This is a genomic window from Pseudomonas sp. GW822-FHT07A10 (assembly GCF_058798795.1).
Map to the genome: position 1 here is coordinate 228,551 of NZ_JBXAKV010000005.1, position 57,671 is coordinate 286,221.

Annotated in this window: 44 protein-coding genes (2 of these 44 running past the window's edge); 38 read left to right on the forward strand and 6 right to left on the reverse strand. The window is 61.4% G+C overall.

Annotated features, from left to right (window positions below):
- The 3 genes in view from AC1RL4_RS11220 to AC1RL4_RS11230 are tightly spaced (at most 59 nt apart) and all read left to right on the forward strand, a layout consistent with a single transcriptional unit that may run on beyond the window.
- Window positions 1–67, forward strand: partial view of an NAD(P)/FAD-dependent oxidoreductase gene (locus AC1RL4_RS11220; RefSeq protein ID WP_019579017.1) — the 3' end only. It extends 1,340 nt beyond the left edge of the window; 67 of the gene's 1,407 nt are visible here — the last part of the coding sequence; its start codon lies beyond the left edge, outside the window; the stop codon is at window positions 65–67.
- A 32-nt stretch (window positions 68–99) separates the two neighbouring features.
- A complete protein-coding gene (locus AC1RL4_RS11225; RefSeq protein ID WP_019579016.1) occupies window positions 100–441 on the forward strand; it encodes a cupin domain-containing protein in 342 nt (113 codons plus the stop codon).
- A 59-nt stretch (window positions 442–500) separates the two neighbouring features.
- Window positions 501–1,586 (forward strand): polyamine ABC transporter substrate-binding protein, encoded by a 1,086-nt coding sequence (locus tag AC1RL4_RS11230; RefSeq protein WP_230172651.1) that lies wholly within the window; start codon window positions 501–503, stop codon window positions 1,584–1,586.
- Between the two features lie 73 nt (window positions 1,587–1,659).
- On the opposite strand, the gene ahr is transcribed toward AC1RL4_RS11230, so the two are convergent.
- Window positions 1,660–2,691 carry an NADPH-dependent aldehyde reductase Ahr gene (gene ahr / locus AC1RL4_RS11235; RefSeq protein WP_230172653.1) on the reverse strand — a complete coding sequence of 344 codons (1,032 nt, stop codon included), beginning with the start codon at window positions 2,689–2,691 and terminating at the stop codon, window positions 1,660–1,662.
- A gap of 513 nt (window positions 2,692–3,204) precedes the next feature.
- Here ahr and AC1RL4_RS11240 point away from each other — a divergent pair.
- The 10 genes from AC1RL4_RS11240 (at window position 3,205) to AC1RL4_RS11285 (ending at window position 20,628) form a co-directional block, all read left to right on the forward strand.
- Window positions 3,205–4,653 (forward strand): serralysin family metalloprotease, encoded by a 1,449-nt coding sequence (locus AC1RL4_RS11240; RefSeq protein WP_018926004.1) that lies wholly within the window; start codon window positions 3,205–3,207, stop codon window positions 4,651–4,653.
- A 65-nt stretch (window positions 4,654–4,718) separates the two neighbouring features.
- The gene (locus AC1RL4_RS11245) at window positions 4,719–5,141 is read left to right on the forward strand and encodes an AprI/Inh family metalloprotease inhibitor (RefSeq protein ID WP_019579013.1); all 423 of its coding nucleotides are present in this window, start codon (window positions 4,719–4,721) and stop codon (window positions 5,139–5,141) included.
- A gap of 212 nt (window positions 5,142–5,353) precedes the next feature.
- Entirely contained in the window at window positions 5,354–7,141 is a 1,788-nt protein-coding gene (locus tag AC1RL4_RS11250) for a type I secretion system permease/ATPase (protein ID WP_019579012.1), read from the forward strand.
- Entirely contained in the window at window positions 7,138–8,487 is a 1,350-nt protein-coding gene (locus AC1RL4_RS11255) for an HlyD family type I secretion periplasmic adaptor subunit (protein ID WP_230172655.1), read from the forward strand. Before AC1RL4_RS11250 ends, AC1RL4_RS11255 begins: the two co-directional genes overlap by 4 nt.
- Before the next feature lie 2 nt (window positions 8,488–8,489).
- A complete protein-coding gene (locus tag AC1RL4_RS11260) occupies window positions 8,490–9,860 on the forward strand; it encodes a TolC family outer membrane protein (protein ID WP_230172662.1) in 1,371 nt (456 codons plus the stop codon).
- Between the two features lie 221 nt (window positions 9,861–10,081).
- Complete coding sequence (eprS, locus tag AC1RL4_RS11265; protein WP_230172710.1) at window positions 10,082–13,039, forward strand: autotransporter serine peptidase EprS; 2,958 nt, start codon at window positions 10,082–10,084, stop codon at window positions 13,037–13,039.
- A gap of 247 nt (window positions 13,040–13,286) precedes the next feature.
- The gene (locus AC1RL4_RS11270; protein WP_028940552.1) at window positions 13,287–16,334 is read left to right on the forward strand and encodes an autotransporter serine protease; all 3,048 of its coding nucleotides are present in this window, start codon (window positions 13,287–13,289) and stop codon (window positions 16,332–16,334) included.
- 23 nt (window positions 16,335–16,357) lie between these two features.
- Complete coding sequence (locus AC1RL4_RS11275; RefSeq protein WP_230172663.1) at window positions 16,358–18,046, forward strand: polyurethane esterase; 1,689 nt, start codon at window positions 16,358–16,360, stop codon at window positions 18,044–18,046.
- Window positions 18,047–18,150: 104 nt separating this feature from the next.
- A complete protein-coding gene (locus AC1RL4_RS11280; protein WP_230172664.1) occupies window positions 18,151–20,004 on the forward strand; it encodes a polyurethane esterase in 1,854 nt (617 codons plus the stop codon).
- A 258-nt stretch (window positions 20,005–20,262) separates the two neighbouring features.
- On the forward strand, window positions 20,263–20,628 hold the full coding sequence (locus AC1RL4_RS11285) for a hypothetical protein (RefSeq protein ID WP_230172665.1): 366 nt from the start codon (window positions 20,263–20,265) through the stop codon (window positions 20,626–20,628).
- A 257-nt stretch (window positions 20,629–20,885) separates the two neighbouring features.
- Here AC1RL4_RS11285 and AC1RL4_RS11290 read toward each other — a convergent pair whose 3' ends face one another.
- Entirely contained in the window at window positions 20,886–21,812 is a 927-nt protein-coding gene (locus tag AC1RL4_RS11290; RefSeq protein ID WP_019579004.1) for a 2-hydroxyacid dehydrogenase, read from the reverse strand.
- A 272-nt stretch (window positions 21,813–22,084) separates the two neighbouring features.
- Here AC1RL4_RS11290 and gabT point away from each other — a divergent pair, with 272 nt between their 5' ends.
- The 6 genes from gabT to AC1RL4_RS11320 all read left to right on the forward strand — a co-directional run bounded on the left by gabT (window position 22,085) and on the right by AC1RL4_RS11320 (window position 28,427).
- Complete coding sequence (gabT, locus tag AC1RL4_RS11295; protein WP_064618001.1) at window positions 22,085–23,377, forward strand: 4-aminobutyrate--2-oxoglutarate transaminase; 1,293 nt, start codon at window positions 22,085–22,087, stop codon at window positions 23,375–23,377.
- A gap of 96 nt (window positions 23,378–23,473) precedes the next feature.
- Window positions 23,474–24,130: an HAD family hydrolase gene (locus AC1RL4_RS11300; RefSeq protein ID WP_028940558.1), complete on the forward strand. Its 657-nt coding sequence runs from the start codon at window positions 23,474–23,476 to the stop codon at window positions 24,128–24,130.
- Between the two features lie 45 nt (window positions 24,131–24,175).
- Window positions 24,176–24,664 (forward strand): Lrp/AsnC family transcriptional regulator, encoded by a 489-nt coding sequence (locus AC1RL4_RS11305; protein WP_003174918.1) that lies wholly within the window; start codon window positions 24,176–24,178, stop codon window positions 24,662–24,664.
- A gap of 323 nt (window positions 24,665–24,987) precedes the next feature.
- Window positions 24,988–25,761, forward strand: a complete 774-nt coding sequence (locus tag AC1RL4_RS11310) for a DUF4198 domain-containing protein (RefSeq protein ID WP_230172667.1) — start codon at window positions 24,988–24,990, stop codon at window positions 25,759–25,761.
- 39 nt (window positions 25,762–25,800) lie between these two features.
- The gene (locus AC1RL4_RS11315) at window positions 25,801–27,006 is read left to right on the forward strand and encodes an acetyltransferase domain-containing protein (protein WP_230172672.1); all 1,206 of its coding nucleotides are present in this window, start codon (window positions 25,801–25,803) and stop codon (window positions 27,004–27,006) included.
- A gap of 77 nt (window positions 27,007–27,083) precedes the next feature.
- Entirely contained in the window at window positions 27,084–28,427 is a 1,344-nt protein-coding gene (locus AC1RL4_RS11320; protein ID WP_019578999.1) for an OprD family porin, read from the forward strand.
- A gap of 206 nt (window positions 28,428–28,633) precedes the next feature.
- Here AC1RL4_RS11320 and AC1RL4_RS11325 read toward each other — a convergent pair whose 3' ends face one another.
- Both AC1RL4_RS11325 and AC1RL4_RS11330 read right to left on the reverse strand, forming a co-directional pair.
- Window positions 28,634–29,347 (reverse strand): cupin domain-containing protein, encoded by a 714-nt coding sequence (locus AC1RL4_RS11325; protein ID WP_019578998.1) that lies wholly within the window; start codon window positions 29,345–29,347, stop codon window positions 28,634–28,636.
- Between the two features lie 69 nt (window positions 29,348–29,416).
- Entirely contained in the window at window positions 29,417–30,274 is an 858-nt protein-coding gene (locus tag AC1RL4_RS11330) for a GNAT family N-acetyltransferase (protein WP_230172674.1), read from the reverse strand.
- A gap of 240 nt (window positions 30,275–30,514) precedes the next feature.
- Here AC1RL4_RS11330 and AC1RL4_RS11335 point away from each other — a divergent pair, with 240 nt between their 5' ends.
- The 13 genes from AC1RL4_RS11335 to AC1RL4_RS11395 all read left to right on the forward strand — a co-directional run bounded on the left by AC1RL4_RS11335 (window position 30,515) and on the right by AC1RL4_RS11395 (window position 46,670).
- Entirely contained in the window at window positions 30,515–31,987 is a 1,473-nt protein-coding gene (locus AC1RL4_RS11335; protein ID WP_230172676.1) for an aldehyde dehydrogenase family protein, read from the forward strand.
- A gap of 521 nt (window positions 31,988–32,508) precedes the next feature.
- Entirely contained in the window at window positions 32,509–33,177 is a 669-nt protein-coding gene (locus AC1RL4_RS11340; RefSeq protein ID WP_028940564.1) for a haloacid dehalogenase type II, read from the forward strand.
- Between the two features lie 42 nt (window positions 33,178–33,219).
- Entirely contained in the window at window positions 33,220–34,494 is a 1,275-nt protein-coding gene (locus tag AC1RL4_RS11345) for an NAD(P)/FAD-dependent oxidoreductase (RefSeq protein ID WP_105341702.1), read from the forward strand.
- Between the two features lie 94 nt (window positions 34,495–34,588).
- The gene (locus tag AC1RL4_RS11350) at window positions 34,589–36,226 is read left to right on the forward strand and encodes an ABC transporter substrate-binding protein (RefSeq protein WP_028940566.1); all 1,638 of its coding nucleotides are present in this window, start codon (window positions 34,589–34,591) and stop codon (window positions 36,224–36,226) included.
- A gap of 47 nt (window positions 36,227–36,273) precedes the next feature.
- Entirely contained in the window at window positions 36,274–37,230 is a 957-nt protein-coding gene (locus AC1RL4_RS11355) for an ABC transporter permease (RefSeq protein ID WP_019578992.1), read from the forward strand.
- Window positions 37,227–38,102 (forward strand): ABC transporter permease, encoded by an 876-nt coding sequence (locus AC1RL4_RS11360; RefSeq protein ID WP_019578991.1) that lies wholly within the window; start codon window positions 37,227–37,229, stop codon window positions 38,100–38,102. Before AC1RL4_RS11355 ends, AC1RL4_RS11360 begins: the two co-directional genes overlap by 4 nt.
- A gap of 1 nt (window position 38,103) precedes the next feature.
- The gene (locus AC1RL4_RS11365) at window positions 38,104–39,945 is read left to right on the forward strand and encodes an ABC transporter ATP-binding protein (RefSeq protein WP_105341693.1); all 1,842 of its coding nucleotides are present in this window, start codon (window positions 38,104–38,106) and stop codon (window positions 39,943–39,945) included.
- Window positions 39,942–40,250, forward strand: coding sequence for a (2Fe-2S)-binding protein (locus AC1RL4_RS11370; protein WP_018925981.1), 309 nt, complete (start codon window positions 39,942–39,944; stop codon window positions 40,248–40,250). The genes AC1RL4_RS11365 and AC1RL4_RS11370 overlap by 4 nt, the downstream gene beginning before the upstream one ends.
- Window positions 40,232–41,623, forward strand: a complete 1,392-nt coding sequence (locus AC1RL4_RS11375; protein ID WP_096480200.1) for an FAD/NAD(P)-dependent oxidoreductase — start codon at window positions 40,232–40,234, stop codon at window positions 41,621–41,623. Before AC1RL4_RS11370 ends, AC1RL4_RS11375 begins: the two co-directional genes overlap by 19 nt.
- Entirely contained in the window at window positions 41,620–42,789 is a 1,170-nt protein-coding gene (locus tag AC1RL4_RS11380) for an NAD(P)/FAD-dependent oxidoreductase (RefSeq protein WP_096480201.1), read from the forward strand. Before AC1RL4_RS11375 ends, AC1RL4_RS11380 begins: the two co-directional genes overlap by 4 nt.
- A complete protein-coding gene (gene argE, locus AC1RL4_RS11385) occupies window positions 42,786–43,943 on the forward strand; it encodes an acetylornithine deacetylase (protein WP_019578987.1) in 1,158 nt (385 codons plus the stop codon). Before AC1RL4_RS11380 ends, argE begins: the two co-directional genes overlap by 4 nt.
- Before the next feature lie 149 nt (window positions 43,944–44,092).
- Window positions 44,093–45,550: an NAD-dependent succinate-semialdehyde dehydrogenase gene (locus AC1RL4_RS11390; protein WP_019578986.1), complete on the forward strand. Its 1,458-nt coding sequence runs from the start codon at window positions 44,093–44,095 to the stop codon at window positions 45,548–45,550.
- A 40-nt stretch (window positions 45,551–45,590) separates the two neighbouring features.
- On the forward strand, window positions 45,591–46,670 hold the full coding sequence (locus AC1RL4_RS11395; RefSeq protein WP_019578985.1) for a tartrate dehydrogenase: 1,080 nt from the start codon (window positions 45,591–45,593) through the stop codon (window positions 46,668–46,670).
- Between the two features lie 180 nt (window positions 46,671–46,850).
- Here the strand turns inward: AC1RL4_RS11395 and AC1RL4_RS11400 are convergent, their stop codons facing one another.
- Complete coding sequence (locus AC1RL4_RS11400) at window positions 46,851–47,075, reverse strand: YgdI/YgdR family lipoprotein (RefSeq protein ID WP_019578984.1); 225 nt, start codon at window positions 47,073–47,075, stop codon at window positions 46,851–46,853.
- A 207-nt stretch (window positions 47,076–47,282) separates the two neighbouring features.
- On the opposite strand from AC1RL4_RS11400, the gene AC1RL4_RS11405 reads away from it, so the two are divergent.
- Both AC1RL4_RS11405 and AC1RL4_RS11410 read left to right on the forward strand, forming a co-directional pair.
- Window positions 47,283–48,950 carry a VRR-NUC domain-containing protein gene (locus AC1RL4_RS11405; protein ID WP_230172678.1) on the forward strand — a complete coding sequence of 556 codons (1,668 nt, stop codon included), beginning with the start codon at window positions 47,283–47,285 and terminating at the stop codon, window positions 48,948–48,950.
- A complete protein-coding gene (locus AC1RL4_RS11410) occupies window positions 48,947–51,238 on the forward strand; it encodes an ATP-dependent DNA helicase (RefSeq protein WP_028940572.1) in 2,292 nt (763 codons plus the stop codon). Before AC1RL4_RS11405 ends, AC1RL4_RS11410 begins: the two co-directional genes overlap by 4 nt.
- A gap of 2 nt (window positions 51,239–51,240) precedes the next feature.
- On the opposite strand, the gene AC1RL4_RS11415 is transcribed toward AC1RL4_RS11410, so the two are convergent.
- Complete coding sequence (locus AC1RL4_RS11415; protein WP_028940573.1) at window positions 51,241–52,395, reverse strand: MalY/PatB family protein; 1,155 nt, start codon at window positions 52,393–52,395, stop codon at window positions 51,241–51,243.
- 236 nt (window positions 52,396–52,631) lie between these two features.
- Between AC1RL4_RS11415 and fdnG the strand changes: the two genes are divergently transcribed.
- The 4 genes in view from fdnG to fdhE are tightly spaced (at most 4 nt apart) and all read left to right on the forward strand, a layout consistent with a single transcriptional unit that may run on beyond the window.
- Window positions 52,632–55,697: a formate dehydrogenase-N subunit alpha gene (gene fdnG, locus AC1RL4_RS11420; protein WP_155954653.1), complete on the forward strand. Its 3,066-nt coding sequence runs from the start codon at window positions 52,632–52,634 to the stop codon at window positions 55,695–55,697.
- Window positions 55,698–56,642 carry a formate dehydrogenase subunit beta gene (fdxH, locus tag AC1RL4_RS11425; protein ID WP_019578978.1) on the forward strand — a complete coding sequence of 315 codons (945 nt, stop codon included), beginning with the start codon at window positions 55,698–55,700 and terminating at the stop codon, window positions 56,640–56,642.
- Window positions 56,639–57,292 (forward strand): formate dehydrogenase subunit gamma, encoded by a 654-nt coding sequence (locus AC1RL4_RS11430; protein ID WP_019578977.1) that lies wholly within the window; start codon window positions 56,639–56,641, stop codon window positions 57,290–57,292. Before fdxH ends, AC1RL4_RS11430 begins: the two co-directional genes overlap by 4 nt.
- 4 nt (window positions 57,293–57,296) lie before the next feature.
- Window positions 57,297–57,671, forward strand: partial view of a formate dehydrogenase accessory protein FdhE gene (gene fdhE / locus AC1RL4_RS11435; RefSeq protein WP_028940575.1) — the start only. It continues 552 nt past the right edge of the window; the window shows 375 of its 927 coding nt (coding positions 1–375); its start codon is at window positions 57,297–57,299; the stop codon falls past the right edge of the window.

Here is a 57,671-nt window from a genome sequence, read left to right on the forward strand (position 1 = left end):
CACCGCGCCCTGGCGTCGCAAACTGGCCGGCCGGGTTGCCGGGTTCATGGAAGGTTTCATGCACTGAATGGCGTTTTCTCAATCGACAGGTACTCCCCCATGCCAATCACTCACTTCAAGAACACCGCAACCCTGAAGCTGGAAGAGTCAACGCCCGTCGCCGTGCCGCTGGGGATGCCCGTGGCGGTGGCCTCGACCACCAGCGTCGAACGCGACGACGGTGTCGAAACCGGCGTCTGGGAATGCACTCCCGGCCGCTGGCGCCGGCAGATCGTTGCCCAGGAATTCTGTCACTTCATCCAGGGTCGCTGCACCTTCACTCCGGATGACGGTGAAACCCTCTACATAGAAGCCGGCGATGCACTGATGTTGCCAGCCAACAGCCTCGGCATCTGGGACATCCAGGAAACCGTGCGCAAGACCTACGTTTTGATTTTTTGATCTCTGATTGCCTGCCAGTTCTCCAATAAAAAGAAAACAACCCATACAGGAATCGACCCATGATCCGAAAGACACTGACGCTTGCTCCACTTGCGCTCGTCGCGACCCTCAGTCAGGCCGCCGAGACCGTGAAAATCTATAACTGGTCGGACTACATCGCCCCGGACACCACAAAAAACTTCCAGAAAGAAACCGGTATCGCCTTCAGTTACGACGTCTTCGACAGCAACGAAACCCTTGATGGCAAATTGATGACCGGCACATCCGGCTATGACGTGGTATTCCCGTCCAACCACTTCATGGCCCGACAGATTGAGGGCGGGGCCCTGAAGAAACTCGACAAGAGTCAGCTGCCGAACTGGAAAAACCTCAACCCGGTGTTGCTCAAAACGTTACAAGCCAACGACCCGGGCAACGAGCATGGCTTCCCGTATTTATGGGGCAGCACCGGCATCGGCTACAACGTGGCCAAGGTCAAGGCTGTGCTGGGCGACAACGCGCCAGTGGATTCCTGGGACCTGATCTTCAAGCCCGAGAACATGGCAAAACTGCAAAAGTGCGGCGTGGCGATCCTCGACAACGGGCCCGAACTGTTGCCGGCGGCGTTGAATTACCTGGGGCTGCCGCATCACAGCAAGAACCCCGAAGACTATAAAAAGGCCGAGGCGCTGCTGATGAAAGTCCGGCCCTATGTCAGTTATTTCCACTCGTCCAAATACACCAGCGACCTGGCCAACGGCGATATCTGCGTGGCCGTCGGCTTCTCCGGGGACATTCTCCAGGCGGAAAACCGCGCCAAGGAGGCCGGGAATGGTGTGGACATCGGCTATTCGATTCCCAAGGAAGGCGCGGCCATCTGGTTCGACATGGTCGCTATGCCCGCCGACGCCCCGGACGAGAAAGCCGGTTACGCGTTCATGAACTACCTGCTGCGTCCCGACGTCATGGCCGGCATCAGCAACTACGTGCACTACGCCAACGGCAACGAACAGGCCGACCGCCTGATCGATCCGGCGATCAAGAACGACACCAAGGTGTATCCGAGCCCGGAAATGATGGGCAAATTGTTTGCCCTTGAGGCGATGCCGTTGAACATTGACCGGGTGCGGACGCGGGTGTGGAACAAGATCAGGACCGGTAGCTGATTGGTCTGCCTGCAACACCTCTCGAGTAGCGATGGCAAAAGGCGCGTGCGGTATTACCCGACGCGCCAGTCTGTCATTTGCTGGCGTCCAGCACGACGCGATAGCGCGCTTTGCCACTGCGCAGGTGATCGATGGCGTCGTTGATCCGGCTCATGGGAAAGTGCTCGACTTGCGGCAAGATCTGATGGCGGGCGCAGAACTCCAGCATGGTTGCTGTGTTACTGGGCGAGCCAACCGGCGAGGCGGACACGCTCTTTTGTTGGGGCAGCAGGTTGAATACGTGCACTGGAATAGCGCCAGGCACGACGCCGACAAAGTGCAGGCGACCCTTGCCGCGTAGCGTGCCGAGCATGGCCGGCCAGTCGAGGTCGGCGTTGGCGGTGACCAGGAGAAAATCCAGGGTGCCGGCAATGGATTTCAGCGCGTTACTGTCGGTAGAGGCGAGCACGTTGTGTGCCCCCAGGCGCCTGGCTTCGTCCTGCTTGTTCAGCGACGAGGTAAAGGCCGTGACTTCGCAACCCCATGCGTTGAGGAAGCGTAGTGCCAGATGACCGAGGCCGCCGATTCCCACGACACCGACCCGGTCGGTGGGCTTGACGTCGAATTCCACGAGCGGGTTGAACACCGTCGAGCCCGCGCAGAACAGCGGTCCGGCCATGGCCGCGTCAAGTCCGTCCGGTATCGCAAGCGCCCAGGCCCAGTGCGAACGCAGGCGATCGGCGAAGCCGCCGTTGCTGCCGACGATGGTGGGTTGGACTGTGCTGCATAGCTGGTGGGAGCCTTCGATACACGAGGAGCAATGCATGCAACTGCCCTTGTACCAACCGATGCCCACCCGTTGTCCCACTTCGAGACCGCGTACCTGTGCGCCCACTCGCACGATACTGCCGACCACTTCGTGGCCAGGGATAAACGGGTAGTGGCTCAGGCCCCATTCGTTATCGATCATCGACTGGTCGGAGTGGCAGACGCCGCAATACTCCACGGCGACTTCCACCTCCTCGGCGCCCAATGGACCGGGGTCGTAGCTATAGCGCTCCAGTGGAGCGCCTGCCGACGTTGCAGCCCAGCCGGTAAAAGTAGTGAGTTCGGTACTGTTGCTCATGGGATACCTCCAGATCAGGAGACAGGGACTTTGGCCGTTCGGATGCGGTGGCCTGGCAAGCCAGAGCGTAATCAGTCTAGCAGGCCGCAATCACGAGCATGGTCTGAGGGCGGTGCCGGGACTAACGGGTCGTCGGAGCTCTGTCGTCGTCCACTGCGGCAACTAACTGGACGTTTAATTTAGTTGATATCAATACACCGGCACTGATACTAGGAAGTCCAAAAAAAGAGAACCAATCAACAAAAAACAACTTACCAATATTTAATATTTAAATATGAAATTGTCGGACAATCCGGCTGAAACCCTGTACTAAAAACAATCTTTCGACAGCGCAAGCAATGTTTGCTGGAGTTCTGCGAAACAGTTCAATTTGACGTCAAAAAAAATGTAGACGTTTGATTTCGAATTGTGTCAGTTTTCATACGCCTTCATTGGGCGAGTGATAGGACGATCTCGCCAGAGATTGTCGTATCGGACAAAAACTGTTCCATTGCTAAACAAGGAAGTGTGTTTATGTCGAAAGTAAAAGACAACGCTATTGATCTTGCCGAACAGGCCTTTGCACCATTGGCTGCCGCCAGTTCTGCCTACAACCAGATCGATAGTTTCAGCCATCAGTATGATCGGGGTGGCAATCTCACGGTCAATGGCAAACCCTCCTTCTCCGTCGACCAGGCTGCTACCCAGCTGCTGCGTGACGGCGCTGCCTACCAGGACAAGGACGGCAGTGGCAAAATCGAACTTACCTACACGTTCCTGACCTCGGCCTCGTCGAGCACCATGAACAAGCATGGCATTACCGGGTTCAGCCAGTTCAATACGCAACAGAAAGCCCAGGCCGTGCTCGCCATGCAATCCTGGGCCGACGTGGCCAACGTCACCTTCACCGAGAAGTCCTCCGGCGGTGATGGTCACATGACCTTCGGCAACTACAGCGGTGGTCAGGATGGCGCAGCGGCATTTGCTTATCTGCCTGGCACGGGCGCCGGTTATGACGGTACGTCGTGGTACCTGACCAACAGCAGCTACACGCCGAACAAGACGCCGGACCTGAACAACTATGGCCGTCAGACCCTGACCCACGAAATCGGTCATACCCTGGGCCTGGCCCACCCTGGCGATTACAACGCCGGTGAAGGTGCGCCGACTTACAATGACGCGACTTACGGGCAAGACACCCGCGGTTACAGCGTCATGAGTTACTGGAGTGAAAGCAATACCGATCAAAACTTCAGCAAGGGCGGTGTGGAAGCTTATTCTTCCGGCCCGCTGATGGACGATATCGCGGCCATCCAGAAACTCTACGGTGCCAACACCACCACCCGTACCGGTGACACCACCTACGGTTTCAACTCCAACGCCGGTCGCGACTTCTTGAGCGCGTCTTCGTCGTCGGACAAAGTCGTGTTCTCGGTGTGGGATGCGGGTGGCAAGGACACCCTGGATTTCTCCGGCTTTACCCAGAACCAGAAGATCAACCTCAATGAAGCCTCGTTCTCCGACGTTGGTGGCCTGGTGGGCAACGTGTCCATCGCCAAAGGCGTCACGATCGAGAACGCGATTGGCGGCTCGGGTAGCGACCTGTTGATCGGTAACAGTGTGTCCAACGAACTGAAGGGCGGTGCCGGCAACGACATCCTCTTCGGCGCGGGCGGTGCAGACAAACTGTGGGGCGGCTCGGGTTCGGACACCTTCGTGTTCGCGGCCAGCAGCGACTCCAAGCCAGGCGCGGTCGACCAGATCCTCGATTTTGTCAGCGGCCTGGACAAGATCGATCTGACCGGCATCACCAAAGGCGCCGGCCTGCATTTCGTGAACTCGTTCACCGGTGCGGCAGGCGATGCAGTGTTGACCACTTCGGGCGGCAACAGCCTGTTGTCGGTGGACTTCTCCGGGCACGGCGTGGCTGATTTCCTGGTCAGCACCGTTGGCCAGGCGGCGTTCTCGGACATCGTGGCCTGATTCAAGGCATAAGAGGGCGGCGCTTTACGCGTCGCTCTCTGCCCCGATCCAGAGTAAAACGCCCTATGACCCAGAACGCTTTTACCTGCAAAACAACCGCGTGGCTGTTAGCGACGCTGATGATGTTTCTTGGAGAAGTAGCCATGGCAAGCAGTCTGAAATTAGCCGACCCGTCGGAGCTCGCCGGCAAATGGCAAGCCATTTTGAATACCGCGCAAGACTCGCCCGAGTCCCAGGCGCTGCAGGACAAACCGTCGAATGTCTGCACGATAGAGCTTAAATCGGACCAGACCCTGGGTGAGGGAGCCGACTGCCTTGGTGCCTGGCTGAACCAGTCGGCGATCGGCTGGTTTCCGGAGCCGGACGGCATTGCCGTGACTGGTAAGGAAGGCTCAAGAATTGTGTTTTTCAGTCGGCAGCGGGAAGGACTTTACAAAAGTAACTTGAAGTCGGGGCTGATTATTACGCTCACGCGCGCAGCGCAATAAGCGAAAAGCGCCGGACCGGCGGCAGGTACTGAATATAAAGACCGTTATTGCAGTTATAAGCAGCAGATCAATAACCAGGACTCTTAAAATTCCACAAAGAGTTGTTATTAATCTGTCAGCGATAACCGGCAAAAGAATGTCTCGGCCCGTGTGCGGACAGTTAATTGGAACCTTGCCAAGTGAGGCGAGGCATAATACCTCAGGAAAAACCAATGAAGATGGCGAAGAGCCCGGCCACCGCACCGTTATTCAAGGCACTGGGCGACTATAAGAGCATCTTGATCAGCGTCGGCTGCTTTACCGCATTGATCAACGTTCTGATGTTGGTCCCGTCGATTTATATGCTCCAGGTTTATGACCGGGTGCTGTCGTCGCAAAACGAAACCACACTGGCGATGTTGTCGCTGATGGTGGTCGGGTTCTTCGCCTTCATCGGGTTGCTGGAGACCGTGCGCAGTTTCATCGTCATCCGTATCGGCAGCCAACTGGAGCGGCGTTTCAACCTGCGGGTGTATCAGGCTGCTTTCGAGCGCAACCTGTTCAAAGGTGAGGGCAACGCCGGGCAATCCCTTGGCGACCTGACCCATATTCGCCAGTTTGTCACCGGCCCAGCGTTGTTTGCCTTCTTCGATGCGCCATGGTTTCCGGTCTATCTGTTTGTGATTTTCCTGTTCAACGTCTGGCTCGGCGTATTGGCCACCGCAGGGGCGGTGCTGTTGATCGGGCTGGCCTGCCTCAACGAGGCCATGACCAAAAAACCTTTGGGCGAAGCCGCGGGGTTTTCCCAGAAGTCCAGCCAACTGGCCACCAGTCACCTGCATAACGCCGAAACCATTCAGGCCATGGGCATGCTCGGCGCCTTGCGCAAACGCTGGTTTGGGGTGCACTCGCGTTTTCTCGGCTTGCAGAATCAGGCCAGCGACACTGGCGCGGTCATCAGCTCCCTGAGCAAAACCCTGCGCCTGTGCCTGCAATCGCTGGTCCTGGGGTTGGGCGCCTTGCTGGTGATCAAGGGCGACATGACCGCCGGGATGATGATCGCCGGCTCCATTTTGATGGGCCGGGTGCTGAGCCCCATCGATCAGTTGATCGCTGTGTGGAAACAGTGGAGCGGCGCCAAACTCGCTTACCGCCGCCTCGACGCCTTGCTGCAAGCCTTTCCTCCGAGTGACGAGGCCATGGCGCTGCCGGCACCGAAAGGCCAGATCACGTTCGAGCAAGTCAGCGCCGGCCCGCCGGGGCAGCGGGCAGCGACCTTGCACATGGTCAATTTCCACCTGGGCGCCGGCGAAGTGTTGGGCGTGCTCGGGGCTTCCGGCTCCGGTAAGTCGACCCTGGCGCGGGTGCTGGTCGGCGTCTGGCCGACGCTGGGCGGCACGGTGCGCCTCGATGGCGCGGACATTCATCGCTGGAACCGCGACGACCTCGGCCCTTACATCGGCTATCTGCCCCAGGACATCGAATTGTTCAGTGGCAGCATCGCCGAAAACATCGCCCGATTCCGTGAGGCAGACCCGCAACAAGTCGTCGAGGCCGCGCAGCAGGCTGGCGTCCATGAATTGATCCTGCGCATGCCCCAAGGCTACGACACCGTGCTCGGCGAAGACGGCAGCGGTTTGTCCGGTGGCCAGAAGCAACGGGTGGCCCTGGCTCGTGCGTTGTACGGCCATCCGAGCCTGGTGGTACTGGATGAACCGAACTCCAACCTCGACACCGTCGGCGAAGCGGCACTGGCCGGCGCCATCGCGCATATGAAGGCCCGGGGCACCAGCGTGATTCTGGTCACCCATCGTTCTTCGGCCCTGGCTCAGGCCGACAAGTTGCTGGTGCTCAACGAAGGTCGCTTGCAAGCCTTCGGCCCAAGCCAGGAAGTGCTCAAGGCGCTTGCCGGCAACCAGTCAGGCGCTCAGGAGCCACAACGTGAAAAAGCCGCGCAGGCACCGGGCGGGCTCAGCATGAGCCGGCAGTATCAGCCCACGACCAGGAATTCGGGTGTATGAGCAGCACACGCATGAACAACGCTAACGAAGCGACGATGGAACACGATTACATTGCCGAACGCCCCGAGCGCGACGCCCGTTTCTTCGCCCGCATGGGCTGGATTTTGGCGATCGTCGGAGCCGGCAGTTTTTTCACTTGGGCGAGCCTCGCGCCGCTCGATCAAGGCATCCCGGTGCAGGGCACCGTGGTGGTCTCGGGCAAGCGCAAAGCCGTGCAATCGATGAGCAACGGCGTGATCAGCCAGATTCTGGTGCGTGAAGGCCAAGTGGTGAAACAGGGCCAGCCGCTGTTCCGTCTCGACCAGACCCAGGTCGCGGCCGACGTGCAATCGCTGCAAGCGCAATACCGCATGGCGTGGGCCAGCCTGGCGCGCTGGCAGAGTGAACGGGACAACCTCAAGCAGGTGAATTTCCCCGCGCAACTGAGCAACGATCCTGACCCACGCCTGGCGCTGGTGCTTGAAGGCCAACGGCAATTGTTCAGCAGCCGCCGCGAAGCGTTTTCCCGTGAGCAAGCCGCTTTGCGCGCGAACATCGAAGGCGCCAGCGCGCAACTGGCCGGCATGCGCCGCGCGCGCACGGACCTGACAGCCCAGGCCAGTTCACTGCAACAACAGTTGAGCAATCTGCAACCCCTGGCAGACAACGGCTACATCCCGCGCAACCGCTTGATGGAATACCAGCGTCAGCTGTCGCAAGTGCAGCAACAACTGGCGGAGAACACCGGCGAAAGCGGCCGAGTGGAGCAGGGCATCCTCGAATCCCGGCTGAAGCTGCAACAGCACAGCGAGGAATACCAGAAGGAAGTCCGCAGCCAATTGGCCGATGCGCAGCTCAAAAGCGTGACCCTGGAAGAGCAGCTGACTTCCGCCGGCTTCGACCTGCAACACAGCGAAATCGTCGCCACCGCTGACGGCATTGCGGTCAACCTTGGGGTTCATACCGAAGGCGCGGTAGTACGTCAGGGCGAAAACCTGCTGGAGATTGTCCCGCAAGGCACCAGCCTGGAAGTGGAAGGGCACTTGCCGATCAACCTGATCGACAAGGTCGGCACGCACTTGCCAGTGGACATCCTGTTCACCGCGTTCAACCAGAGCCGTACCCCGCGAGTGCCAGGCGAAGTCAGCCTGATTTCCGCCGACCAAATGGTCGATGAAAAAACCGGTGCACCGTATTACGTGCTGCGCAGCAGCGTCAGCGATCAGGCCATGGAAAAACTCAACGGCCTGGTAATCAAACCCGGCATGCCGGCAGAAATGTTCGTGCGCACCGGTGAACGTTCACTCCTCAACTATCTGTTCAAACCGCTGCTCGACCGGGCAGGCTCCGCGTTGACCGAGGAATAAGGATGTTCGGTTGTATGAATAAGTTTTCCCTGCTCGCAGCGACCCTGGCGTTGCTGACATGCAACAGTGCGATGGCCATGGGGCCGTTCGACATCTATGAGCAAGCGTTACGTAATGATCCAGTGTTCCTCGGTGCCATCAAAGAGCGCGATGCCGGCCTTGAAAACCGCGCCATCGGCCGCGCCGGGCTGTTGCCGAGGCTGGGCTACAACTACAACAAGGGGCGTAACTCCTCCGAGGTCAAATACCTCAACGATCGCGGTAACAGACAAACGGATGATCGCAACTACAGCAGCTACGGCTCGACCTTGACCTTGCAACAGCCATTGCTCGACTACGAGGCTTACGCGGCGTATCGCAAGGGCGTGGCGCAATCGCTGTTCGCTGATGAAAACTTCCGTGGCAAGAGCCAGGAACTGCTGGTTCGTGTGCTGGAGAATTACACCAAGGCACTGTTCGCCCAGGACCAGATCGACATTGCGCGCGCGAAGAAAAAAGCCTTCGAGGAGCAGTTTCAGCAGAACGAGCAAATGTTCCGCCAAGGGGAAGGCACGCGCACCGACATCCTCGAAGCCGAGTCACGTTACGAACTGGCGACTGCCGAGGAAATCGAGGCGCGTGACGAACAGGATGCGGCTCTGCGCGAGCTCGGCGCATTGATTGGCGTGCAGGCCATCGATATCGGCGACCTGACGCCGCTGGATCAGAACTTCCAGACCTTCACCCTGCAACCGGCCAATTACGACACCTGGCATGAGATGGCAGTGGCCAACAACCCGAACCTGGCCTCCCAGCGCCAGGCGGTGGAAGTGGCGCGCTACGAGGTCGAACGCAACCGCGCCGGGCACCTGCCGAAAGTCAGCGCCTACGCCTCGATGCGCCAGAACGAATCGGAAAGTGGCAACACCTACAACCAGCGCTATGACACCAACACCATCGGTATTGAAGTCAATGTTCCGCTGTATGCAGGTGGCGGCGTCTCGGCCTCGACCCGGCAGGCCAGCCGCACCATGGAACAGGCCGAGTACGAACTGGACGGCAAGACCCGGGAAACCTTGATCCAGCTGCGCCGCCAGTTCAGCGCCTGCCTGTCGGGGGTCAACAAGCTGCGCGCTTATCAGAAGGCCCTGACCTCAGCCGAAGCGCTGGTGATCTCGACCAAACAAAGCATTCTGGGCGGCGAACGGGTCAACCTCGACGCATTGAATGCCGAACAACAACTATTTACCACCCGCCGGGATCTGGCGCAGGCACGCTACGACTACCTGATGGCCTGGACCAAGTTGCATTACTACGCCGGCACCTTGAACGAACAGGATTTGGCCAAGGTGGATGAGGCCTTCGGCCAGGGCCCGGCAATGAAAAAACCGTAACCCTGTGGCGAGGGGGCTTGCCCCCGTTGGACGGCGAAGTCGTCCCAAAACCGGAACCGGTGATTCAACAGATATGCCGCAGCTGTCGGACTCAAGACTGCTACGCAGCTGAACGGAGGCAAGCCCCCTCGCCACAGAGGACCTGAGTAAACGACGCAATATCACCCCCTGAACCGGGGCCTAGAACTCTAAAAACGCCAAGAAAGCGAGATTTCATGCACATGGACGTACAGATCAAGCCGATGTCGGTCGGCACGCTGCTGCTCTTGATTTCATCAGCGCCGGGTTCGGCCCAGGCGCAGTACCTGGAAACCGGCACCCTCGGTGACCCGGTCAGTTGGCGTTCGGCGGAGTTCCAGCGCGATTGGGGCCTGGGGCGGATGCAGGCCGATCAAGCCTATGCCGCCGGCATCACCGGCAAGGGCGTGAAAATCGGCGTGCTGGATTCGGGTTTCGATTCCAGCCATCCCGAATTCGCCGCCGACCGCTATCACGCAGTGACGGCCAGCGGCAGCTATGTCGATGGCTCGGCGTTCAACGTCGACGGCACGCTCAACACCAACAATGACTCCCACGGCACCCACGTCACCGGCACCATGGGCGCTTCCCGGGATGGCAGCGGCACGCACGGTGTGGCGTTCAACGCGCAAATCTACGTCGGCAACACCAACAAGAACGACAGTTTCCTGTTCGGTCCCAACCCCGACCCGCGCTACTTCAAAGCGGTCTATAACGCCCTGGCGGATGCCGGGGTACGCGCGATCAACAACAGCTGGGGCAGCCAGCCACCGGACGTCAGCTACCGGACCCTCGACGATCTGCACGCCGCCTACGCCCAGCACTGGAACCAAGGCACCTGGCTTGACGCCGCCGCTGACGTTTCGCGCCGTGGTGTGATCAACGTGTTCAGCGCCGGCAACAGCGGTTACCCAAATGCCAGCGTCCGCTCGGCCCTGCCGTATTTTCAGCCAGACCTGGAAGGGCACTGGCTGGCGGTGTCGGGGCTGGATCAAGGCAACCAGCAGAAATACAACCAGTGCGGGATCGCCAAATATTGGTGCATCACCACGCCGGGAGCGAAGATCGACAGCACCATTCCCGGTGGCGGTTACGCGATCAAATCCGGCACCTCCATGGCCGCGCCGCATGCCACCGGTGCGCTGGCGCTGGTGATGGAGCGCTATCCGTACATGAACAACCAGCAGGCGCTGGAGGTGTTGCTGACCACCGCGACCCAGCTCGACGGTTCGATCACCGACGCGCCGACTACTCGCGTCGGTTGGGGGGTGGCCAACCTCGACCGGGCGATGCGCGGGCCGGGGCAATTGCTCGGTACGTTCGACGCCAATCTGGGGGCAGGGCAGAGCGATGTCTGGAGCAATGACATTTCAGACAAGGCACTGATTCAGCGCCAGGCCGAAGACGCCGCCGAACACAGCGCCTGGCTACAGACGTTGCAGGACAAAGGCTGGGCAAACAGTATCCCGGCCGGCGCCAGTCAGCAGGATCAGACCGACTATGCGGTAGGTATGGCCAGAGATTCCGCCGCCGCCAGCCGAGTCTACGAAGGCAGCCTGATCAAGTCCGGTGCCGGACGCTTGATGCTCACTGGCGACAACACTTATCGCGGCCTGACTACGGTCAACGGCGGCTTACTGGCGGTGAACGGTTCACTGACATCGGCGGTGACGGTCAATGCCAGCGGCACCCTCGGCGGTAACGGACGGATCGCTGCCTTGACCGCCAATGCCGGCGGCACCGTGGCGCCCGGTAATTCCATCGGTACGTTGCAAGTCAGTGGCGATGTGACGTTTGCGCCGGGGTCGACCTATGCCGTCGAACTGTCGCCCAGCAGCAGCGACCAGATTATTGCCAACGGCGTGGCCACGGTCAGCGGCGCCACCGTCAGCCTGTCGCTGGAAAACAGCCCGACCTTGCTCAGCACCCAACAAGTGCAAAGCCTGCTGGGGCATCAGTACAACATCCTGCAAGCGGCGGGCGGAATTCAAGGCCAGTTCGGTGCGGTGCTGCCCAACTATGTGTTCATCGGCGGCAGTCTCGATTACGCAGCGACCGGCATTCAGCTGAGCCTTGAGCGTAATGCAACGACCTTCACCAGCGTCGGCCAGACCCAGAATCAGCGTTCCGTTGCGACTGCGGTGGAAGGGCTTGGCGCGGGCAATGCGGTATACGAAAGCCTGCTGCTGTCGCCGACCGCGAGCTCGGCGCAACAGGCGTTCCGGCAATTGTCGGGGGAAATCTACCCGGCGCTGGGCTCGGTGTTAATCAATGACAGTCGCTATTTGCGCGATGCGGTGGGTGAGCGTCTCAATGAAGCCAACGGTTCGCGCAGCAATGGCTGGATCAAAGCCTTGGGCGCCTGGGGCAAGACCGATGAACGCCACGACACCGCCGGCTACACCACCTCGATTGGTGGTTTGCTCGCCGGTGTCGATGGCGCTGTGGATGACGAAACCCGTGTCGGCCTGGTCGCCGGCTATAGCGACAGCTCCGTCAATATGGGCTCTGGAACTCATTCATCGGCGCAGGTCGACAGCTATCACCTGGGCGCCTATGCCGGCCACGAAATGGGTGCCTGGCGCCTGAGTACCGGCGGTGCCTACAGCTGGCATCGGGCCGACGTCAAACGTGACCTGCAATACGGCGACGTCAGCGCCAAACAGAAAGCCAAGGTCGATGCCGGGACCACTCAGGTGTTCGGTGAAGCGGCCTATCGCCTGAACCTGCAACCGCTGGCTTTGGAACCGTTCGCCAACCTCGCTTACGTGCACCTCGACACCGAGGGTTTCACCGAGAAAGGCGACGCCGCCGCGCTCAAAAACAGTGGCGACCGGCGTGACGCGGTGCTCGGCACGCTGGGCGTTCGCGCGCTGAAAACCCTGACGTTGTCCGGCCAACAACAGCTGGACCTGAGCGGCAGCCTCGGTTGGCAGCACAACCTGAGCAACACCGATTCCGAAGAACACCTGGCGTTTGCCAGCGGTGGCGCACCGTTCGCGGTGGAGAGCTCGCCGCTGGTTCGTGATGCGGCGCTGGTGGGCGCCCATGCCAGCCTGGTCTTGAGTCGGGACATTCGGTTGAACCTCGATTACACCGGCCAACTGGCCAGCCGCGAGAAGAGCCATGGAGTTGGGTTGAGTCTCAATTGGCAGTTTTAGTAGTGCGCCTGTAGCAGCTGCCGAGCAGCGCGAGGCTGCGTTCGGCTGCGAAGCAGTCGTGAAGTCAGCTATCGCGGTGTGTCAGGAAAACCTTGCAGGCAGGGTTTGCGACGGCTGCGCCGCCGAACGCAGCCTCGCGCTGCTCGGCAGCTGCTACAGATCGGGTTGATGCGTGGTGTATCAGCAGGACAAGACACGCCTTTGAAGGCCCAAGGATTTTTGCAACACAACTAAGGACGGTAGCTTGATGGATAACAAGTACAACAAACTTGCCTTGCTCTGTGCACTGGCAACCCTGGGCACCGCACACGCGGCGCCCTACGTGGAAAACGGCAGGGTCGGTGACCCGAACAGTTGGCGCAGTGAGGAGTTCAACGCCGATTGGGGGCTGGGGGCGATCAACGCTCAGGAGGCCTATGCGGCTGGTTACACCGGCAAAGGGGTGAAACTGGGGATCTTCGACCAGCCGGTCTACGCCTTGCACCCGGAGTTTTCCGGGGCCAACAAGGTAATAACCCTGGTCACCAGCGGCATCCGTGAATACACCGATCCGTACATTCCGGTCAAAGCCGGGGACGCCTTTCTCTATGACGGTTCGCCCTCGGTAGGCTCCAACGGCAAACTCGGCGCCCACGGCACACACGTTGGCGGGATCGCCGCGGGCAGTCGCGATGGCGGGCCGATGCACGGCGTCGCCTTTGGTGCGCAAATCATCAGCGCCGACAACGGCGACCCAGGCCCGGAAGACGGCATCATCCGTGGCAACGACGGCGCGGTGTACAAGGCCGGTTGGGACGCCCTGATCGCCAGCGGCGCGCGGATCATCAACAACAGCTGGGGCATCGGCATCACCGACCGCTTCGACCTCGGCGGCCGGGACCCGGCGTACCCGCACTTCACCGTGCAAGACGCGCAACTGCAATTCAACGAAATCCAGACCTTGCTCGGGACCAAACCCGGCGGTGCCTACGACGGCGCCATCGCGGCGGCCCGCAGCGGCATCGTCACGATCTTCGCCGCCGGCAACGACTACAACCTCAACAACCCGGACGCCATCGCCGGCCTCGGTTACTTCGTCCCCCAGATCGCGCCGAACTGGATGACCGTCGCCGCGTTGCAAAAGAACCCGGACATCAACAGTCCCGACCTCTACACCATCAGCACCTTCTCGTCGCGCTGCGGCTACACCGCGAGTTTCTGCGTGTCGGCACCGGGCAGCCGCATCTATAGCTCGATCATCAGCGGCACCAACGCCGCTGACCTGACCACCGGCTACGCCAACTACAACGGCACCTCGATGGCGGCGCCGCATGTTGCCGGCTCGGTGGCGGTGTTGATGGAACGCTTCCCGTACATGACCGGCGCGCAAGTCGCCAGCGTGCTGCGCACCACCGCCACCGACCTCGGCGCACCCGGCGTCGACGCACTGTACGGCTGGGGCATGATCAACCTGCGCAAAGGCATCGATGGCCCGGCGATGTTCGTCACCGAGCAGGACATTCCCGAAGAGTTCCGCATCGATGGCGCCTACGGCTCCAGTCAGTTTGTCGCGGACTTGCCGGGTATTGGCGCGATCATCGACGCTGGCAAACCCACCGAGCGTGTGTGCAATGACGTGCATTGCGGGCTCGACTATTGGCGCAACGACATTTCCGGCCATGGCGGCCTGACCAAACAGGGCATCGGCACGCTGGTGCTGACCGGCGCCAACACCTACACCGGCCCGACCCTGGTCAATCAGGGCCGATTGGCGATCAACGGTTCGCTGCTGTCGGCCGTCACTGTCAATGACAGCGGCATCCTCGGCGGTAATGGCAGCATCGCGGCGCTGACCGCAAAAAGCGGCGGCACTGTGGCCCCCGGCAACTCCATCGGCACCTTGCAGGTGGCGGGCGACGTGACCTTCGAACCTGGTTCGACCTACGCCGTAGAACTGTCGCCCACCAGCAGCGACCAGATCATCGCCGGCGGCAAGGCGATCATTGAGGGCGCCACGGTCAGCCTGTCGCTGGAAAACAGCCCGACGCTGTTGACCACCGGCGAGGCGAAAACCCTGCTCGGCACTCAGTACAACATTCTGCAAGCGGCCGGTGGAATCGAAGGGCGCTTCGGTGCGGTAGTGCCGGACTACCTGTTCCTCGGCGGCACTCTCGATTATTCGGCGGGCGGCATTCAACTGGCCGTCGTTCGCAACGCAACGTCGTTCACCAGTGCCGGCCAAACCCCGAACCAACGCGCGGTGGCCGCTGCCGCCGAGCAACTGGGCGCAGGCAATCCGCTGTACGAAACCCTGCTGCTGTCGCCGACCGCCGCTGTCGCGCAACAGGCGTTCCAACAGCTGTCTGGCGAGATTCATCCGGCGATCGGCACGCTGCTGATTAACGACAGCCACTACCTGCGCGATGCCGTCGGCGAACGTCTGCGCGAGCGTGATCTGTTCGACGCCGGGGCACCAACCGATGACCGCAGCAACGCCTGGCTCAAAGTGCTCGGCGCCTGGGGCAAGAGCGATGGCGGGCATGACAACGCCAGTTCCAACAGCTCCATCGGCGGGCTGCTGGCCGGTGTCGATGGCTTGATCACTGAAGATACGCGCTTGGGTTTCGTCACTGGTTATAGCGACAGCTCATTGAGCATGGGCGATGGCACGCATTCGCAAGCCGAGGTCGACAGCTATCACTTGGGTGCCTACCTGGGCCATGAAATCGACGCGCTGCGCCTGAGTGTCGGCGGTGCTTACAGCTGGCATCGCATCGACGTCAAACGCGACCTGCAATTCGGTGACGTCAGTGGCAAGCAGAAATCCAAACGCGATGCGACCACCGCACAACTGTTCACCGAAGCGGCCTATCGCCTGGACCTGCAACCGCTGGCACTGGAGCCATTCGTCAACCTGGCCTACGTGCACCTGAACAGCGACAGCTTCAGCGAAAAAGGTGACGCCGCCGCACTCAAGGGCGGTGAAAACAACCGCGATGCAGTGCTCTCGACCCTGGGCCTGCGGGCGAGCAAAGCCATTGCGCTGTCCGACCAGCATCAGTTGGAACTGTCCGGCACGCTCGGCTGGCAGCACAACCTGAGCAGCACCCGTTCCGAAGACCACCTGGCCTTCGTCAACGGCAACACCGCGTTCAGCGTGCAAAGCGTGTCGATGGACCGCGATGCCGCGGTGGTTGGCGCCCGTGCCGGACTGGCGCTGGGCCGCGATACCCGTTTGAACCTGGATTACAACGGGCTGCTCGGCTCCCGGGAAAAAGACCACGGTGTGGGCCTGACCCTGGACTGGCAGTTCTGATTTGACGCAAAGGAAGCCACAACATGGGACTGTTTGATTACAAAAATGCTGACGGCAAGACGTTGTACAGCGACGCGATCGCGCTGACGCTCTACGCGTACACGCCCACCGGCCAGCCGTTGCCGGCAACCGCTTGGGCGCCGATTGGCGCGGCAGCCTTGGGCTATCAGGGCAAGGTCGGGCCTCAAGGCACCTTCTATGGCGAGAAAGACGGCTTCACCAGCGCCGAAGCCGAAATCCTCGGTAAATACGACGGGGCAGGGCAGCTGATCGGTCTCGGCATTGCCTTCCGTGGCACCGGCGGCCTGGGCTACAGCGACACCTTCGGCGACATGAAAAACAATCTGCTGGCCGCCGTCGGACCGGTGGATTACGCGAGCAACTACGCGAAAAACGCCTTCGACACCTTGCTCAAAAATGTCGCTGCGTTTGCCATCGCCCACGGCCTGAGCGCCAAGGACGTACTGGTCAGCGGGCACAGCCTTGGCGGGCTGGGGGTCAACAGCCTGGCGGAGTTGAGCGGCAATAACTGGGGCGGTTTCTTCAAGGACGCCAACTACATCGCCTTCGCCTCGCCGACTCAAAGCGCCACTGGCAACAACGTGCTGAACATCGGTTACGAGAACGACCCGGTGTTTCGCGTGCTCGACGGCACCACTTTCAGCAGTGGCTCGCTGGGCAAGCACGACGGTCATCAGGATTCGGCGACCAACAACATCGTCAACTTCAATGACCAGTACGCGTCCACCGCGCAGAACCTGGTGCCGTTCAGCATCCTCAACCCGCTGAACTGGTCGGCCCATGGCTCGTTGGGCTATGCCGACGGCTTGAACCGGGTGATCGACTCGCGCTTCTACGACCTCACTGACAAGGATTCGACACTGATCGTGTCCAACCTGTCGGAGTCGTCCCGAGGCACTACCTGGGTCGAGGACCTGGGCCGCAGCGGCGAGCCCCACACCGGCAGCACCTTCATCATCGGCACCGACAGTAATGACTGGCTCAAGGGCGGCACCGGCAATGACTTCATCGAAGGTCGAGACGGTAACGACCGGTTCCGCGATGACGGCGGCTACAACCTGCTGCTGGGCGGCAAGGGCAGCAACACCTTCGAGCTGCAAAAGCCGTTGCAGAACTTCAGCTTTGCCAACGACGGCGACGGCACTCTGTATGTGCGCGACGCTTACGCCGGCATCAGCATGACCCGCGACATCGGCGCGCTGGTGAGCAAGGAATCGGGCTCGTGGTGGGGCAGCAAGGAGGTGACCTACAACGTCACCGCCAATGGCTTGCTCAATGGCACGGAACTGACCCACTACAACCACTCGCTCAACGGTGATGCCTACAGCAACACGCTGGTGGCCAGCGTCGACGGTGACTGGCTGTTCGGCAACGCCGGCGACGACCTGCTGCGCAGCGACAAAAGCCACGTGACCTTCGTCGGTGGCGCGGGCAATGACGTGATGCATGCCTCGGGTGGCGGCAACACCTTTCTGTTCAGCGGCGCCTTCGGCTTTGACGCGATCAATGGCTATCAGGGCAGCGACAAACTGGTGTTCATGGGCGTCCAGGGCGCGGGGCAGGGCTATGACTACACCCAGCACGCTTCACAGGCCGGCAACGACACGGTGCTGAAGATTGGCGATTACGCCGTGACGCTGGTGGGGGTAGGACTGGATAACCTGTCGGCTTCGGGATTTGTATTTGCCTGAAAAAACCGAATGAAAGCATTGCACTAAAGACACTGGGGCGCCCCATAGCGGGGCGTCCCGGCTGTAGCTGTCTCTGATAAATCCAACAAAGAGAGGCAATACCAATGGGTGTGTATGACTACAAAAACTTCGGCACAGCAGACTCCAAGGCGTTGTTCAGCGATGCCATGGCGATCACGCTGTATTCCTATCACAACCTCGACAACGGTTTCGCCACCGGGTACCAGCAAAACGGCTTCGGCCTGGGCTTGCCGGCAACCCTGGTGACCGCGCTGATCGGCGGCACCGATTCCCAGGGCGTCATCCCCGGTATTCCCTGGAACCCCGATTCGGAAAAGGCCGCACTCGAAGCCGTGCAAAAGGCCGGCTGGACACCAATCACCGCCGCGCAACTGGGCTATGACGGCAAGACCGACGCTCGCGGAACCTTCTTCGGCGAGAAGGCCGGTTACACCAGCGCCCAAGTGGAGATTCTCGGCAAGTACGACGCCCAGGGCCATCTCACGGAAATCGGCATCGCCTTTCGCGGCACCAGCGGCCCAAGGGAAATCCAGATCGGCGATTCCATCGGTGATGTGATCAACGATTTGCTGGCGGCGATCGGCCCCAAGGATTACGCGAAAAACTATGCGGGCGAAGCCTTCGGCAATTTGCTTGGCAAAGTCGCGGCGTTTGCCCAGGCCAATGGCCTTGCGGGCAAGGACGTGCTGGTCAGCGGCCACAGTCTCGGCGGGTTGGCGGTCAACAGCCTGGCGGACTTGAGCAGCGAAAAGTGGTCCGGGTTCTACCAGGATTCCAACTACATCGCCTACGCCTCGCCGACCCAAAGCAGCAGCGACAAAGTGCTGAACATCGGTTATGAAAACGACCCGGTGTTCCGCGCGCTCGATGGCTCGTCGTTCAACCTGGCTTCGGTGGGCGTGCACGATGCTCCCAAGGATTCAGCGACCGATAACATCGTCAGCTTCAACGACCACTACGCCTCGACGGCATGGAATGTGTTGCCGTATTCCATCCTTAACATTCCTACCTGGATCTCGCACTTACCCACCGGTTACGGCGACGGCATGACCCGGGTGCTGGAGTCCAAGTTCTACGACCTGACCAGCAAGGATTCGACGATCATCGTCGCCAACCTCTCGGACCCGGCGCGAGCCAACACCTGGGTCCAGGACTTGAACCGCAACGCCGAAACCCACAAAGGCAGCACCTTCATCATCGGCAGCGACGGCAATGACCTGATCCAGGGCGGCAAGGGCAACGACTACATCGAAGGCCGCGACGGTAACGACACCTTCCGCGACGGCGGTGGCTACAACATTCTGTTGGGCGGCAAGGGCAGCAACGTGCTGGACCTGCAACAGTCGGTGAAGAATTTCGTCTTCGCCAATGACGGTGCCGGCAACCTGTACGTGCGCGACGCCAATGGCGGCATCAGCATCACCCGCGACATCGGCAGCATCGTTACCAAGGAGCCGGGGTTTCTCTGGGGCCTGTTCAAGGATGACGTGACCCACAGCGTCACCGCCAATGGTCTCACTGCTGGCAACAACGTTACGCAGTACGCCTCCAGCGTGAAGGGCACCACCGGCGCCGACACCCTCAAGGCGCACGCCACGGGCGACTGGTTGTTTGGCCTGGACGGCAACGACCACTTGATCGGCAGCTCCGGCAACGATGTGTTTGTCGGCGGGGCGGGTAATGACCTGATCGAGTCGGGCGGCGGGATTGATACTTTCCTGTTCAGCGGCGCGTTTGGCCAGGACCGGGTGGTGGGTTATCAGGCCAACGACAAACTGGTGTTCCTCGGGGTTCAGGGCGTTGCGCCAAACGACGACTTCCGCGCCCATGCCACGGCGGTGGGGCAGGATACGCTGCTGACGTTTGGCAGTGATTCGGTGACCCTGGTAGGCGTTGGGCTGGACAGTTTGTCCAGTAGCGCGATTGTGATCGCCTGAAGGTAATGGGGCGCCGGTAAGGGCCTCTTCACGAGCAAGCTTCGCGCCTACAGGGGAAATACATTCCAATGCAGGAGCGAAGCTTGCCCGCGATGAACGATAACGCGGTAATCCTGCCTGTCCCCGTGACTCACTGGCCACTCCCGGACTCCAATACCTGCACCAACAGGAACTGGCACTAAAGCTTCAGCCCGTACACGCGTTATTCCTATGACGTCGGTGCTGCATGCCGCTATTGAGTACAGGAGATTTAGTAACGTGAGTAACAGCAAGAGGTATACCTTCGGTCTGGCGCTGGCCTTGTTATCGGCAGCCGCCGCCGCAGAACTGCCTCAGAGCTCGATTCTGACCCGTTACGGGGTCACTTCCGATCAGTTGCCGAAACCGGCAGCTACCGAAACCGCCAAGCCCGTCGAAGAAAAAAGCCGCTTCCAGCTCCAGCCGGAACAGCCCTGGGTAACCTTGCGCCTGGGTGACGGCAAACAACCGGAGAAGACCGGCAACATCAGCATCGACCGTTCGATGCAGCAGGAACTGGAACGCTGCCAGCGCATGCAGGAACAACTGATCCGGCGTGGCGGGCAATACATTTCCTGTGATAACAGTATTCCAGGAACCCACTAAACCTATTAATGCCGGACAATTTAGCCGTAATGCGATCTGTAGCAGCTGTCGAGCTTGCGAGGCTGCGTTCGGCTGCGAAGCAGTCGTGAATCCGGCTAACGCGGTCTGCCTGATGCACCGCAATGTCTGGTTTACGACTGCTCTGCAGCCGAACGCAGCCTCGCAAGCTCGACAGCTGCTACGGCGAACGCACAAAGAGTACGTTGCGGCTGAACTGACCGGCATTAGCCCCTGAGCGCCCGTTACTGCATCGGCGCTCAATAACCCTGCGCGCGATCGATCTCGCCGAGCATCGGCTCACCCCGTTGATGCCGACGGATGTTCTCCAGCAACACCCCGAACGCGCTTTCCGGCTGGGTCATCGCGGCGATGTGTGGCGTCAGCAGAATCTGCGGGTGGTGCCAGAACGGATGATCCGCCGGTGCCGGTTCCTGCAGCAGCACATCAAGTACCGCGCCGCTCAAATGCCCGCTGCCCAGCGCTTCCAGCAGATCTTCTTCTATCAAATGCCCACCACGGCCCATGTTGATCAGCGCCGCGCCCTTGGGCAGTTGCTCAAACAGGTTGCGATCAAGAATGCCCTGGGTCTGTTCGGTCAGCGGCAATACACACAACAGAATGTCGCACTGGCTGAGGAACGCCGGCAGTTGCGCGTTGCCGGCATAGCAATCGATCCCCGGAATGTGATGGGCACTGCGCGCCCAGCCAGACAAGGCAAAGCCCAGCGGTTGTAAGGTTGCCAGAATCTGCTGCGCCTGGGCGCCGAGCCCCATGACCCCGACCCGACGTTTGGCCGCCGGTTGCAGCAAGTGCGCCTGCCAGCAGCGGGCTATTTGTTGCTGGCGATAGCGCAGCATGTCGCGGTGCAGGCTGAGTACGGCAAAAGTCGCGTATTCGCACATGCCACGGGTGATGCCCGGATCCAGCAGGCGCACCACTGGCAAGCTCGCTGGCAGGCGTCCGAGGTCGAGTTGATCGACGCCGGCGGACAGGGCAAACAGCACTTGCAGATTCGGCAGCACAACGTCGAGATCGTCAGGTGCCTGCCATGCGGCCAGGTATTGAATGTCCTTCGGGTCGCCGATGTCCGGCCAGGCGCGCCATTCGATATCCGGGGCGTGTTCGGCAAACAGCGCTTTCCACTGTTCGCCGCGCACAGGGTCAGCTTTATACAGTAGGGCCATGGGCATTTCCTGAAAGGTGAAGGGGCTGTCCATCATCGCGCAATACCAGCGCAGGATCTGTCGAAAGCAGCGGCTTTAACGGGTTGTGTGATCTTGTATCGACCCGGCATCGGCAGATTCGGCGGGCTGAAGGAATCTGCCGTTTGGCGGGGTGAAAACAGTCGATCCGAATTTCTCAGGGGGCAAGTTCGGCGTAGTTCGTTTCGCGCAAGCCTTAACCTGAACACCATCGCAACCACTTCCCGGTTGCCGGACTCACGATGGGAAATGCCATGAATAGCAAAGTCGACGAAACCCCTCATTTGCTCCGTCAGCGCGATCAATTCGTGCCACGTGGCCTGGTTACCGCGCATCCGTTGGTGATCGATCGGGCCCTGGGTTCAGAATTGTGGGACGTGGACGGCAAGCGCTACCTGGACTTTGTCGGCGGTATCGGTGTGCTTAACATCGGTCACAATCACCCAAAGGTGGTCGCGGCGGTGCAGGCGCAGTTGCAGAAAGTCTCCCACGCCTGCTTCCAGGTGGTGGCTTACAAGCCTTATCTCGACCTGGCCCAGCGCCTGTGCGAAATGATCGGCGGCCAGGACGCTTATAAAGCAGCGTTCTTCACCTCCGGCGCCGAAGCGGTGGAAAACGCGGTGAAGATTGCCCGCGCCCACACCAACCGCTCGGCGGTGATCGCCTTTCGTGGTGGGTTCCATGGCCGGACCTTGCTCGGCACCACGCTGACCGGCATGAGCCAGCCATATAAACAGAACTTCGGGCCGTTCGCACCGGAGGTCTTCCACACCCCGTATCCGAATGCCTATCGCGGTGTCACCAGCGACATGGCGCTCAAGGCGCTGGACGAGTTGTTGGCGACCCAAGTGGCGCCTGAGCGGGTCGCGGCGATCATCATCGAACCGGTGCAGGGCGATGGCGGTTTCCTTGCGGCACCGGCGGAGTTTCTTCAGGCCCTGCGCGCGCTGACTGAAAAGCACGGCATCGTGCTGATCCTCGATGAGATCCAGACCGGTTTCGGGCGTACCGGCAAATGGTTCGGTTTCCAGCACGCCGGGATTCAGCCGGATCTGGTCACCGTGGCCAAGAGCCTGGCTGGCGGTTTGCCGCTGTCCGGTGTGGTCGGCAAAGCCGAGATCATGGACGCGCCGTTGCCCGGCGGCCTCGGCGGTACTTACGGCGGTAACGCGCTGTCGTGCGCGGCGGCGCTGGCGGTGATCGAAGCCTACGAGCAAGAGCAGTTGCTGGCCCGTGGCGAAGCGTTGGGCGAGCGTCTGCGTCAGGGACTGTTGCGCTTGCAGGCCCGTTACCCGCGGATCGGCGACGTGCGCGGCAGCGGCTTCATGCTGGCGATCGAGCTGATCAAGGATGACGAGGCACGGACCGCGGATGCCGACCTCAACCAACGACTGATCGACGAAGCCCGGGCCGGTGGCCTGTTGGTAATCAAGTGCGGCGTGCAACGCAACGTGTTGCGCTTCCTCGCACCGCTGGTGACCAGCGAAGCACAGATCGATGAAGCGTTGCAGATTCTCGACGCGGCACTGGCACGAGTCTTGAACTGAGCTCACGCCAGCTCACGGGCGCTGCCACATGGCATCGCCCGTGAGCATTTATGGAGCATGGATTGATGGAATGCATCATCGGAGGCTTTACACACCATGGGGCTGACTGATTATCGAGCGTTGCTGATCGATTGCGATGAAGTGCTGGTGGATCGCGATTCCGGAGTCTGGGCGGCGTTGCAGCCGTTGCTCGACAGTCGTGGCGGACATCCGGACAAGGCACAAGTGCTGGCTGAATTCAGCGCGGTAGTGCAGGCGCTGTACCCGCGTTTCGGCGAGTTGGGCTTCAGTGGTTTGCTGTGTTTCGCCCACCGTCAATTGGCCGAGCGCTGGGAGTTGAAAGCCAGTTGGGAGGAGGGCATGAGCTTCGCCCGGTCCGTCGTCGGCTGGTCGTTGTTCGAGGATGCACCCGGCGCCATGCTGTACTTGCGCAAATTCTATCGCCTGTTGGTGCATGGCGACCGTGACGCCGAAGATCGCGGCCTGCTGTGTGAACGCCTGGGGATCATGCCCGACGATTTTATATCCCTGGCAAGCGACCCATTGCAGGATCATGACTGGCTGGCGGCCAATGACCTTGATGCCAACGCCATCCTCCAGGTAACCCGGCCTGGTGCCCGACAACCGGGGGCGGGCGCAGTCTGCCTGATCTGTCGCGGCCGGGCCAGACACCCGTCGCCGTGCGCGGCGGATTACTGCATCAACAGCATGGCGGATCTGGTGGCTCAGCATCAGCTGTCTTTACGGCGCTGATTTTGCTAGAAGATTGTCTTACAAACGGCAGTCAAGAGGTACGCAATGGAAGGTTTAGTAAAACTGGACCGAATCGACATCAGCATCCTGGTTGAGCTGCAAAAGGACGGGCGTATGACCAACGTCAGCCTGGCGGATGCCGTGGGCCTGTCGGCCAGCCCCTGCCTGCAACGGGTCAAGCGGCTGGAGTCGGCCGGGTATATTTCCAGCTACAAGGCTCACCTGAACCTGGCCAAGATCACCGACTCGGTCACGGTGTTCACCGAAATCACCTTGAGCGACCACAAGCGCGAGGACTTCGCCAAGTTCGAGTCCAATATCCGTCTGGTCGACGAAGTGCTCGAATGCCACCTGATCAGCGGCGGCTACGATTACCTGGTGCGCTTCATGACCCGCAGCATTCAGCATTATCAGGAAGTGGTCGAAAGCCTGTTGGACAAGAACATCGGCATCTCCAAATACTTCAGCTACATCGTCATCAAGTCACCCGTGCTCAAGGACGGCGTGCCGCTGCGCAAATTATTGCGCCACTGAAGCTGACTCCGCGTACCCCATTCCCTTGCAGCCTGCCGCGCCTTCATAAGAGGCGCGCGACGGGCTGACACCGCTCCCACAGGTTTCTCATGCACCTGGATCGGACATTCGAGCCGCACAACCGCTTAATGCGCTTCATGCTGGCGCAGTCCGCATAAATCGCTGTTTAGGCGGCGAAAACAGTCTTCGTTTGCGTTACGGGCGATGAATTCGGAACAAAGCCTAAAATTGCCTGCGTTGTAATGCGTTCAGAGAGGGGGCAGGTCGTTGCAGGGCTGCAACGATCCGTGGAACAACACCAATCGGAGCGCAAAAAAATGCGAATGAGCCACGCAAAAAAAGCACTGTTGGGTTACGGCGTCTTCATGCTGGCAAGCAGCAGCGAGGCGCATCAAATCTGGTACGAGCAGCCACCGGGGCAACCCCTGGCGTTGTACTACGGGGAATATGACAAGAACATGCTGGAAGTCACTCCGGGTGGGATGGACCGGTTCAGGCAACTCAAGGGCTGGTCGATCAGCGACAGGTCCCAGCCGTTGCGCCTGACCTTGCAGCGCCAGGCGTTTGCGGTGGCGCATCAAGCCAACGCGGATGATTCGCTGCTGGCCGAGGATGGGCACTACCCGATCTTCGACCTCCACGAAGGCGATAAAACCCTCAAGGCTTACTGGACGCCCGCCACCCGTTGGGTCGGCGATCTGCGCGCCCGCACCCCGGAATTGACCCTGGACATCGTGCCCACCGGCGTCGCCGATGCGGGCAAGGCGCAGTTCCAGGTGTTTTATGCGCACAAGCCCCTGGTCAATCAGGACGTAGTGCTGGAAACCGGCTCCGGGGAAGTGTTCACCCAGCGCACCGACGCGGCTGGCAAGGTCAGTTTCGAACTGCCCTGGCAGGGCACCTATGTGGTGGCCGTCGAATACAAGGATCACACCGCCGGGCAGCGCACCAATCCTCAGGGTCAGGCTGAGCCCTATGACGTGAAGAGCTTCAGTTCAACACTGTCGTTCTATCGAAAGGAAGGTCAGGTACCCTTGCCGCGGGCGCCGTCGCAGCTGCCGGCATCGGAAGTTGCCAGGCTGAAGAAACAGGGCTGAGCCAGCGGTAGTCCACTGACCAAGACATGAGTGACTGATATGACCCTATCTACAAGCGTGGCAGGGCAGGCGGGAAGTGTTTCCCCTGCGCTGGCCACCAGCGTTGCCAAAACCAACACCCGGATGTTGGCCATCGATGCCTTGCGCGGCTTCGTCATGCTGTTGATGCTCATCGACCATGTGCGCGAAACCTTTCTGCTGCACCGTCAGGTCACCGACCCGATCGATGCGCTGAGCGTGACCCCGGACCTGTTCTTCACCCGCCTGCTGAGCACCCTTTGCGCCCCGGTGTTCATCTTCCTCACCGGGTTGTCGGCCTGGCTCTACAGCCAGAAACACACGGCCAGTGAAACCTCGGTGTTCCTGCTCAAACGCGGGCTGTTCCTGGTGTTGCTGGAGCTCACGTTCGTGTGCTTTGCCTGGAACGCCGAGTTCCCGCCCAAGACGCTGTGGCTGCAAGTGATCTGGTGCATCGGCATCTGCATGATCGTGCTTGCCGGGTTGCTGCACTTTAAACGCGGTTGGCTGATCGTGCTCGGAGTGGCGATCGTCGCCGGGCACAACCTGCTCGATGGCGTGACCGTGGGGCCGGAGTCGCCGTTCTTCGTGCCGTGGTCGATCCTGCATCAGCGCGTATTCATCGACATCACCGAGTTCACCCGGGCTCGCACCACGTACCCGGTGTTGCCGTGGATCGGCGTAATCCTGCTGGGCTGGGCCATCGGGCCGTGGTTCGGCAAGGACATGGAACCGGCAGAGCGGATTTCCCGCTTGCTCAAAGTCGGCTTCGGCCTGCTGGCGGCGTTTGTGTTCATCCGCTATCTGAACGTTTACGGTGAGAAACCCTGGGTGCAGACCGGCGATTCGCTGCGCACCTTCATGAGTTTCATGAGCGCGAAGAAGTACCCGCCGTCACTGATGTTCCTGATGCCGACCCTCGGCCTGGGGCTGATTCTTCTGGCGTTGTTCGAGAAGGCCCAGCATCGCTGGTCCACCGCGACCCTGGCGGTCTACGGTGGCGCGCCGATGTTCTTCTACTTGTTGCACCTGTATGTGCTCAAGGCCATGTACCTGGTGGCGGTTGCCATCTGGGGCGCCAATCAGGGCACCTATTACGGCTTCGATAACCTGCCCACGGTCTGGCTGTGGAGCGTGATTCTCGGGGTGCTGCTGTTCTTCCCGACACGCTGGTTCGCCAACCTCAAGCAGCGCCGTCGCGATATCGCGATTCTCAAATACCTCTGAGCCGCTCTTCGGTGTCCCCCCATCGGGCGGGACACCTTACGACCCGCTGCGCACGACCGATTTTCCAGGAGAAAACTGTGAAGACGTTAACCACGCACGCCCTGCTTTTGGCCTTGGGAGGGGAAACCCTGCTCGCCCAGGCATCGGAACAAGACAACGCCAACGGTTTTTTGCAGGACAGCCAGTGGAGCCTGCTCAATCGCAGCCTCTATGACCGCCGCGATTATCAACACGGCTCACTGAGTAACGGCGCCCGCAACGCCTATAAACCCAGGGCCCAGCGCAGCGATCTGGCGGAGGAGTGGGCTTACGGTCTGATGGCCGATGTGGCCTCGGGTTTCACCACCGGTACCGTGGGTTTCGGCCTGGACGCACACCTGTATTCCGGCTGGCAACTGGACAGCGGCGGCGGGCGCGCCGGCAAGGCGCGGGTGCTGGGCGTGGACAACGAAGGCCACCCCAAGGATGAATTCAGCCGAGGCGGCGCCGTGGCCAAGCTGCGTTTTTCCTCCACCGAATTGCGCTACGGCGAGCAACGGGTGAAAACCCCGGTATTCGGTTCATCCGACAGCCGCTTGCTGCCCGAGACCGCCACCGGCTGGCTGCTGACCAGCCGCGAACTGCCCGGCACCACGTTGTACGGCGGGCACTTCAACGAGAGCACCGACCGTAACGCCACCAGTCATGACCAAGGTTTTGTGGTCAATTACTCCAACGGCAAGCAGGGCAACAGCTTCGATTTGATCGGTGGGCGCAACACCTCGGTCAAGGGACTCAATGCCAGCCTGTTCAGCGCGCAGTATGACGATACCTGGCGTCAGCACTATCTGGGCGCGGTTTACACGCAGCCGTTGGCCGCTGGCCAGGAGCTGATCTTCGATCTCAATCTGTATCGCACCCAGGACACCGGCAAAGCGTTATCGGGCCGAATCGACAACACCACCTGGAGTTTGCTGTCCACCTACAAAGTCGGCGCTCACAGCTTCGGCCTGGGTTATCAGAAGGTCGACGGTGACACGCCCTTCGACTACGTGACCCGAGGCGCGATCTACCTGAGCAACTCGGTGGCCCTGTCCGACTTCAACGCACCCGAAGAAGCTTCCTGGCAGGCCCGTTACGATCTGAATATGGCTGGCTACGGCGTCCCCGGCCTGACCTTAGGTGCGTTGTATGCGCGCGGCAGCGGCATCGACGGCAGTCACATGGACCCCAACGGCGGTTACAAGTGGCTGGGTTACGGGCAGGGTGGCAAGCATTGGGAACGTGATCTGCAGGCCAAATATGTGGTGCAGTCGGGCCCGGCGAAAAACCTCGGGTTTACCCTGCGCCATGCGGTCCATCGGGGCAATTCGGCACAGGCTGAGCTGGATGCCGATCAGATTCGTCTGGCGATTGAATATCCGTTGGGCGGGAAATTCTGAGGCTCACGCCTTGTAGCAGCTGCCGAGCGCGCGAGGCTGCGTTCGGCTGCGTAGCAGTCGCGAAATCAGGCGCTGCGATCCGTCAGGCACGCTGCGCATTCAGGGATTACGACTGCTGCGCAGCCGAACGCAGCCTCGCACAGCTCGGCAGCTGCTACGGGATTAGCGTAACCGGGACCGATTACGCTGATTCAAATCGGCCAGCGCTATTTGACGGCGTAAACCTTGCGCACATACCGCGCACTGTTCCAGGCACAAGGTGCCCCTTGTGGCACGAACACGGTGTCACCGGGGTTGACCGTAACGCTGCTCCCGTCAGGCGCCTGCAAAGTCACGCTGCCTTCGAGCAGGTGCATCAGCTCGTTGAGTTTGTGCGCTCGGCCATGGCGGGTGTACGGCGTCGAATCCCACACACCCACGCGCAGATTAGTCGTGTCGTCTTCGAAGGCATTGCGCGAGCGGCACTGCGGCGTAGGCCCGATCAATATCTGCGGTTCCGGTGCCGCCGAAGGGGACAGCATCGCCAGCGGGTCGAGCGCTGTCAGCCCCGGCGTCGGTTCGGCAGTGGGGCTGGTGACGGCGCAGAAGGCCCAGCAAGTATCGGGTTGTGCCTGAAACCTGAGCGCCGTGCCGCGACCGATCACGGCGCTGGCACCGATCCCCAATTCCAGCACCTGTTCCCCGGATTGCAGCACCACATGCCCGGCATGGACCACGATCACTTCGGTGTGCGGGAAGTGCTCGATATCGACGGTTTTGCTAGTGTGAACGAGGCCCGCCGAGACGCCGTCGGACCCAATGTAGGCAATCTGACGACCGTCCATGAACGGATCGATGGAACTCAAGGGCGCTGCCTTGAAAGACGTAGCAACGCGGCTGCCGTCGGCGCGGGCCAACAGCACAATGGTGGGTTGAGACATGCGGGTGACGCTCCCTGCAAATGGGGGGTAGAAAGTGATGGAAGGCGCTCGCTTCATCGCGCGCCGGGATCAGCCGATGGCTTGGGTGACGAGGGCAAATTGGCGTACGCCGTTGGCCGCTTGCGGCGGTGTACCCCGTGCCATTTGCGCCACGGTGTCGACCTGTTTGAGACCGGCCAGCGCCAACCACTCGCTCAAACCACTGTCCGCTGGAATGTCGATTCGCACGAAAGCGTCCGGCACCTGGGCCAGCAACACCGCGATCAGGTGTCTGGCCTGTTCAAGGTTTTCGGCGATGACCGGGCCGAGGCAACGACCGCGACCGAACGGGCGCAGCAGGGCGAAGGCACGCAACTGACCGTCGCGCTCGATGCCCACGGAATGCTCGGCCACCGCAAACAGCTCCGTGAGCACCGCTTGCCGGTCCAGCCCGCTGCCGGCGTTGGCCAGTGCCAGTTGAGGAGCCCGATCCGCCGCCTGTAACGGGCGGCATTCTTCACCGTCTGCCAGCGGTTCAAGCGCGGGCGCCTGAGCCAGGCCTTGATGCTGCTGAATCCGCCCGAACTCGACAAACCCCTGGCTGGCGTAAAGCGGTGCGCCGGCGAGGGTTGCATTGAGCATCGGCGTGCGCGACTGGCAGGCCTCCAGTGCGTGCTCCATCAATCGACGGCCGATGCCCTTGCCCTGATAGTTGTCACTGACAATCACCAGGCCGATGGTGGCGAAGTCGCCTTGCCGGCAGGCGAATGCGGTGCCGATCAGTCGGTCGCCATCGAGCACCACGAAACCTTCGCTGACCCGCTGCAGCATCGCCCAGTCTTCCAGGCGATGGGGCCACTTCAACTCAACAGACAAGGCATGGGCCGAAGGCAAATCGGCGGCGGTCATCGGCCGATAGGTATAGGCGGAAGGGTGCGAGGCGGACATGGCGAGTCTCCGTTTACAGTGTGCGCGATCAACCGGTTTTCCGGCGCGAGGATGCCTGTATCCCATCTGTGTGAAGGCCTGACAAGGGGGGCGGAAGGATTCGGCAGATTCCTCACCTCAAAGGCCTGCAGACCACACTTACTACTTAATTGCCCCATAAGGTCGGCAGCAAATGCTTGGGCTTTTTTTCTACGATGGAGGCCTGAGTAAACGCCTCGCCGTCCCTTTTTGGAGTGCTCCATGGATAGCTTCGATCCTCGCCTCATCGCTGTGCGCAGCGCTCATTTTATTGCCGGAAAATACCGCGACGCCCAACCGGGGCTGGAGGTGGTTCGCCCTTCAGACGGTCAGGCCTATGCCCAGCTGCCGATCGCCGATGCCGACCTGGTGGATGAGGCGGTCAACGATGCCTGGCAGGCGTTTAAACGCAGCGATTGGGCCAGCCGTCCGCCCCGGGAACGGGCACGGGTCATGCGTCGCTGGGCCGATCTGATCGAAGCCGATGTCGCCGTGCTGGCGCCGCTGGAAGCGGTGGGCTCGACCCGTCCGCATAAAGATGTGATCGCCTGGGACATTCCTTATGTCGCCGAGGGCATTCGTTTCTTTGCCGAACTGGCGGACAAGCACGGCGGCCAAGTCGCGGCGACCCAGACCGATCGCCTGGGCATGCAGATCGCCGAACCGTACGGCGTGATCGCCGCCATCGCGCCGTGGAATTTCCCCTTGAGCATGGCTTCGTGGAAAGTCGCGCCGGCGCTGGCTGCCGGCAATGCTGTGGTGCTCAAACCGTCGGAGCTGACGCCGTTTTCCAGCCTGCGCTTTGCCGAACTGGCGGTGCAGGCGGGCATTCCTGCCGGGATTTTCAACGTGGTTCAGGGCGATGGGCGGATTACCGGCGATGCGTTGTGCCGTCATCCACGGGTGGGCAAGGTAACCTTTACCGGCTCCACGGCAACGGGTTCGAGCATCATGTCCACTTGTGCATTGGTGGGGCCGAAACCGGTGACCCTGGAGCTGGGCGGCAAGAGTCCGCAACTGGTGTTTGCCGACGTGCCGGACATCGCGAAAACCGCACGCACCGTGGCGCTGGCCATCACCGGCAATGCCGGGCAGGTGTGCGTGTCTGGTTCTCGGTTATTGATCGAGCGCTCGATCATGGAGCCGTTCGTTGCACACTTGCAGGCGTATTTCGAGGAATTGCGTCCAGGCCCGACCTGGTCATCCGAGAGCACGCTGTCGCCGATTATTTCCCGGTTGCAGGCCAGCCGTATCGACGGCATCGTCCAGCGTTCGCGCCAGGCCGGGGCCGAAGTGCTGACTGGCGGTGGCTTGTTCGAAGGGCTGGGCGGTGCCTATTACCAGCCGACTTTGCTGGCCGGCCTGGACAATCAGAACCCGGCGATCTGTGAAGAAATCTTCGGCCCGGTGCTGACGGTGCAGGCGTTCGATGACGAACAGCAGGCGCTGAACCTGGCCGCACACGCCACCTACGGCCTTGCAGCGGGCGTGCACACCGCCGACATCAACCGCGCCCTGCGACTGGTCCGGCGGCTGGAGGCGGGCACAGTGTGGGTCAACCGTTACGGACGCAGCAACGACTACATCCTGCCGACCGGCGGCTACAAACGCTCCGGCATCGGCAAGGACCTGGGCCGCGAAGCCTTCGAAGCCAACTTGCGCTTCAAGAGCGTGCTGATCGATATCGTCCAATAACACGGCCCCCGTAGCAGCTGCCGAGCAGCGCGAGGCGGCGTTCGGCGGCGAAGCCGTCGTAAACCCGATTTGCAAGGTTTTCATGACACACCGCAATAGCTGATTTCACGACGGCTTCGCCGCCGAACGCAGCCTCGCAGGCTCGGCAGCTGCTACACCGGGTAGTCATCAAGAGAAGGTTCAAACCGCACCCAAACGGGCGCTTCCTCAGGGAGGCGCCCTTTTTCGTTCAGCCCGGCGCAGGTTCTGCCGTGAATGGGGGCGTTCGTCAGCCTCGCATAGTCATGAGGGTCCATAAGAGCGCATAAATACGGGGTTTGCCCAAGGCTGGAGCGAGCCGCAAAGTCTGCTGAGGGGGCAGGCTAAAACGGTGGTTTGTATCAAGCAGAGGTCGCTTTTAACGCCATCTGCTGATTTCACGGTGTTGTAATGACGGTGTGCTGCAGCGTTGCATCGCCGCTCCCGAAACGCAGCGAATACCTGTCGCGCCATGACCTCAACGAACTTCAGGACCGCACTCAATGAGCTTTCTACGCCCCAAATTCATTACGTTCGACTGCTACGGTACGCTGACCAATTTCCACATGGGCACGATGACTCGCGAACTGTTCGCCGACCGCGTGGTGCCCGAGCAGATGGATCAGTTCGTCAAGGATTTTTCCGCCTATCGCCTGGATCAGGTCATGGGTGACTGGCGGCCTTATGATGAGATTCTCAAGACCGCACTGGCACGGGTCTGCAAGCGTTGGGGTGTCGAATACCGTGGCGAAGGCCAGCTGTATTACGACGCCGTGCCGACCTGGGGCCCGCACCCGGACGTGCCGGCCGGCCTGTCGAAAATCGCCGACAAGATCCCCCTGGTGATTTTCTCCAACGCCAGCAACAGCCAGATCATGTCCAACGTCGACAAGCTCGGCGCACCGTTTCACAAGGTCTTCACCGCCGAACAGGCCCAGGCCTACAAGCCGCGCCTGGCGGCGTTCGAGTACATGCTCGACAACCTCAACTGCGGCCCGGAAGACATCTTGCATGTGTCTTCCAGTTTCCGTTACGACCTGATGCCGGCCCACGACATGAAGATCAAGAACAAGGCCTTCGTCGCCCGTGGTCACGAGGTTCCGGGCAATGCGTTCTACGGCTATCAGCAGATCACCGACATCGGTGGACTGGCGGCGCTGGTCGGTCTCTGAGTTGAACGGTAACGGCGCTCTTCACGGAATAAGGGGTTAGACATGGGCAGTGAATCCTACTGGCTCGACACCGCACCGGCGTTTACCGGTGCTCAGCTCGGCGCATTGCCCGGGCAGGTCGACGTGGCCATCGTCGGTGGCGGTTTCACCGGCCTGGCGGCGGCTCGCGCGCTGGCCTTGAAGGGCGCCAGTGTGGTGGTGCTGGAAGCCGGGAGAGTGATCGGCGAAGCCTCCGGGCGCAACGGCGGCCAGTGCAACACCGGCGTTGCCCAGGACTATGCCGGGCTGAGTGCCAGCCTCGGTGCCGACAAGGCGCGGGCCTATTACCAGGCCTATGAAAGCGCGGTACAGAGCGTTGTGTCCCTGGTGGAGCAGGAGCAGATCGCCTGCGACCTCAAGCGCAACGGCAAGCTCAAACTGGCGGCCAAACCGTTGCACTACGAAGGCCTGGCGCGCACCTGCGAATTGATTCGCAAGGAGGTCGATGCCGAGGTCGAGTTGCTGAACGCCGAACAGACCCGCGCCGAAGTGAATTCGGCGCAGTTCCATGGCGGTTTGCTGCAGCGCAACGGCGTGCAGATGCACGTCGGACGCTTCGGCGTCGGTCTGGCCGAGGCCGCCGCGCGTCACGGCGCGCTGATCCATCAAGGCACGCCGGTGACGGACTGGAAAGCCCAGGCCGGCGGTTATCGGGTCAACACCGCCAAGGGTTCTTTGCACGCCGGGCAAGTATTGCTGGCGACCGGCGCTTGTCAGCACGGTGGCCTGGGCTGGTATCGGCGGCGGATCGTGCCGGTCGGCAGTTTCGTGATCGCCACTGAGGTGCTGCCGCAGTTCCTCATCGATCAGCTGCTGCCCGGTCGGCGTGCCTATGTCACCAGCCGCATGATCGGTAACTACTTTCGCCTGACCCCGGATAACCGCTTGCTGTTCGGCGGCCGTGCGCGGTTCGCGATGTCCGACAGCGTGAACGACGCCAAGAGCGGCAAGGTGCTGCAAGCGGCGATGGTGCAGATGTTCCCGCAGTTGGCCAAGGTGAAAATCGACTACTGCTGGGGCGGGCTGGTGGACATGACCTCCGACCGTTTGCCTCGCGCCGGTCAGCACGGCGGGGTTTATCACTCCATGGGCTACAGCGGCCATGGCGTGCAGATGTCGGTGCACATGGGCCAGGTGATGGCCGAGGTGATGGCCGGCAAAGTCGAGGCCAATCCCTGGCGCGAACTCGACTGGCCTGCGATTCCCGGGCATTTCGGCAAGCCGTGGTTCTTGCCGTTCGTGGGCGCTTACTACCGCCTCCAGGACTATTTGCATTGAGTTGATGTTGTGGCGTCACCGTCGTTTGCGTTTCCAGGACGCCCCGGACATCCGTGGGCACTCGAGCCTCATTTTTTCGACAGGTACAACTGATATGACTGACAACAAGATCGACTCGAAACTGATTTCCGGCCAGGACAGCCTGCGGGTATTCGAAGGCCTCAACCGTGGCATGTCGCGGCGCCACGCCTTGCAGATGCTCGGCGTGGCGGGTGTTGCCGCAGCGGGCGCCGGTAGCCTGTTCGGCGCTGCCGGCAAACTGTTCGCCGAAGAAGCGGCAACCCCGGGCAAAGGCAAGCCGGGCGGGCGGATTCGCGTCGCCGGCATGTCCAGCTCCACCGCCGACACCCTGGACCCGGCCAAGGGCGCGCTGTCTACCGACTACGTGCGTCACTTCATGTTCTACAACGGCCTGACCCGTTTCGACAGCCACCTGGTGCCGCAACTGGAACTGGCCGAGCGCATCGATAACACCGATGCGACGCTGTGGATCATCACCCTGCGCAAGGACGTGACCTTCCACAACGGCAAGACCCTGAGCGCCGCCGACGTGGTGTTCTCGCTGTCGCGCCACAAAGACCCGCTGACCGGTTCCAAGGTCATGCCGCTGATGGCGCAGTTCGAAGAGATCAAGGCCACCGGCACCCACGAAGTGCAGATCCGCCTGAGTGCGCCGAACGCCGAGCTGCCGTCGATCCTCGCCGTGTCGCACTTGTTGATCGTTCCCGAAGGCACCACCGACTTCAACCAGGGCATCGGCACCGGGCCGTTCACGGTCAAGGAATTCAAACCGGGCGTGCGCTCGATTGCCGCGCGCAACACCGGCTACTGGAAACCGGGCCTGCCGTACCTCGACGAGATCGAATTCATCGCGATTGCCGACGAACCGTCACGCGTCAACGCGCTGCTGTCGGGCGACGTGCACATGATCAACGAGGTCAACCCACGCTCGACCACACGGATCAAGGCCAGCGCCAAACACCGGGTCGTCGATGCGCCGTCGGGCAACTACACCGACCTGATCATCCGTCAGGACCAGATGCCGGGTAAAAGCGCCGAATTCACTCAGGCGATGAAGTATTTGCTGGACCGTGAGCAAGTGAAATCCGCGGTGTTCCGTGGCTTTGCCGTCGTCGGTAACGACCATCCGATTTCCCCTGGCTCGCGCTACTACAACGCCGACCTGCCGCAGCGGGCCTACGACCCGGAAAAAGCCAAATTCCTGCTGAAGAAGGCCGGCATGGAAAGCATCACCATGCCGCTGGTGGCATCGCCTGCCGCGACCGGTTCGGTGGACATCGCTGTGCTGTTGCAGCAATCGGCGAAACAGGCCGGGCTCAAGCTCGACGTCAATCGCCTGCCCAGCGATGGCTACTGGTCCAACCACTGGATGAAGCACCCGCTGAGCTTCGGCAACATCAACCCTCGGCCGAACGCCGACGTGATGTTCTCGCAGTTCTTCCAGTCCAGCGCGCCATGGAACGAGTCGGGCTGGAAGAACGATCAGTTCGACCAACTGCTGATGCTCGCCCGCGGTGAAACCGACGACGCCAAGCGCAGCAAGATGTACGCCGATATGCAGGCACTGGTGCATGAACACAGTGGCATCGGCGTGCCGGTGTTCATCAGCAACATCGACGGCGTCGACCAGCGCATCAAGGGCTACGGCAGCAACCCCCTCGGCGGTTTCATGGGCTACATGTTCGCCGAACAGGTCTGGCTCGATGCCTGATCGGCCGCACACGGGCGTAAGCGGGGCTATTGCATGAGGGTAGGGCGATGAACAGCAACACACTGTGGTTGATCGGCCGGCGCCTGGGCGCGGCGATCGTGACTTTGTTGATCGTGTCCATGGTCGTGTTTGCGATCACGGCGGTATTGCCGGGGGACGCGGCGCAACAGGCACTCGGGCAATTCGCCACGCCGGAACAGGTGGCGGCCTTGCGCCTGAAACTGGGGCTGGATCAACCCGGTGTGGTGCGTTACCTGCATTGGTTGATGAACCTGCTGAGCGGCGACATGGGGCAATCGGTGTCCAATGCCTTGCCGGTCAGCGAGCTGATGGCCGGGCGGGTGCCCAACACACTGATGCTGGCGGCCGTCACGGCGCTGGTGTCGGTGCCGGTGGCGCTGATCATCGGCATCGGCTCGGCCATGGGCCGGGGCGGGCGCATGGACAGTTTCCTCAGCTTCATCACCCTGGCCCTGGTCGCCGTGCCGGAATTTTTGGTGGCGACCCTGGCGGTGCTGATCTTTGCGGTGAACCTGGGCTGGCTGTCGGCGCTGTCCTATGCCAGCGACATCACCTCACCTTGGCAATTCATGCGCACCTACGCCTTACCGGTGATGACCTTGTGCTGCGTGATCGTCGCGCAAATGGCGCGCATGACCCGGGCGGCGGTAATCGATCAACTCGACAGCGCCTATGTGGAAATGGCCCGGCTCAAGGGCGTGAGCCCGGTACGGATCGTGTTGCGCCATGCCTTGCCCAACGCCATCGGGCCGATTGCCAATGCCATCGCCCTGAGCCTGTCGTACCTGCTGGGCGGGGTGGTGATCGTCGAGACGATCTTCAACTACCCCGGCATCGCCAGCCTGATGGTCGATGCCGTGACCAACCGTGACATGGCGCTGGTTCAGGCCTGCACCATGCTGTTTTGTACGGCGTACCTGGGGTTGGTGCTGATTGCCGACCTGTGCGCGATTCTTTCCAATCCGAGGCTGAGAAACCAATGAACGATCTCATGGCGAAATCGGCGCCTGCAGGGCCCGAGCTGGCATTGGGCAAGGTCGCCCATGGACCGTCGTGGCTTGGCCTGGTCGGGGCGGCGATGTGTGTGATCTGGCTGCTGGTGGCTATCTTCGGTCCGTGGCTGGCGCCGCACCCGGTGGGTGAAGTGGTCTCCGATAACGTGTTCGACAGCCTCAGCGTGGCTTACCCGTTGGGCACCGATTACCTGGGCCGCGACATGCTCAGCCGCATTCTCGTCGGCGCGCGGTTCACCGTGGGGCTGGCGCTGATTTCAGCGGTGTTGGCCAGCACGCTGGGGACCGGATGTGCGCTGCTGTCGGTGGTGTCGCCGAAATGGCTGGACGAAGTGATCAGCCGTTTGATGGATGCCTTTATCTCCATCCCGAGCAAGATGCTGGCGTTGATCATGGTCTCGGCGTTCGGTTCTTCGGTGCTGTTGCTGATCTGCACCGCAGTCTTGAGTTTCACCCCTGGCGCGTTCCGCATCGCCCGCAGCATGGCGGTGAACATCGAAGCGCTGGAATACGTGCAAGTGGCCCGCACCCGTGGCGAGCGTCGGTTGTACATCGCCTGCGTGGAAATCCTGCCGAACATGCTCAACCCGGTGCTGACCGATCTGGGGCTGCGCTTCGGCTTCATCGTGCTGCTGCTCAGTGGCATGAGCTTCCTCGGCCTCGGCGTGCAACCGCCGGATGCCGACCTCGGTTCGCTGGTGCGCGAGAACATCGGCGGCCTCAATCAGGGCGCGCCGGCCATCGTGATTCCGGCGCTGGCCATCGGCACCCTGACCATCGGCGTGAATCTGTTCATCGACCGACTGTCGTCACGGCGTAGTCGACGTACGGGAGGTCATTGAAATGAGTGATTTGATTCGAGTCGAAGACCTGCGCGTGGTCGCTTGCGGCGAGCGTGGCGAAGTGGAGATCGTCAAAGGCGTGAGCTTCTCCCTGGCCAAAGGTGAAGTGTTGGCGTTGATCGGTGAGTCCGGCTCCGGCAAGACCACCATCGCCCTGGCGCTGCTCGGCTATGCCCGACGCGGTTGTCGATTGGCGTCCGGCGTGGTGCAAGTCGGCGAGCACGACATGCTGGCGTTGAGTGAAAGCGAACTGCAAGGCCTGCGCGGCAATCGGGTGTCGTACATTGCCCAGAGCGCCGCCGCTGCGTTCAACCCGGCGAAAAAACTGATCGATCAAGTGGTGGAGGGCGCATTGATTCACGGCCTGGGTAGCCGGGCCGTGCTGGAAGCCAAAGCCATCGAACTGTTCCGCGATCTGGCCTTGCCGGACCCCGATCACATTGGCCAGCGTTACCCGCACCAAGTATCCGGCGGGCAGTTGCAACGGGTAATGGCGGCCATGGCGCTGATCAGCGATCCGCTGCTGGTGGTGCTCGACGAGCCGACCACCGCCCTCGACGTGACGACGCAGATCGACGTGCTGCGCGCCTTCAAGCGGGTGGTCCGCGAACGTGGGGCGACGGCGGTCTATGTGTCCCATGATTTGGCGGTCGTAGCGCAAATGGCCGATCAGATTGTGGTGCTCAACGGCGGACAGATTTTCGAGCAGAGCGCCACCGCGCCGCTGCTCAAGGCCCCGGCCCACGAATACACCCGCAGCCTGCTGCTGGCGGCCCGCCCGGACACGACGATCCGCCCACCTTGCGGCATCGCTGAAGAAACACCGCTGCTGACCATCCAGGGGCTGACCGCCGGTTACGGCAACAAGAACCTGCAAGGCATGCCGTCGATTCGCGTGCTGGAAGATATCGACCTGACCGTGCGCCGGGGCCAGGCCATTGGTGTGATCGGTGAGTCGGGCTCCGGCAAGTCGACCCTGGCGCGGGTGGTGGCCGGGTTGCTGACGCCGGCCTTGGGCGGCCTGACCTTCGATGGCCAGCCACTGGGCGGCAGCCTGTCCGAGCGCACCGATGAGCAGTTCCGCCGGATTCAGATGGTGTTCCAGAATGCCGACACCGCGCTCAACCCGATGCACAGCGTCAGCACTATTCTGAGCCGTCCGCTGAAAATGTACTTCGGCCTCAAGGGCGCCGCGCTGCGCGAGCGCATCGGCGAACTGCTGGACCTGGTGCGCTTGCCGCGCGCCATGGCCGAACGCCGTCCGAATGAACTCTCCGGCGGGCAAAAGCAGCGGGTCAACCTGGCCCGAGCCCTGGCAGCCAAACCGGACCTGATCCTCTGCGACGAGGTGACCTCGGCGCTGGACACCGTGGTCGGCGCGGCGATTCTCGAACTGCTGCGCGACCTGCGTCAGCAACTGGGCGTGTCGTATCTGTTCATCAGCCATGACATCTCCACCGTGCGCGCGCTGTGCGACGACATCGTGGTGATGTACAGCGGCCACAAGGTTCAGGCCGGCAGCCGGCAGGCGTTTGCCCAGGCACCGTTCCATCCTTACACCGACCTGTTGATCCATTCGGTGCCGGAACTGCGTCAGGGCTGGCTGGAAAACTGCGGCACCACCTGCGGCACGCTGCCGCCGATTGGCGCCAAGGCCAATGTGCCAGAGCTGTGCACCTTTCTCAGTCGCTGCCCGGTGCGGGTCGACGGCCTGTGCAATCAAACCGCGCCGAACCGACGGATTATCGACGGCGGTAGCGAAATTCTTTGTCATCACGACAGTGCCGAGTTGCTGAAAACACAGCAGGGTTTATCCACCATGAGCCTGGGAGCTTATGCATGAAAGGGCGTTTTGTGAGGCTGGCCGAGCAGGGCCGGCCGACCGTCAAGCTGACGGTGGACGGTTCGCCCATTGAGGCGTTGCAGGGCGACACATTAATGGTCGCGTTGCTGACCCAGGGCTCGGCGCTGCGCCAATCGGAATTCGACTCGGGCCGCCGCGCCGGTTTCTGCCTGATGGGCGCCTGCCAGGATTGCTGGGTCTGGACCCGCAGCGGCGAGCGTTTGCGCGCCTGTTCCAATGAAGTCCGCGAAGGGCTGGACATCGTCACCACACAACCGGAGGCAATATGGCCACTGCACGGCTGAGCGCTCAACGAGTGGTTATTGTCGGCGCCGGGCCGGCCGGCATTCGCTGTGCCGAAACGCTGCTGGCGGCTGGCTTGAAACCGATCCTGATCGATGAGAATCGCCGGGATGGCGGGCAGATCTACCGGCGCCAACCCGAAGGTTTTACCCGGGACTACGCCACCCTGTATGGCACCGAAGCGGCCAAGGCCAAGAATCTGCACCAGAGTTTCGACCGATTGCGCGGGCAAATCGACTACCGCCCCGACACGCTGGTGTGGAACCTGACGCCGGGGCAATTGTGCTGCGTCAGCCAGGGCAAGCACTCGACGGTGGATTACGATGCGCTGATCCTCTGCACCGGCGCCACCGACCGCTTGATGCCGATCGAAGGCTGGCAGTTGGCAGGCACCTACAGCCTTGGCGGGGCGCAAATCGCGCTCAAGTCCCAGGCGGTGTCCATCGGCCACCGCGTGGTGTTCATGGGCAGCGGGCCGTTGCTGTATCTGGTCGCCAGCCAATACGTCAAAGCAGGCGCGAATGTGGCGGCGGTGCTCGACACTTCGCCCCTCAGCAAGCGTATCGCGGCAGTGCCGAAGCTGATGGCGCGTCCGGGATTGCTGTTCACCGGGATGAAGTTACTGGCGCAGTTGTACCGGGCGAAAATCCCGGTGCATCTGGGGATTTCGCCGCTTCAGGTGCAAGGCTACGCGGCCAGTGGCGTCAGCGGTGTGCGGGTGCGTACCGCGCGCGGTGAGACGTTAACGGTGGACTGTGATGCCGTGGCGCTGGGTTATCACTTGCGCCCGGAAACCCAACTGGCCGATCTGGCCGGTTGTCGCATGCGCTTCGATGAGGCGTCCAGCCAGTGGTGGCTGGCCGTCGATGAAGAGGGCCGCACCTCGGTCAACGGTGTGTATGCCGCCGGGGACGGTTCGAAGATTCGCGGCGCCGATGCCGCCGAGCACGCCGGGCGCCTGGCGGCCATGGCGTTGCTGGAGGATCTGCAGCAACCGGTGAACGCCGGTTTGCGTGACGAACAACGCCACGCGCTGGCGGTGATGGATGAGTTTCGCCTCGGCCTGGCCCAGGCGTTTCCCTGGCCGGCGGCGCAAGCCAAAGCCTTGCCGGACTCAGCCATCGTCTGTCGCTGCGAGATGATCAGCGCCGGCGAGTTGCGCCGTACCGTGAGCGAGAAGGGGGCCTGTGAAGTCAATCGGGCCAAGGCCTTCAGCCGGGTCGGCATGGGCCGCTGCCAGGGGCGTTATTGCTCCCAGGCCGGGGCCGAAGTGATCGCGGCGGCGGCAGGCGTCAGTGTGCAACAGGTCGGTCGGCAGCGTGGACAGGCTCCGGTCAAACCCCTTTCGATGCTCACCGAGGAGGTGTCGCCATGACGCTACACAAAGCCGATGTAGTGATTGTCGGCGGCGGCCTGATGGGCTCGGCGGCGGCGTTTTTCCTGCGCCAGCGCGGGCAGTCGGTGATTCTGCTGGAGCGCGACCAGATTGGTCAGTACGCCAGCGGCGTGAACTTCGGCAACGTCCGGCGTCAGGGACGCTTCCTCGGTCAACTGGAATTGGCCAACCGTTCCTGGGCGCTGTGGAAACGCTTGCCTGAGCTGATCGACGACGACCTCGAATTCATCGCCAGCGGGCACATGCGCGTGTGTTACCGCGAGGATGAGATCCCGGAGCTGGAAGCCTACGCGGCGGCGCCCGAGGCGGCGCAACTGGACTTGAAAATCTATCGTGGCGCCGAACTGCACCAGCGCTTTCCGTTCCTCGGGCCGGACGTGAAGGGCGGCTCTTACGCGCCCCACGACGGCCACGCCAACCCGCGTCTGGCAGCCCCGGCATTTGCCCGGGCGGCACGCCGCCTCGGGGCGCGGATCGAGGAACAGACGGAAGTCGCTGAAGTGCAGAAAGTTGCCGGCGAGTTCACCGTCACCACCACCGATGGCCGACAGTTCAGCGCCGAGCGCTTGTTGATCACCGCCGGCGCCTGGGGCCAGAAACTCTCGGCGCAGTTCGGCGAACCGGTGCCGCTGGATACCAACGGCCCACAAATGGCCGTGACCGAACCGGTGCCGTACGCCTTGCCAACGGTGATCGGCGTGTACACCAAGATCCCCGAAGAAGTGATCTACTTCCGCCAGATCCCGCGCGGCAACATCATCATCGGTGGCGGCTACCGCAGCAAACCGGACATGCTCAACCGCCGCGCCTATGTCGAGCCGCGCAGCATTCTCAATCAGATGGACCAGATGCGTCGCCTGCTGCCGGGCGTCGGCAACCTGAACATCATCCGCGTGTGGAGCGGCATTGAAGGCTACTTGCCCGATTCCCTGCCGGTGATGGGCCCCAGCGGCAACGTTGACGGTTTGTACTATGCGTTCGGCTTCTGCGGTCATGGCTTCCAGCTCGGCCCAGGCGTCGGCGACGTGATGGCCGAACTCATCAGCACCGGCAGCACCAGCACTTCGATTGAGCCGTTCTCGATCCGCCGGTTCACCTCTTCAGCCGAGCAACGGACAACCGAGCAAAGGAGCAGGGCCTCATGAAACCCCGTGTACTGGATATTCTCAAACGCTTGATGGCCTTCGACACCGTGTCTTCGGAGTCGAACATGGCCCTGATCGAGTACGTACGCGACTTGCTGCTGACCAAGGGCATCGAGTCACTGATCGTCAAGGACGAAACGGGTAAAAAGGCCAACCTGTTCGCCAGCACCGGCCCTAAAGAGTTACCAGGCATTCTGTTGTCCGGCCACACCGACGTAGTGCCGGCGGCAGGCCAGGCCTGGACCTTGCCGGCGTTTGAGGCGACGGTGCAGGACGGGCGGATTTACGGGCGCGGCAGTTGCGACATGAAGGGGTTTATCGCGTTGGCCATCGACGCCATGCTCGATGCCGCCGACCATTCGTTGAGCCGACCGCTGCAAATCGCCTTGTCCCATGACGAAGAAACCGGCTGCGTCGGTGTACGACGTTTACTCGACGTGCTGCACCTGGCGCCAGTGCGGCCGTTTTTGTGCCTGATCGGTGAGCCGACCAACATGCAGTTCGTGCTGGGGCACAAGGGCAAGGGGTCTTACCGCACTTACTGCCGTGGCCTGGAAGCGCATTCCTCGTTGGCGCCGCGTTCGGTCAATGCGATTCACGTGGCCTGCGATTTCATCGCGGCTCTGCGCCAGAGCCAGCAGCAACTGCAAGAGCAGGGTGCGCAGGATGCCGATTACGACGTGCCTTACAGCACCGTGCACGTCGGGCAGATTGTCGGCGGCAAGGCGCTGAACATCGTGCCGAACCTGTGCACCCTGGATTTCGAGGTACGTAACTTGCCGGCGGACGATCTGGATCAGTTCCTGGAGCAGATGCGCGAGCGTGCAGAAGTGATCGTGCGCGAGGCGAAAAAGCTGTCCAGCGTGGCAGACATCGAGATCGAAACCCTCAACGTCTATCCGGGCCTCGATACCCACCCGAGCGTTGAAGCGGTGCGCTTCCTGAAAAACTTCGCCGCGCCGGACACCGGCACCGCCAAAGTCTCGTTCGGCACCGAGGGCGGGTTGTTCAAGCAGCGTCTGGATGTACCGGTAGTAGTCTGCGGCCCGGGCTCGATCGAACAGGCGCACAAGCCGGACGAGTTCATCGAGATCAGCCAGATGCAGGCTGGGGAGCGGTTTCTGGAGGGATTGCTGGGCTCCCTGAAACTTTGAGATCGTCAAGATCTTTTGATTTCTGCTTGCCGGTAGAGCCTGCCGTCCCACCGCGAATTTCAGCATCCAACACTGCCCATCAAACGCTTTCAGCATCCTTATCCGTGGCACCTCCCTAGACTGGAAATGTCTCGGATCAGGACTCGACCATGCTCAAGAATCGTTTGAAAGACCCCAGCCTTCTGGCAGAACTCGCTTATGTGGACGGGCAGTGGATCGGCGCCGATAACGCCGCGACCCTGGACGTCATCGACCCGGCCACCGGCCAGTTGCTTGCCCGGGTGCCGGCCATGCAGGGCGCAGAAACCCGACGCGCCATCGAAGCCGCCGAGCGGGCCTGGCCGGCGTGGCGCGCACGGCCTGCGGCAGAACGGGCGGCGCTGTTGGAGCGCTGGTACCAGGCGATGATCGACAACCTCGACGACCTCGCCTTGATCATGACCTGCGAGCAGGGCAAACCGCTGAACGAAGCCAAGGGTGAAATCCGCTACGGTGCCGGGTTCGTCAAATGGTTCGCCGAAGAGGCCCGCCGGGTTTATGGCGAAACCATGCCGGCCCCCAGCGGCGACCGCCGCCTGTTGACCCTCAAGCAACCGGTCGGCGTGTGTGCCGCGATCACCCCCTGGAATTTCCCCAACGCGATGATCACCCGCAAGTGCGCGCCGGCCCTGGCCGCCGGGTGCCCGATCATCGTCAAACCCTCGGACCTGACCCCGCTGTCGGCCCTGGCCCTGGCGGTACTCGCCGAACGCGTCGGCATTCCGGCCGGGGTGTTCAACGTGCTGACCGGCATGCCCGCTGGCATCGGCGAAGAACTGACCGGCAACCCAACGGTGCGCAAGATCTCCTTCACCGGCTCCACTGCGGTCGGTCGACTGCTGATGCGCCAGAGTGCCGAACACATCAAGCGCTTGAGCCTGGAACTGGGCGGCAACGCGCCGTTCATTGTGTTCGACGATGCCGACCTGGAGCAGGCGGTAACCGGGATCATGCTCAGCAAATTCCGCAACGCCGGGCAGACCTGCGTCTGTGCCAACCGCATTCTGGTGCAGGATGGCATCTACGAACGCTTCGCCCAGCGACTGGTGGAGGAGGTGGGCAAACTCAAGGTCGGCAATGGTCTGGACGCCGACGTGACCATCGGCCCGCTGATCAACCCGGCGGCGGTGAGCAAGGTCGCGCGGCACATCGACGATGCCCTGAGCCAGGGTGCGCGTTTGCTCTGTGGCGGCATTCCTGAAGGCGACAACCAGTTCGTTCAGCCGACCGTCCTTGGCGACACCCACGCCGGCATGCTGCTGGCCAACGAAGAAACCTTCGGCCCGGTGGCGCCGTTGATGCGGTTTACCTCTGAGGCCGAAGCGCTGGCCTTGGCCAATGCCACGCCTTTTGGTCTGGGGGCCTACTATTTCACTCAGGATTTACGCCGTTCCTGGCGGTTCGGCGAGGCGCTGGAGTTCGGCATGGTCGGCCTCAACACCGGGCTCATTTCCATGGAAGTCGCGCCGTTCGGCGGCATCAAGCAGTCTGGGCTGGGTCGTGAAGGCAGCAAGTACGGGCTGGATGAATACCTAGAAGTCAAAGCCTTCCATATCGGTGGGCTGTAACCCGGCAACGATTGCACAGCCATTTTGCGAGGCATGATTGATGAGTAAACCATTCAGAATCGCCGCGATTGCCGGCGATGGCATCGGCAAGGAAGTCCTGCCGGAAGGGTTGCGGGTACTGGAGCAAGCCGCGAAGAAGTGGCAGTTGGAGCTGAGCATCGAAGTGCTCGACTGGGCTCACTGCGATTACTACCTGGAACACGGGCAAATGATGCCCGACGATTGGTTCGACCAGCTCAAGGGGTTCGATGCGATCTACTTTGGCGCCGTCGGCTGGCCGGACAAGGTGCCGGACCACATTTCTTTGTGGGGCTCACTGCTGAAGTTTCGTCGCGACTTCGACCAATACGTGAACATTCGCCCGGTACGTCTGTTTCCTGGCGTGCCGTGCCCGCTGGCCGGGCGCAAACCAGGGGACATCGATTTCGTAGTGATCCGCGAGAACACCGAGGGCGAGTATTCCTCGGTCGGCGGCAAGATGTTCGAAGGCACCGAACATGAGTTCGTGCTGCAAGAGTCGGTGTTCACCCGACGCGGCGTGGACCGGATTCTCAAGTTCGCCTTCGACCTGGCCCAGACCCGACCGCGCAAACGCCTGACGGCGGCAACCAAGTCCAACGGGATATCCATCAGCATGCCGTACTGGGACGAACGCACGGCATTGATGGCCGCGCAGTACCCGGACATCACTTGGGACAAACAGCACATCGACATCCTGTGCGCGCGTTTTGTACTGCAACCGGACCGGTTCGATGTGGTGGTGGCGTCGAACCTGTTCGGCGACATCCTGTCCGACCTGGGACCTGCCTGTGCCGGCACCATTGGCATTGCACCATCGGCCAACCTCGATCCCGAGCGGCGTTTTCCATCGCTGTTCGAACCGGTGCACGGTTCGGCCCCGGACATCTACGGGCGCAACATTGCCAACCCGATCGCGATGATCTGGTCCGGCGCGTTAATGCTGGATTTTCTGGGCAACGGCGATGAGCGCTATCGCGCTGCGCACGACGGGATTCTGCAGGCGATCGAACGGGTGATTGCCGAGGGACCGATCACCCCGGACCTGGGCGGGAAGGGCTCGACTCAGGAGGTCGGCAAGGCGATCGCGCAAGCGCTTTAAAGCCTGCGACGCACTCCTTGTGTAGCAGCTGTCGAGCCTGCGAGACTGCGTTCGGCTGCGCAGCAGTCGTGAAATCAGGCACTGCGGTGTTTCAGCTAAACCGTGGGCAGGATTTACGACGACTTCGTCGCCGATCGCAGCCTCGCAGGCTCGACAGCTGCTACGGCCGAACGCAAGGGATCAGTCTTCCTTGCGAATCGTGGCCACGTCATCGGCGCGGACTTTCACTTTCGCCCCGGAAATATCTTCGAACTCGAAGAAGCCATCCTTGCCCTTGGTGTTCGGCATGTCCTTGGTCAAATACTGGGTGCCGTTCTGCAGGGTCACGACTGTTGGCGTCGAGCAACCGGTCAGGGCCAGAAAGGCCGCTACCGCCAGGGGCAAACCCAGAGTCTTGATATTCATACACACCTCCATCACTCAATAAAAACAATGCGAACGCCTCATTCGAGATCAATCCTCACTGTGCTTCTAACGCGGTTGGTGCGATGGAATGGCAGAAAGTTCGATGGTCACCCGAAAATTGCCCGATAGCGTCGCCACTTATCCTTTTCCGTTTGCACCGGGTGGGGCATAGCTGGTATCTGTACGCATAACCAGTATTCGCTTGCCATGGCCCGATTGCCCGTGATTGTAAATCCGCTCGATGACCCGTTCTATTACTTGAACAACTTCATGCAAGTGCTTGATTGGCTTGAGCATCGTTATGCCGATGTACTCAGCATCGAAGAGCAGGATTTCATCCGCGACTTCAATCGACTGCCCCGCGAGTCCCAGGCTTTGTTGGTCAGATTGGTGATGCGCAAGGGCGTGCATTTCAGGGTCGGCAAACTGAGTTACGTCGAAATCGGCGACATCGCCAGCGCCGCTAAGCCGCTACTGGCCCTGGGCTGGATCGACGAGCAGTTGCCGCTGCCTGTCGAGGAGGTGTTCGAGGTGCTGCTCAAGGCCGAGATTCTCCAGTGTTTTGGCGACGCCATCGATCAACCGAAAGGCAAAAAGAGCGATTGGCTGCCGGCCCTGAGCGAGCAGTTTCCTGAAGAGCAAAGTTTTGCCCAGTGGTGCCCGGCACTGGATGACCGGCTGTTCAGCCTGACCGTCATGGGCCTGTGCGATCGGTTGCGCCTGATGTTCTTCGGCAATCTTTACCAGGATTGGTCGGAATTCGTTCTGGCTGACCTGGGCATCTACACCTACGAAAAAGTCGAGTTTTGCGCCGAGTCCCGAGGCTTGCGCAGCCGCGAAGACGTCGACGCCTGCCTGTTCCTGCACAGCTGTCAGCAGCATTTCGAGGCCGGTGAAAAGGTGGCGGTGGTTGTCGAGCAGATCAACAGGCTGGAACTCGCCAATCCCTGGCTGCAAAGACGTCGGGCCAAGCTGCTGTTCCAGATCGCTCAGCACTGCGAACGCATGGCGGATTTTTCCACCGCCCTGGGCCTCTACCGCGATTGCGCCTACCCCGGCGCACGCCTGCGGCTGATTCGCGTGCTGGAGCGCTGTGGTGAATTTCAACTGGCCATGGATTTGGCGAGCCACGCCGAGCAAACCCCGGAAAGCGCCACCGAACATCAGCATTTATTGCGTGTGCTGCCCAGGCTGCGGCGCAAACTGGGCGGGCCGCCGATCAAGCGGCCAGCCCCGCGGCCCATGCAGCGCCTGGACCTGCAATTGCCCAGGCACGACCCGGCATTGTCGGTGGAGTATTACGTTCAGGAGCATCTGGCGGACGAGTCGGCACCGGTGCATTACGTCGAGAACAGCCTGATCAACTCGCTGTTCGGGTTGCTGTGCTGGCCGGCGATCTTCGCCCCGTTGCCGGGGGCGTTTTTTCACCCATTCCAGCGCGGCCCGGTGGACCTGCACAACGAAGACTTTCATGCTCGGCGCGCGGATTTGTTCCAGGCTTGTCTTGCCGAACTCGATGACGGGCGTTACGCCCAGACCATCCGCGAGCGTTACAGCGCCAAGTGGGGCGTGCAGTCGCCGTTCGTATTCTGGGGCGCGCTGAGCGAGGAACTGCTGGAGCAGGCGCTCGACTGTCTGCCCGCCGAACACCTCAAGCACTGGTTCAATCGACTGCTGCTCGACATCAAGGCCAACCGCGCCGGCATGCCGGACTTGATCCAGTTCTGGCCGCAACACAAGACCTACCGAATGATCGAAGTCAAAGGCCCCGGCGATCGCCTGCAAGACAACCAATTGCGGTGGCTGGAGTTCTGTCACGAGCACCAGATGCCGATTGCCGTTTGCTACGTGCAATGGGTGGAGCAGGGCGCTTGAGCTACAGCATCGCGGTGCGGGCGTTGTGTGAATTCACCGCCAAGGTCGGCGACCTCGACCTGCGCTTCACCCCGTCGCCAACCGCGCTGGAAGGCATTGTCGGCCATCGCACCGTGGCGTCACGACGCAGCGAGGGTTACCAGAACGAGGTCGCGCTCGAAGGCCAGTATCGAACCTTGACCGTGAAAGGCCGGGCGGACGGCTACGATCCGGGGCAAAACTGCCTCGAAGAAATCAAAACCTATCGGGGCGACCTGAGCAAGCAACCGGCCAACCACCGGCAGTTGCACTGGGCGCAGGCGAAAGTCTATGGCTGGTTGATGTGTCAGAAACTGGATTTGGCGCAGATCGACCTGGCGCTGGTGTACTTCGACATCGTCAGCGAGAAGGAAACCTGTCTGGTCGAGACCTTCAGCGCCGCCGACTTGCAGCTGTTCTTCGAGCACCACTGCGGGTTGTTCCTGCACTGGGCCGAGCAGGAAATGGCCCATCGCGAAGGGCGCAATCTGGCGGCTCAACAGCTGAGCTTTCCCCATGCCGATTTTCGCCCCGGCCAACGGCATCTGGCCGAATCGGTGTTCAAGGCGGTCAGCACCGGCCGCTGTCTGATGGCCCAGGCGCCGACCGGTATCGGCAAGACGATTGGCACGCTGTTCCCGATGCTCAAGGCCCTGGCGCCGCAGCAACTGGACAAGGTGTTTTTCCTCACGGCGAAAACCCCGGGGCGCAAATTGGCGCTGGACGCCGCTCAGGTGATCCTCGACAGCGCCGATGCGCAGCCGTTGCGAGTCCTCGAGATGATCGCCCGGGACAAGGCTTGCGAGCACCCGGACAAGGCCTGTCATGGCGAATCCTGCCCGTTGGCGCAGGGTTTTTATGATCGTCTGCCGGACGCGCGTCAGGCCGCCAGTCAATTGAGCCTGTTGAACCAGAGTGCCTTGCGTGAGGTTGCCCTGCAGCACGAGGTTTGTCCTTATTACTTAAGCCAGGAAATGGCCCGCTGGGCGGACGTGGTGGTCGCCGACTACAACTACTACTTCGACTTCAGCGCGTTGCTGTTCGGGCTGGCCCAGGCCAATAACTGGAACGTCGCGGTGCTGGTGGACGAGGCCCACAACCTGGTGGAGCGCGGCCGGCAGATGTACAGCGCCAGTCTCGACCAGGCGACTTTGAACGGCGTACGAAAAACCGCGCCCGAGTCGTTAAAGAGATCCTTGCAGCGAGTCAATCGTGAATGGAATGCCTTGCACGATCAGCAACTCGGCCCCTATCAGGCCTACGACAAAGCCCCGGAAAAACTGCTTCAGGCCTTGTCCTTGTGTTGCGCGAGCATCGGCGACTACCTGAATGAACACCCTCAGGGCCTGAACAGCGGGTTGCAGAATTTTTACTTCGACATGCTGCAATTCGGCCGCGTGGCTGAACTGTTCGACGAGCATTTCCTGTTCGACATCAGCAAGCGTGACCTCGAGCGCAAGCGCAATCTGTCGCAGCTGTGCCTGCGCAATGTGGTACCCGCCGGTTTCATCCGCCCGCGCCTGACCGCAGCGCGCAGCACGGTGCTGTTTTCCGCGACCTTGAGCCCTCGGCATTACTACGCCGACCTGCTGGGCACCCCGGCGAACACGGTTTGGATCGATGTGGAATCGCCATTTCACGCCGATCAGCTGCAAGTGCACATCGTCAGCCAGATCTCCACGCGGTTCGTCCACCGTCAAGCGTCCCTTGCGCCCATCGTCGAGCTGATCGCCAAACAGTTCAGCCAACGCCCCGGCAACTACCTGGCGTTTTTCAGCAGTTTCGATTATTTGCAGCAAGTGGCGCAGCTGCTGGCCGAGCGGTATCCGCAGATCACGCTGTGGTCGCAGTCCCGGGGTATGGGGGAAGCGCAGCGTCAGGACTTTCTCGACCAGTTCACCGCCGACGGGCAGGGCATCGGGTTTGCAGTGCTGGGTGGCGCGTTCGGTGAAGGCATCGATTTGCCCGGCGCCCGATTGATTGGCGCCTTCATCGCCACCCTGGGGCTCGCGCAACTCAATCCGGTCAACGAGCAACTGAAACAGCGCATGGCGGCGATTTTCGGTGCCGGTTATGACTACACCTACCTGTTTCCAGGTGTGCAGAAAGTGGTGCAGGCGGCAGGAAGGGTGATCCGTACGCGGGAGGATCAAGGGGTGGTGATGCTGATCGACGACCGGTTTGGCGAGAGTAAGGTCAAGCAATTACTGCCGCGTTGGTGGGCGGTCGAGAAGGCACACAAACCCCCTTGTGGGAGCGAGCCCGAGTAGAGTCAGGCCTTGCGGTTACGCAAACTACGCTCCATCCGCGCAATCCCTTCTTCCAGCAACGCCCGTGGGCAGCCGAAGTTCAGGCGCACGAATTGCTGGGCGTGATCGCCGAAATCCAGCCCGGCGCTCAGCCCGACTTTGGCCTGTTCGAGGAAGAACTGCTGCGGGTTGTCCAGCCCCAGTGCTGTGCAATCAAGCCACGCCAGATAGGTGCCCTGAGGAACGCTCATGGTCACACCCGGCAGCCGCGTGCGAACTGCCTCCACCAGATAGTCCCGATTGCTTTGCAGGTAGGCCATGAGTTCGGTCAGCCAGGGGCGGCCTTCGCTGTAGGCGACGCGGGTGGCTTCCAGGCCCAGCGGGTTGACGCTGTCGACCATGCCGCAGCGGGCATGGTTGACGCGATGGAGCAGCGCTGCGTCTTGAATGATCATGAACGCAGTCTTCAGGCCAGCGATGTTGTAGGCCTTGCTGGCTGACATCAGAGTGATGGTGCGCTTAGCGATCTGCGGGCTGAGCGAGGCGGTCGGAATGTGCACGCGCCCGTCGAAGCACAGCTCGGAGTGGATCTCGTCGGAGATGATCCAGGCATCCTGTTCCAGGCAGATGTCGGCAACCGCTTGCAGTTCTTCCCGGGGGAAGACCTTGCCCAGCGGGTTATGTGGGTTGCTCAGCAACAGCGCGCCGCCTCCTTGCAGTGCCTGGCGCAAGGCATCGAGTGGCGTGGCGTACGTGCCATCGGCCAGCGCGTTGAAGTCCAGTTCGACCTTGTTCAGCTGCCAGTGGCCCGGCGCATGGCGCAGCGGCGGGTAGTTGGGTGTTTGCACGACCACGTTTTGTTGCGGCTGAACCAGTGCATGCAGGGCCATGTTGAAGCCTGATTCTATACCCGGCAGGAACACCAGTTCCTGGGGCTGCACACGCCAAGCGTACTTGTCCCACAGGTCGGCGACGATGGCGTCACGCAAGTCATCCTGGGCCACGCTGTAACCGAGCATCGGGTGTTCCAGGCGTTTTTGCAGAGCCTGAATGATCGCCGGCGGTGCGGCGAAGTCCATGTCGGCGACCCACATCGGCAATACATCGGCCGGGTAACGGCTCCATTTGGTACTGCCGGTGCCATGGCGGTCGAACACCTGATCAAAATCGAAAGTCATGCTCAGTCTCATAAAAGGCAGAGGGGGGTAATCCGGCGGCCATGATAAGCGCCAACCTTCACCGCTGGCGAGTTGTGCAACAGAGCATGACCGGCAAGCCGCCGACGGTCGGTTTTCAGACCGCGCAGCACAACATTGTCTAAAGTTCTAATTGGCGGTAGTTCCGTTGCCGTCACTGTGATCGTCCAGAAAAACCCGGCCAACGCACCGGGTTTCCACCTGATCAGGAGTGCACGATGGACCTCAACCGTCGTCAGTTCTTCAAGGTCGCTGGTCTCGGCCTTGCAGGATCCACCCTTGGCGCGCTGGGCATGGCCCCGACGCCAGCCTTCGCCGAACAAGTGCGTCATTTCAAGCTCGCCCATACCCATGAAACCCGCAACACCTGCCCGTACTGCTCGGTCGGCTGCGGCTTGATCATGTACAGCCAGGGCGACAATGCGAAGAATGTCGCCCAGAGCATCATTCACATCGAAGGCGATGCCGACCACCCGGTCAATCGCGGCACCCTCTGCCCCAAAGGCGCAGGCCTGCTCGACTTCATTCACAGCCCCAGCCGTCTGCAATACCCGCAGGTGCGCAAGCCCGGCACCAAGGAGTGGACGCGGATCTCCTGGGATGAAGCGCTGGACCGCATCGCCGACCTGATGAAGGCCGACCGTGACGCCAACTTCATCGAGAAGAACGCCCAGGGGCAAACGGTGAACCGCTGGCTGACCACCGGTTTCCTCGCGGCCTCGGCCTCGTCCAACGAAGCGGGTTACATCACCCACAAGGTCATTCGCAGTCTGGGCATGCTGGGGTTCGATAACCAGGCACGTGTCTGACATGGCCCGACGGTGGCAAGTCTTGCCCCGACGTATGGCCGTGGTGCCATGACCAACCACTGGACCGATATCGCCAACGCGAATCTGGTTCTGGTGATGGGCGGCAACGCAGCAGAAGCGCACCCTTGCGGTTTCAAATGGGTGACCGAAGCCAAAGCCCACAACAAGGCGCGGCTGATTGTGGTCGACCCGCGTTTCACCCGTACGGCCTCGGTGGCGGACTATTACGCACCGATCCGCACCGGCACCGACATCGCCTTCATGGGCGGGCTGATCAATTACCTGCTGACCGAAGACAAGATCCAGCACGAATACGTGCGGAGCTATACGGACGTGTCGTTCATCGTCAAGGCCGGCTACGGTTTCGAGGATGGCTTGTTCAGCGGTTACGACGCGAGCAAGCGCAGCTACACCGACAAGTCCGGCTGGGGGTATGAGATCGGCGAGGACGGCTTTGCCAAAGTCGACCCGACCTTGCAGGATCCACACTGCGTCTATCAATTGATGAAGCAGCATTACAGCCGCTACACCCTGGAGCTGGCCAGTCAGGTCTGTGGCATGCCCACCGACGCGATGAAGAAAATCTGGGAAGAGATTGCCACGTGTGCGCAACCGGGCAAGACCATGACGATTCTCTATGCCCTGGGCTGGACCCAGCACTCGATCGGCTCGCAGATGATCCGCAGCGCGGCCATGGTGCAACTGCTGCTGGGCAACATCGGCATGCCGGGCGGGGGCGTCAACGCTTTGCGTGGGCACTCCAACATCCAGGGCCTGACCGACCTCGGCTTGCTGTCTAACCTGTTGCCCGGTTACCTGACCCTGCCGTCCGAAGCCGAACAGGACTACAACGCCTACATCGCCAAACGCGCACTCAAACCGCTGCGTCCCGGGCAGATGTCCTACTGGCAGAACTACGGCAAGTTTCACGTCAGCCTGATGAAAGCCTGGTACGGCGCCAATGCCACCGCCGAGAATCACTGGGGCTATGACTGGCTGCCGAAACTGGATATTCCCGGCTACGACATCCTGAAAATGTTCGACATGATGGGCAAGGGCCAGGTCAACGGCTACATGTGCCAGGGCTTCAACCCGATTGCCGCCTTGCCGGACAAGAACCGGGTGATGAAGGCACTGGCCAAACTCAAGTGGCTGGTGGTGATGGACCCGCTGGCCACCGAGACCTCGGAGTTCTGGCGCAACGTCGGGCCTTACAACGATGTGCAAACGGCCGACATCCAGACCGAAGTCATCCGCCTGCCCACCACCTGTTTTGCCGAAGAAAACGGCTCGCTGGTCAACAGCGGCCGCTGGCTGCAATGGCACTGGAAGGGGGCCGACGGCCCGGGACAGGCGCGCACTGACGTGAAGATCATGAGCGAGCTGTTCATGCGTCTGCGCCAGCGTTACCAGGCCAATGGTGGCGCCTGGGCCGAGCCGATCCTCAAGCTCGACTGGCCCTACAAAGTACCGGATGACCCGACACCGGAAGAACTGGCCCGGGAATTCAACGGCTACGCCATCGCCGATGTCACCGACGCTTCGGGCGCGGTGGTCAAGGCCGGTCAGCAGCTGTCCGGTTTCGCCCAGCTCAAGGACGATGGCAGCACGGCCTCCGGTTGCTGGATCTTCTGCGGCAGTTGGACCGAGCAGGGCAACAACATGGCCCGTCGTGACAACAGTGATCCTTACGGCATGAAGCAGAACCTCGGCTGGGCCTGGGCCTGGCCGGCGAACCGACGGATTCTCTATAACCGCGCCTCTTGCGACCCTCAAGGCAAACCGTGGGATGCGAAAAAGCGGCTGGTGTGGTGGAACGGCAAGGTCTGGACCGGCACCGACGTGCCCGACTACAAGGTCGATGTGCCGCCGGAAGCCGGGATGAACCCGTTCATCATGAACCCCGAAGGCGTGGCGCGGTTCTTCGCCCTCGACAAGATGAACGAAGGGCCATTCCCCGAACACTATGAACCGTTCGAGACGCCCATCGGCATCAACCCGATGCACCCCAACAACAAACAGGCGACCAGCAACCCGGCCGGGCGGATCTTCGATTCGGTCTGGGACACCCTGGGCCAGGCCAAGGACTTTCCTTATGCAGCGACCAGCTACCGGCTGACTGAACACTTCCACTTCTGGACCAAGCATTGCCCGATCAACGCCATAACCCAGCCCGAGCAATTCGTCGAAATCGGCGAGGCGCTGGCCAAGGAGAAGGGGATTGCCGCCGGCGACCGGGTGCGGGTCAGTTCCAAGCGCGGGCATATCGAAGCAGTGGCGGTGGTGACCAAGCGGATTCGTCCGCTGCAGGTCAACAATCAGGTGGTGCACCAGATCGGTATCCCGTTGCACTGGGGTTTCACCGGCGCCACCCGTCACGGTTACCTGACCAACACCTTGGTGCCGTTCCTCGGCGATGGCAACACACAGACCCCGGAATCCAAGTCATTCCTGGTCAACGTGGAGAAAATCTAAATGGCCAGCCAAGACATCATCGCCCGTTCGGCCACCACCACCGTGCCGCCCTCGGTGCGTACCCAAGGGGAAGTGGCCAAGCTGATCGACACCACCAAGTGCATTGGCTGCAAGGCTTGCCAGGTCGCCTGCTCGGAATGGAACGAGCTACGTGACGACGTCGGTCACAACCTGGGCACCTACGACAACCCGCACGACCTCAGCGCAGACACCTGGACCCTGATGCGCTTCACCGAGCATGAAACCGACGCCGGCAACCTCGAATGGTTGATCCGCAAGGACGGCTGCATGCACTGCGCCGAGCCCGGCTGCCTGGCGGCATGCCCGAGCCCCGGCGCGATCATCAAGCACGCCAACGGCATCGTCGACTTCGATCAGGACCATTGCATCGGCTGCGGCTATTGCATCACCGGTTGCCCGTTCAACATTCCGCGCATCTCGCAAAAGGACCACAAGGCCTATAAATGCACGCTGTGTTCGGACCGGGTGGCGGTGGGGCTGGAACCGGCCTGCGTGAAAACCTGTCCGACCGGCGCCATCGTGTTCGGCAGCAAGGAAGACATGAAGGAACACGCCGCCGAACGCATCGTCGACCTCAAGAGCCGCGGCTTCGACAACGCCGGTTTGTATGACCCCGCGGGCGTCGGCGGCACCCACGTGATGTACGTGCTGCACCATGCCGACACGCCCAGGTTGTACGCCGGGTTGCCGGATCACCCGGCGATCAGTCCGCTGGTGGACCTGTGGAAAGGCCTGAGCAAACCCCTGGCGCTGTTGGCCATGGGCGCGGCGGTGCTGGCCGGGTTCTTCCACTACGTGCGCGTCGGGCCACAACTGGTCGAGGAGGACGAACATCCGACCACCGTCGACCCTGCCGTGCATGAGTTCGATCCGTCGGTGCACACCTTCGATCCAAGCAAACCCGGCGGGGAGGACAGGCCATGAACGACAAACCGATCGTGCGCTACACCGTCAACCAGCGCACCAACCACTGGCTAGTGGCGATTGTGTTCCTGATGGCTGCGCTGTCGGGGCTGGCCTTGTTCCATCCGGGCTTGTTCTGGCTCAGCAACCTGTTTGGCGGCGGTCCGTGGACGCGCATTCTGCATCCGTACCTGGGCCTGACGATGTTTGTGCTGTTCCTCGGCCTGGTGTGCAGTTTCTGGCGGGCGAACTACTTCATCACCAACGACCGGCTGTGGCTCAGGCGTGTCGGGCTGGTGATCCGTAACGAGGAGGAGGGCGTGCCGCCGATCGGCAAATACAACCCGGGGCAGAAGCTGCTGTTCTGGGTATTGCTGATCTGCATGCTGGTGCTGCTGTTCAGCGGATTGGTGATCTGGCGTGCCTGGTTCAGTGCGTACTTCGGCATCACCAGCATCCGCTGGGCGATGCTGCTGCATGCGTTGGCGGGATTCATCCTGGTGCTGAGCATCATCGTCCATGTCTACGCGGGTATCTGGATTCGCGGTTCGGTCGACGCCATGGTGCATGGCCGGGTCAGCCGCGCCTGGGCGAGAAAACACCATGGGCTCTGGTACCGGGAAGTGACCGGTGACGAGACGCCTGAGCGACCGATCAGCAAAAAAGGATGATCCCTTGGCCACAATCCTCGAGCCCGGGCAAATAGAAGCGGCGGCGAGTTCACCGCCGTTTCTGTACCTGCCGCCGAACAACCTGTTCACCCTGCGCGCGTTGCGCCTGGAACGTTTGGCCGACGGCCATCCCATGGCGGACTATCTGCGTTTGATCGCGGGGTTGTGTCATGTCCAGCAGCAGCTGATGGACGATCCGCCCGTGGCGACCATGCCCGACCCCGAACGCCTGCGATTGTGCGTAGAACATGGCTTGCCGCCGTTCGCTGCCGACAGCCTGGTGCGCGAAAACGTTTGGCTGCCATACCTCGAGGCCTTGTTGCAGCGCTATCAGCCATTGCCACACTCGGCGGTAGAAAACGCCGTGGCGACGTTGCGC

What these genes read in the sequence shown, in the direction of transcription:
- AC1RL4_RS11415 (WP_028940573.1), bottom strand. Translation starts at nt 52,395, where the DNA reads ATGACTTTCGATTTTGATCAGGTGTTCGACCGCCATGGCACCGGCAGT.
- AC1RL4_RS11340 (WP_028940564.1), top strand. Translation starts at nt 32,509, where the DNA reads ATGAGCTTTCTACGCCCCAAATTCATTACGTTCGACTGCTACGGTACG.
- AC1RL4_RS11245 (WP_019579013.1), top strand. Translation starts at nt 4,719, where the DNA reads ATGACCCAGAACGCTTTTACCTGCAAAACAACCGCGTGGCTGTTAGCG.
- AC1RL4_RS11225 (WP_019579016.1), top strand. Translation starts at nt 100, where the DNA reads ATGCCAATCACTCACTTCAAGAACACCGCAACCCTGAAGCTGGAAGAG.
- eprS (WP_230172710.1), top strand. Translation starts at nt 10,082, where the DNA reads ATGGACGTACAGATCAAGCCGATGTCGGTCGGCACGCTGCTGCTCTTG.
- AC1RL4_RS11255 (WP_230172655.1), top strand. Translation starts at nt 7,138, where the DNA reads ATGAGCAGCACACGCATGAACAACGCTAACGAAGCGACGATGGAACAC.
- AC1RL4_RS11270 (WP_028940552.1), top strand. Translation starts at nt 13,287, where the DNA reads ATGGATAACAAGTACAACAAACTTGCCTTGCTCTGTGCACTGGCAACC.
- AC1RL4_RS11395 (WP_019578985.1), top strand. Translation starts at nt 45,591, where the DNA reads ATGAGTAAACCATTCAGAATCGCCGCGATTGCCGGCGATGGCATCGGC.
- AC1RL4_RS11310 (WP_230172667.1), top strand. Translation starts at nt 24,988, where the DNA reads ATGAGCCACGCAAAAAAAGCACTGTTGGGTTACGGCGTCTTCATGCTG.
- AC1RL4_RS11400 (WP_019578984.1), bottom strand. Translation starts at nt 47,075, where the DNA reads ATGAATATCAAGACTCTGGGTTTGCCCCTGGCGGTAGCGGCCTTTCTG.
- fdxH (WP_019578978.1), top strand. Translation starts at nt 55,698, where the DNA reads ATGGCCAGCCAAGACATCATCGCCCGTTCGGCCACCACCACCGTGCCG.
- AC1RL4_RS11350 (WP_028940566.1), top strand. Translation starts at nt 34,589, where the DNA reads ATGACTGACAACAAGATCGACTCGAAACTGATTTCCGGCCAGGACAGC.
- AC1RL4_RS11390 (WP_019578986.1), top strand. Translation starts at nt 44,093, where the DNA reads ATGCTCAAGAATCGTTTGAAAGACCCCAGCCTTCTGGCAGAACTCGCT.
- AC1RL4_RS11305 (WP_003174918.1), top strand. Translation starts at nt 24,176, where the DNA reads ATGGAAGGTTTAGTAAAACTGGACCGAATCGACATCAGCATCCTGGTT.
- AC1RL4_RS11430 (WP_019578977.1), top strand. Translation starts at nt 56,639, where the DNA reads ATGAACGACAAACCGATCGTGCGCTACACCGTCAACCAGCGCACCAAC.
- AC1RL4_RS11230 (WP_230172651.1), top strand. Translation starts at nt 501, where the DNA reads ATGATCCGAAAGACACTGACGCTTGCTCCACTTGCGCTCGTCGCGACC.
- argE (WP_019578987.1), top strand. Translation starts at nt 42,786, where the DNA reads ATGAAACCCCGTGTACTGGATATTCTCAAACGCTTGATGGCCTTCGAC.
- AC1RL4_RS11405 (WP_230172678.1), top strand. Translation starts at nt 47,283, where the DNA reads ATGGCCCGATTGCCCGTGATTGTAAATCCGCTCGATGACCCGTTCTAT.
- AC1RL4_RS11330 (WP_230172674.1), bottom strand. Translation starts at nt 30,274, where the DNA reads ATGTCCGCCTCGCACCCTTCCGCCTATACCTATCGGCCGATGACCGCC.
- AC1RL4_RS11240 (WP_018926004.1), top strand. Translation starts at nt 3,205, where the DNA reads ATGTCGAAAGTAAAAGACAACGCTATTGATCTTGCCGAACAGGCCTTT.
- AC1RL4_RS11315 (WP_230172672.1), top strand. Translation starts at nt 25,801, where the DNA reads ATGACCCTATCTACAAGCGTGGCAGGGCAGGCGGGAAGTGTTTCCCCT.
- AC1RL4_RS11280 (WP_230172664.1), top strand. Translation starts at nt 18,151, where the DNA reads ATGGGTGTGTATGACTACAAAAACTTCGGCACAGCAGACTCCAAGGCG.
- AC1RL4_RS11250 (WP_019579012.1), top strand. Translation starts at nt 5,354, where the DNA reads ATGAAGATGGCGAAGAGCCCGGCCACCGCACCGTTATTCAAGGCACTG.
- ahr (WP_230172653.1), bottom strand. Translation starts at nt 2,691, where the DNA reads ATGAGCAACAGTACCGAACTCACTACTTTTACCGGCTGGGCTGCAACG.
- AC1RL4_RS11325 (WP_019578998.1), bottom strand. Translation starts at nt 29,347, where the DNA reads ATGTCTCAACCCACCATTGTGCTGTTGGCCCGCGCCGACGGCAGCCGC.
- AC1RL4_RS11375 (WP_096480200.1), top strand. Translation starts at nt 40,232, where the DNA reads ATGGCCACTGCACGGCTGAGCGCTCAACGAGTGGTTATTGTCGGCGCC.
- AC1RL4_RS11275 (WP_230172663.1), top strand. Translation starts at nt 16,358, where the DNA reads ATGGGACTGTTTGATTACAAAAATGCTGACGGCAAGACGTTGTACAGC.
- AC1RL4_RS11300 (WP_028940558.1), top strand. Translation starts at nt 23,474, where the DNA reads ATGGGGCTGACTGATTATCGAGCGTTGCTGATCGATTGCGATGAAGTG.
- AC1RL4_RS11365 (WP_105341693.1), top strand. Translation starts at nt 38,104, where the DNA reads ATGAGTGATTTGATTCGAGTCGAAGACCTGCGCGTGGTCGCTTGCGGC.
- AC1RL4_RS11370 (WP_018925981.1), top strand. Translation starts at nt 39,942, where the DNA reads ATGAAAGGGCGTTTTGTGAGGCTGGCCGAGCAGGGCCGGCCGACCGTC.
- AC1RL4_RS11335 (WP_230172676.1), top strand. Translation starts at nt 30,515, where the DNA reads ATGGATAGCTTCGATCCTCGCCTCATCGCTGTGCGCAGCGCTCATTTT.
- AC1RL4_RS11345 (WP_105341702.1), top strand. Translation starts at nt 33,220, where the DNA reads ATGGGCAGTGAATCCTACTGGCTCGACACCGCACCGGCGTTTACCGGT.
- AC1RL4_RS11355 (WP_019578992.1), top strand. Translation starts at nt 36,274, where the DNA reads ATGAACAGCAACACACTGTGGTTGATCGGCCGGCGCCTGGGCGCGGCG.
- AC1RL4_RS11380 (WP_096480201.1), top strand. Translation starts at nt 41,620, where the DNA reads ATGACGCTACACAAAGCCGATGTAGTGATTGTCGGCGGCGGCCTGATG.
- AC1RL4_RS11260 (WP_230172662.1), top strand. Translation starts at nt 8,490, where the DNA reads ATGTTCGGTTGTATGAATAAGTTTTCCCTGCTCGCAGCGACCCTGGCG.
- AC1RL4_RS11360 (WP_019578991.1), top strand. Translation starts at nt 37,227, where the DNA reads ATGAACGATCTCATGGCGAAATCGGCGCCTGCAGGGCCCGAGCTGGCA.
- gabT (WP_064618001.1), top strand. Translation starts at nt 22,085, where the DNA reads ATGAATAGCAAAGTCGACGAAACCCCTCATTTGCTCCGTCAGCGCGAT.
- AC1RL4_RS11290 (WP_019579004.1), bottom strand. Translation starts at nt 21,812, where the DNA reads ATGGCCCTACTGTATAAAGCTGACCCTGTGCGCGGCGAACAGTGGAAA.